Here is a 55,579-nt window from a genome sequence, read left to right as displayed (position 1 = left end):
CCAGGACGTTCGGGAAGGTGACGAGGCGGGCCAGGGTGTCGTCCTCGACGGCCGTGAGGGACTTGTCCAGGAAGAACAGGCCCGCCTCCGCCTCGTACACGTCCAGGCCGACGCCCGTGAAGCGGCCCGCGCGCAGCTCGCCGACGAGGGCGGCGGTGTCGACGAGGCCGCCGCGGCTGGAGTTGACCAGGATCGCGTCGTCCCGCATCGACTTCAGGGCGGCGTCGTCGATCAGGTGCCAGGTCTCGGGCACCAGGGGGACGTGCAGGGTGACCAGGTCGGATTCGGCGAGGAGCCGTTCCTTGGGGACGTAGGTCATGCCCAGGTCCAGGCAGGCCGGGTTCTCGGCCGCGTCCCAGCCGAGCAGCCGCATGCCGAAGCCGCGCGCGATCCTCGCGAACGCCTCGCCGATCCGGCCGGTGCCCAGCACCCCCGCGGTGCGGCCGTGCAGGTCCCGGCCCATCAGGCCGTTCAGGCGGAAGTCGAAGTCACGGGTGCGGGTGGAGGCGCGCACGATACGGCGGTTGACGGCCATCGCCAGCGCCCAGGCGAACTCGGCGACCGAGTACGGCGAGTAGGACGAGACCCGGGCGACGGTCAGGCCGAGCCGCTCGGCCGTGGTGAGGTCGATGTTGTTGAAACCGGTGGAGCGCTGGGCGACCATCCGGGTGCCGCCGGCCGCGAGGATCTCCAGCACGCCCGCGCCGAGGTCGGCGTTGACGGAGGTGGAGACGGTCTCGTGGCCGGCCGCGATGGGGGCGGTGTCCTCGTTGAGGAAGACGTCCAGGCAGCGGACCTCGGCGCGGCCCGCGAAGGCCCGCTCGATGAGGGGCTGCTCGTCGGCCTGGACTCCGAAGGCGAGGGTCTCCACGGCGCTCGCTCCCGTCTCGCTGGGCTGGTGCCACCCGGGTACCCCGGATGTCCCGGTCATCCCCGGACCCAGGGCGCCCGGCGCGGCGGTTCCGCTCGGCCGAACGCGCGGGTCACGCGTCGTCCAGGCCCCGCTCTATGGCGTACCGCACCAGTTCCACGCGGTTGTGCAGCTGGAGTTTGCCGAGGGTGTTCTGGACGTGGTTCTGGACCGTGCGGTGGGAGATGACCAGGCGTTCGGCGATCTGCTTGTAGCTCAGGCCCTTGGCGACCAGGCGCAGCACCTCGGTCTCGCGGTCGGTGAGGCGGGGGGCGCCGGGGGCGCCGGTGCCGGGGGCGGGGGCCGGTTCGGAGGCGAGGCGGCGGTACTCGCCGAGGACGAGTCCGGCCAGGCCCGGGGTGAAGACGGGGTCGCCGGCGGCGGTGCGGCGGACGGCGTCCTGGAGTTCCCCGGTGGAGGCGGACTTCAGCAGGTAGCCGGTGGCGCCGGACTTCACCGCCTCCAGGACGTCGGCGTGCTCGCCGCTCGCGGACAGCACCAGGACGCGCACCCGGGGGTCGGCGCCGACGACCTCCTTGCAGACCTGGACGCCGGGTCTGCCGGGCAGGTTGAGGTCGAGGACCAGCACGTCGGGCGCGGTGGCCCTGGCCCGGCGGACGGCCTGGTCGCCGTCGCCGGCGGTGGCGACCACCTCGAAGCCCGACTCGGCCAGGTCCCGGGCGACCGCGTCGCGCCACATGGGATGGTCGTCGACCACCATGACCCTGATCGGTCCCCGCTGTTCAGTCATGTCCTGCCGCCTTCCCCCGCGCGTGGGGCACGCCCGTCGCGTCCTTCGGTACCTTCAGCTCGACCTCCGTGCCCTGGCCCGGCACCGAGATCAGTTCGGCCGTGCCGCCGAGGTCGCGCAGGCGGCCCCGGATCGACAGGGCCACGCCCATCCGTCCCTCGCCCTCGGCCTGGGCGAGGCGGCCCTCGGGGATGCCGGGGCCGTCGTCGCGGACGGTGACGATCACCTCGTCCGGTTCGTCCTCGACGAGGATCCACGCGCGCGCCTGCTCGCCGGCGTGCGCGCGGACGTTGTCCAGGGCCGCGCCGACGGCCGCCGCGACCTCCCGGGCGGCGGCGGGGGCCAGCTCCACGGGCGCTCCCGGTCCGGCGAGGCTGACGCGGGCGCCGGCGTACGGGGCGAGCAGCGCGCGCAGGTCGGCGGGGGCGTTTGGGTCCTGGTCCCCGGGGTCGTCCACGGCCCGTACGACGGCGCCCTCGGCGGCGTCCTCCGAGACCCGGGAGACGGGGACCAGGCCGCCGGAGACGAGGGTGCGCAGGGCGATCTCCTGCTCGCCGGCCATCCGGCCCAGCTCGGCCGCCTCGCCGCCGAGGACGGCGCCGCGCCGCTGCACCATGGCCAGCACCTGGAGCACGCTGTCGTGGATGTCCCGGGCGAGGCGCTCCCGCTCCCGGGTGGCGGCCTCGATCTCCAGGGCGCGGGCGAGGGTGCGCTCGGAGGCGCGGGCGACCTCGACGACGTAGCCGATGGCGATGGAGGCGACCCAGACCAGCAGGACGTTGTGGACGGTGTCGCGGGCCGGGCTGCCGCGCTCGATCAGGTTGGCGGCGGCGACCAGGGTGGAGGCGACGGCGGCCCAGCGCCAGCCGCCCTTGATGGCGAAGGCCAGGACGGAACCGGCGGTCCATATCGACGGCAGCGTCGGGCCGCCCGCGGTGATGCGCTCGTGGGTGTCGGCGAACGGGGTGAGCAGGATGCCGGTGAGGGCGACGGCGAGGTCGAGGGCGAGGAACCGCTTGGTGCAGGCGGCGGCGTTCGCCACCCTGGGGAGGGTGGCCAGGGTCCAGCCGACGAGCACCACGTAGTAGCCGACGGCGAGCCAGGGGCGGGTGAAGTGCTCGTGGGCGGCGGCGAAGAGACCGATCGCGTAGACCATGGTGAGCACGCGGTAGGCGGTCAGCGCACGCCACAGGGGCTGCTCGACCGACATCCGCATGACCCGCTCGCGCCCGGCCATCTCCCCCACCCCCGTCCGGGTCCCGTCAGGACCCGGGGCTCTCGTCCCCGTCGTCCGCCTGCGCGGCGCGCTCCTTCTCGGCCTGTTCCCTCTCCGCGCGGGCGAGGGCGGCCCTGGCCTCCTTGGCCTCCCTGGCCGCCTCCCTCTCCGCTTCCTTCTCCGCCTTCGCCGCATCCGCGAGCTGCCGCTTCATGGCGGTCGCGTACATGTCGACGTACTCCTGGCCGGAGAGCTTCATGATCTCGTACATGACCTCGTCGGTCACCGCGCGCAGCACGAAGCGGTCGTGCTCCATGCCCTGGTAGCGGGTGAAGTCCAGCGGCTTGCCGATGCGGATGCCGGGGCGCATCAGCTTGGGCACCACCTTGCCCGGCGGCTGGATCTTCTCGGTGTCGATCATGGCGACCGGGAGGACGGGGGCTCCGGTGGCGAGCGCCACGCGCGCCAGGCCGCCCGGCTTGCCCCGGTAGAGGCGGCCGTCGGGCGAGCGGGTGCCCTCGGGGTAGATGCCGAACAGCTCGCCGCGCTCCAGGACCTCTATGCCACTCCTGATCGCGGCCTCGCCGGCGCCGCGCGCCCCGGAGCGGTCCACCGGGAGCTGGCCGACGCCCTTGAAGAACGCGGCGGTCAGCCGTCCCTTGACGCCCGGCGTGTTGAAGTACTCGGCCTTGGCGATGAAGGTGACCTTGCGGTCGAGGACGGCCGGCAGGAAGAACGAGTCGGAGAACGACAGGTGGTTGCTGGCCAGGATGGCGGGCCCGGTGGCGGGAACGTGCTCCAGTCCCTCCACCCAGGGCCGGAAGGCGAGCTTCAGCGAACCGCCGATGGTGACCTTCATCGCGCCGTACAACAACCGAGTGCCTCCTGTGTGTGTCGCACAGACCATAACCCGGAGCACCGGCAAAGGGCCCTGCGGCCCTGGTCGGTGTCCGTGGGGTCGCGTACCGTGAAGTACCCGCACCGCGACGCGCCAGCCGCGCCAGCCCCTTGACGAACAGGAGTCGAAGACGTGCCGGTCCTCGCAGGAGCCGAGCCGTTCCGCCAGGAGGGCGGGGAGGTGGGCGTCCTCCTCTGCCACGGCTTCACCGGTTCCCCGCAGTCACTGCGCCCCTGGGCCCGGCACCTCGCCGCGCACGGTCTGACGGTCGCGCTGCCGCTGCTGCCCGGACACGGCACCCGCTGGCAGGACATGCAGCTCACCGGCTGGCCCGACTGGTACGCCGAGGTGGACCGTGAGCTGCGGGCGCTGCGCGAGCGGTGCTCCAGGGTGTTCGTGGCGGGGCTGTCCATGGGCGGCGCGCTGGCGCTGCGGCTGGCGGCGCGGCACGGCGACGCGGTGAGCGGCGTCATGGTCGTCAACCCGGCCCACCGCATGCACGGCCTGGCGCCGCACGCCCTGCCGGTGATCCGCCATCTGCTGCCGGCCACCAGGGGCATCGCCAGCGACATCGCCAAGCCGGGCAGCGCCGAACTGGGCTATGACCGGGTGCCGTTGCACGCGGCGTACTCCCTGCGCGAGTTCTTCCGGATCGCCGACCGTGACCTTCCGCAGGTCACCCAGCCGCTGCTGCTGATGCGCAGCCCGCGCGACCACGTGGTGCCGCCCGTCGACTCGGCCCGGATCCTCGGCCGGGTGTCGTCGGTGGACGTGACGGAGATCCTGCTGGAACAGAGCTACCACGTGGCGACGTTGGACCACGACGCGGACCGGATCTGCGCGGAGAGCGTCGCCTTCGTCGCCCGGCTCGCCCCCGGTCTCGTCAGGGAGCCGGAGCCGGGTCTCGGCAAGGAAGGGACGGCCGCAGGTGGCTGAGCACGACTCCGACCGTGAGGACCGTGAGGAGCGCGGGGAGCGCGGGGGTACGGACCCGGGTGCCCCGCGGGAGCGGGACGCGCCGTTCGACGAGGACGCCGCCTGGGCCGCGATCGTCGCCGGGTACGGCGAGGAGCCGCCGGACCCGCCGGGCGCCAAGCCCTTCAGGTCGGTCGAGGACCTGGCGCTGCTGGAGCCGGAGAGGGACGACGACGGCGAGGCGCCGGAGCCCGCCCGGAAGAAGCCCGGGGAACCCGCGCCGGCCAAGCCGCTGGGCAGCTCGGTCGCGTTCGCCCCGGGGGTCGGACCGCGCGACCACAGCCTGGCCGAGCCCGCCGGGGACGATCCGGGCGGGGACGACGAGGGCCACTTCGTGCCGCCCGAGCCGCCGCCGCTGCCGGAGTCCGACGTCACCTCCCGGTTCGCCTGGCTCGGCGTACTGGGCGGCCCGCTCCTGCTGCTGGTGGCGATCCTGCTGGGCTGGGAGATGACCTGGTGGCTGACGACCGTGTGCATCGGCGGCTTCCTCGGCGGCTTCGCCACGCTGGTGACGCGGATGCGCACGGACGACGACGAGGACGACGACCCCGGCCGGGGCGCGGTGGTCTGACGCTCAGGCGCCGGCCGGCACCCTGAGGGCGGCCAGGACCGGAAGGTGGTCCGTGGCCGTCCTCAGGTCCTCCTCCCGCACTCCGGGGAGCCCGCGCGGCACGCCGCAGGCGAGCACCTCGATGCCCGGGGTGGCGAACAGGGCGTCGATGCGCTGGCGCGGGCGGCTGGGGGTCGAGGTGTGCTCGTCGCCCCAGGGGGCGGTGGCCCAGCAGTCCTGGAGCTCCTTGGCGATCCGCCGGAAGGCGGGACCGTCGGGGCGCTCGTTGAGGTCGCCGCCGGCGACGGCGTGCGGGACGCCGAGCGCGGCGAGCCGGTCGAGGAGCAGGCCGCTCTGCTGGTAGCGCTCGTCCTTCTGGAGGGACAGGTGGCAGCTGAGGACGCCGAGGCGGGCGCCGCCGAAGCGGACGACGGAGGTGGCGAAGCCCCTGCGGTGCAGGCCGGGGGTGAGCGGGAGCAGGACGTCCTCGGTGCGCTCGACGGTGGCGCGCAGGGAGCAGAGCAGCGCGGGGCCGGCGGCGGTGCCGCCGCCGGAGAGGATCACCTGGCCGGAGGCGGCGGCGAGACGGGCGAGCTTCTTGCGCCAGCGGAAGAAGCGGGGGGCCTCCTGGAGGAGGACCAGGTCGGGGGCGCAGGCCCCGATGACGCGGGCGAGGGCGTCGGTGTCGTCGCGCATCGAGCGGATGTTGTAGCCCAGGACGCGGATGACGGCGGAACCGTCGGGTTCGGTGCGGGAGTTGGGGAACTGCGGCATGTCGATCAATGTACGCCCAGGGGCGGGGGCGCGGAGGGGCGTGGGCGGGCGGGGACGCGGAAACACGTACACGGACGGAACGCGGAAGTGCGCACGCGGACGGGAACGCGGAGGCGCGTACGCGAGCAGGAACCCGCAAGTACGTACACGGGCGGGGGCGCGGAGGCGCGTGCACGGGCAGGGGCGCGGAGGCGCGTGCGCGGGTGCCGGCGCGTCGTGGCTCGCCGCGCCCACGCGGCGGAGCCGCATGGTGCCGCAGCCCCGCGCCCCTGAGCCCGTGCGGTCGCCCCGATCACATGATCGGGTCGGGTTCCCTCGCCAGGTCCGCCGCTCCCACCAGCCCGGCCTTGTTGCCCAGCTGGGCCGCGATCACGTCGGCGACCGGGCGCCAGTGAGCGCCGACCAGCCAGCGTTTGTACGACTTGCGGATCGGGTCGAGGACCAGGTCGCCCTCGTCCGACAGCCCGCCGCCGACGATGAACGCCGACGGGTCGAAGAGCGAGGCCAGGTCGGCGAGGCCCGCGCCGGCCCAGCGGGCCAGCTCGCGGTAGGAGTCGACGGCGACCGGGTCGCCCTGCCGGGCGGCCATGGAGATGTGCTTGCCCTCGATGCCGTCGGGGCTGCCGTCGCCGAGGCCGAGCAGCGTCTCGGCGCGCTCGGGGGTGGCGTTGGCGCGCTGCTTGGCGTAGCGCACCAGGGCACGCCCCGAGGCGTACTGCTCCCAGCAGCCCTGCGAGCCGCAGCCGCACAGCAGGCCGTCCGGCACCATGCGGATGTGGCCGAACTCGGCGGCCACGCCGAAGTGGCCGCGGCGCAGCTTGTTGCCGATGATGATGCCGCCGCCGAGGCCGGTGCCCAGCGTGATGCAGATGACGTTGCGGTGGCCCTTGCCCGCGCCGAACCTGTACTCGCCCCAGGCGGCCGCGTTGGCGTCGTTCTCCACGACGACCGGGAGGCCCACGCGGGCCTCGACCTTCTCCTTGAGCGGCTCGTTGCGCCAGTCGATGTTGGGCGCGAAGTAGACCTCGGAGCGCTGCCGGTTGACGTATCCGGCCGCGCCGATGCCCACGCCGACGATCTCGTGCCCGGCGCGCGCTCCCTCCACCGCCGAGGCGATGGCGTCCACGATGGCCTCGGGCGTGGTGGGGGTCGGCACCTTGAAGGTCGAGAGGATGTTGCCTTCCTCGTCGACCACGCCGGCCGCGATCTTCGTGCCGCCGATGTCGACGCCGATGGTGAGTCCCATGAGTCCCTCAGTTCCGGTCGAGCCCCGCTACGGCCAACCGTACCCGAGGCGGCGCCGCCGGGGACCGTCAGTCCAGGTCGATGCGCTGACCGGGCCCGGCGCCCGCTCCGCCCTCGTCGCCGGGGGCATCCTCGTCCTCGGCGTGGCGGGGGGCGTCGGTGCCCGCCGTCCAGCGGCGTTCCTGGCGCTGGACGGCGGAGCGGTAGGCGGCGAGCAGTTCGCCGCCGGCCGCCGCGAGGTGGTCGAAGACGTCCGGGTTGCGCTCGATGACCGGTTCGACGGCGGCCTTGGCCTGCTGGACGACCTGCCGGACCACCTGCTGGGCGGCGGTGCCGGCGACCGGGCCGAGCAGCGGCGACTGGAGGCCGGACAGCTTGTCGGCCACGGTGTCCACGAGGCGGCGCAGTTCCTCGGCGGCCGAGCCGGGGGGCGGCCCGTACGCGGCGCGGCGGCGGGTCTTCTCCGCCTCCAGGTCCTCGGCGGTCGCCGTCGCCCAGGCGTCGGCGTCGGCCGCCCGCCGCGGGCCGGCCGCTCGGGCCCGCTCCTGCCCGGCGGCCCCGTCGCGCGCGGCGCCGGGCTGCGGGGGCTCTTCGCTCATGACGGACTCCTGACTACGGTTCGTCCCTACGACGTTACCCGAACGGCCGTCGCCGGTTCACCGGCCGCGGGGCCACAGCCGCGGGTCGGGCACGAACCGTACGCTCAGCCGGCCCTCCCGCAGGGCGGCCCCGTCCACGGCGCAGCGGCGCAGCGCGGACGGCAGCGAAACGATACGGCGGAAGGGGCCCGCGGTGACGACGAGTTCGTCGCCGCGCCGGACGAGGTCCAGTTCGTCGCGGGTGGCGCCGGGCAGCGGGAGGTGCCAGACCAGGACGCCGTCGTCGGCGGTGGGGGTCCCCCCGCTCGAGGGGAGCCGGGAGTGGGGGAGGCCGGTGACCGGCCACTGCACGGGGGCGGTGTCCGGGGCGGCGCCGGGGGCGGCGAGGGCGGCGAGGTCGTCGGTGCCGCGCGGATCGCGTCCCAGGTGGGGCAGGGCGTGGACGTCGTAGGTGCCCTGCCACTCCTCCAGGGCCTTGCGCTGCTGGGCGACGGGTCCGGCGAGCCAGCTGTCGGCGGGGGCGTCCTCGGGCAGGGTCCGGTTGGCGGCCAGCCGTTCCACGGGCAGGCCGCGCAGGGCCAGGCCGAGGGCGGCGGTGCGGATCGCGTCGGTACCGGCCGGGCCGGGTTCGGCGACCAGCCGGACGGCGGTGCCCCGGTCGGTGAGGACGGCTTCGGCGGCGGCCAGCTCCAGGTCCCAGCGGGCGGCGTGCTCGTAGAGCGCCTCGGTGGGCATGGGCACGCCGGCCAGGCGGCCGAGGACGGGGCGCAGGGCGCGGGCGGCCTGCCGTTCGGGGGGCAGCAGGCGGCGCAGGTAGCGGCGGATCTCCTCGGGCAGGGCGAGCAGGGCGAGGGCGCGCGGGGCGGGCGGCAGGTCGACGACGAGCAGGTCGTGCTCCTCGGCGAGGGCGGCGTCGCGCAGGGCGCGCAGCAGCGCCAGCTCCCCGGCGCCGGGCAGCGGGGTCAGCTCCTCGGGGTCGAGGCGGGCGGCGCCCAGCAGGTCGAGGGCGGCGGCGGCGCGTTCCTGGAGGGCGGTGAGGCCGTCGCGGAACCCCCGGGCCGGGTCGGGCCGCAAGACGGCGAGGCCGTCCTCGACGGTGACCGGGGAGGGGCCGGTGGCCACGCCGAGCGCGGCGCCGAGGGTGTCCTCGGGATCGGCGCCCAGCAGCAGGGTGCGGGTGCCGGACCGGGCGGCGGTGAGCGCGGTGGCGGCGGCGACGGTCGTCCGGCCGCTGCCGCCCGGGCCCGTGATCAGGAGGGTGCGCATGAGGGTGAACGCTACCTCCGCCGCTCCGGCGCGCCCGTGTCGCCTAGGCGGCGCCCGACTCCACCCGCTTCTTCAGCCCCGCCAGCGCGCGGTCGGTGATGACCTTCTCCGCCTTGCGCTTGATCATGCCGAGCATGGGGATCTTGACGTCGACGGTGAGCCGGTAGGTGACCTCGGTGCCCGTGTCCGTGGGCCGCAGCAGGTAGGAGCCGTCGAGGGAGCGCAGCATCTGGGACTTCACCAGCGTCCAGGAGACCTCGTCGTCACCGGCCCAGGTGTAGGCGAGGGTCTGGTCGTCCTTGATCGCTCCGGCGTCCATGACGAGCCGGACCCGCTCGGCGCGGCCCTGCCCGTCGGTGGCGAGCACCTCGGCCTCCTTCACCTCGCCGGTCCAGTCCGGGTAGCGGGCGAAGTCGGCGATCACCGCCATGACGTCGGCCGGTGCCGCCTCGATCGTGATGCTCGAGCTGGTGTGTTCCGCCATCGCGGTGGGTCCTCCCGATGCGGGCCGGTTGGGACATCGCGTACGCGAGTACGGATGTGCGTGCAGCGTGAAGGCTACCGCGCACCGCGGGGGCGGCCGTCACCCCCGCCGGTCCGCGCCGCTACCACTCCAGCACCCACGGCCGGCCGGTCGACGCGAAGTGCCCGACGTTCACGCACTCGGTCGCCCCGATCCGCGTCCGCGCCACCAGCGGCTGGTGGACGTGGCCGAAGAGGGCGTAGCGGGGCCGGGTGCGGCGGATCGCGTCGAGCAGCGCCCGGCTGCCCCGCTCGAAGCGCCGCGCCACCGTGTCGTAGACCAGTTCCGGGACCTCCGGCGGGATGTGCGTGCACAGCACGTCGACCTCGCCGACCGCCTCGACCTTCGCGGCGTACTCCTCGTCGCTGATCTCGAAGGGGGTGCGCATCGGGGTGCGCAGGCCGCCGCCGACGAAGCCGAAGACCCGGCCGCCGATCTCGACGCGCTCGCCGTCCAGCACGGTGGTGCCGGGGCGGGCGTACTGCGGCCACAGCGCCGGCATGTCGACATTGCCGTAGGTGGCGTACGTCGGGGTGGGGAACGCGGCGAACAGCTCGGCGTACTGCGCCCGCACCGCCCGCTCCATCACCGCCGCCCGGTCCCCGTCGACGCCCGCCCACAGCCGGGCCCCCAGTTCGCGGGCCTCGGCGAACCGGCGGGCGGTGCGCAGCTCGACGATGCGGTCCGCGTTCTCCACGCCGAACAGGTCGGGGAAGATGCCGCGGGAGTGGTCGGCGTAGTCGAGGAAGAGGATCAGGTCGCCGAGGCAGACCAGCGCGTCCGCCCCCTCACCGGCCCGGGCGAGGTCCCGGGCGTTGCCGTGCACGTCGCTGACCACATGGACGCGCGTCGTCGTGTTCCGGGCCGGTGCGGAAGTCATGGTGATCAAGAGTAGGAGCAACGGGCCCCGGTGAACAGAGGCGGCCGGACCTGCGGTTACTGGCTGGTCGGCCGGCGTGTCGACTACTGTGCGCACAGAGAACAGCAGCTGTGTGACGCAGCGGACATCTCGCCGGGCCCCCTGTCAAAGACGCCGTACCGGCGGGTAACGTCCAGGCGGCCCCGTCGTGCTCAGAAACCCCGTCCCGTGTCCCCTGTCCCCGAGCACCCGTCCCGGCCGTGGACCGCACCGTCGCATCACACAACGTCGTGGCGCCGGCGCCCTATGAGGAGCAGCAGTCTTGCGCGAGTTCAGCCTTCCCGCTTTGTACGAGGTCCCCGCGGACGGCAATCTGACCGACATCGTCCGCAGAAACGCCGCGCAGCACCCCGAGGTCGCCGTCATCTCCCGCAAGGCGGGCGGAGCCTGGCAGGACGTGACCGCGCGGGACTTCCTCGCCGAGGTGCGCGCCACCGCGAAGGGGCTCATCGCCGCGGGGATCGAGCCGGGCGACCGGGTGGCCCTGATGTCGCGGACCCGCTACGAGTGGACGCTGCTCGACTTCGCGATCTGGAGCGCGGGCGCGGTCACCGTACCGGTGTACGAGACCAGCTCGCCGGAGCAGGTGCGGTGGATACTGGGCGACTCCGGCGCCACCGCGTGCGTCGTGGAGTCCGCCGCGCACGCCGCGGCCGTGGAGTCGGTGCGCGAGGGGCTGCCCGGCCTCGGGCACGTCTGGCGGATCGAGGCCGGGGCCGTGGAGGAACTGCGCCGGCTCGGCCAGGACGTCACGGACGAGACGGTCGAGGAGCGCGGCTCGGCCGCCAAGGCCGACGACCCGGCGACCATCGTCTACACCTCCGGCACCACCGGCCGCCCCAAGGGCTGCGTCCTCACCCACCGCTCCTTCTTCGCGGAGTGCGGCAACGTCGTGGAGCGGCTGCGCCCGCTGTTCCGCACCGGCGAGTGCAGCGTGCTCCTCTTCCTTCCGCTGGCGCACGTCTTCGGGCGCCTGGTGCAGGTCGCCCCGATGCTCGCGCCGATCAGGCTGGGCTGCCTGCCGGACATCAAGAACCTCACCGACGAGCTGGCGGCGTTCCGGCCCACGCTGATCCTCGGTGTGCCGCGCGTCTTCGAGAAGGTGTACAACTCCGCGCGGGCCAAGGCGCAGGCCGACGGCAAGGGCAGGATCTTCGACAGGGCCGCGGACACGGCGATCGCCTACAGCCGGGCGCTGGACAGCGCGTCGGGGCCGTCCTTCGGTCTGAGGCTCAAGCACAAGATCTTCGACAAGCTGGTCTACGGCAAGCTGCGCGCCGTCCTCGGCGGGCGCGGTGAGTACGCCATCTCCGGCGGCGCCCCGCTCGGGGAGCGGCTCGGCCACTTCTTCCGCGGCATCGGCTTCACCGTCCTGGAGGGCTACGGCCTGACCGAGTCCTGCGCGGCCACCGCGTTCAACCCCTGGGACCGGCAGAAGATCGGCACGGTCGGGCAGCCGCTGCCGGGCTCGGTGATCCGGATCGCGGACGACGGGGAGGTGCTGCTGCACGGGGAGCACCTGTTCAAGGAGTACTGGAACAACCCGGACGCGACCGCCGAGGCGCTGGCCGACGGCTGGTTCCACACGGGGGACGTCGGCACCCTCGACGAGGACGGGTACCTGCGGATCACCGGCCGCAAGAAGGAGATCCTGGTCACCGCGGGCGGCAAGAACGTCGCCCCGGCGGTGATCGAGGACCGCGTCCGGGCGCACGCGCTGGTGGCGGAGTGCATGGTGGTCGGGGACGGGCGGCCGTTCGTGGGCGCGCTGGTCACCCTGGACGAGGAGTTCCTGGCGCGCTGGTGCGCGGACCACGGCAAGCCGGCCGGGTCGACGGCGGAGTCCCTGCGGGACGATCCCGAGCTGCTGGCGGAGATCCAGTCGGCGGTGGACGACGGGAACGCGGTGGTGTCCAAGGCGGAGTCCGTGCGCAAGTTCCGGGTGCTGCCGACGCAGTTCACGGAGGAGTCGGGGCATCTGACCCCGTCGCTGAAGCTGAAGCGGAACGTCGTCGCGCGGGACTACGCGCAGGAGATCGAGGCGCTCTACGCGAAGTAGGGGGCGCCGCTCGGCCGCCGTCGGCGGGTGCGGGTCACCGGCGGCCGGCCGCGCCCACGCGGCAAAGCCGCACCTGTCACGGCCCCGCGCCCCCGGCCGGCTACAGCAGCGTCCTCAGACGTTCCGCCAGCAGGTCCCAGCGCCACCTCTCCTCGACCCACCGCCGCCCCCGTTCGCCCATCCTGCGGCGCAGCTCCGGGTCGGCGAGGAGGGCGGTGATCCGGTCGGCGGTCTGTGCGACGGAGCCGCCCCGGACGACCCACCCCGTCTCGCCGTCGAGCACCGCGTCCGGCGCCCCGCCGGAGTCCCCCGCCACCACCGGCAGCCCCGTCGCCGACGCCTCCAGGTAGACGATGCCCAGGCCCTCGACGTCCAGGCCGCCGCGCCGCGTCCGGCAGGGCATCGCGAAGACGTCGCCGGCGCCGTAGTGGGCGGGCAGCTCGGACCAGGGGACGGAGCCGGTGAACCGGACCGAGGCGGCGACGCCGGTCCCGGCGGCGAGGCGGCGCAGTTCCTTCTCGTACGGTCCGCCGCCGACGATCAGCAGCACGGCGTCGGGCTCGGCGGCCAGGATCCGGGGCATCGCCCGGATCAGGGTGTCCTGGCCCTTGCGCGGGACCAGGCGGGAGACGCAGACGACGACGGGCCGGTCGGTCAGACCGAGCCGGGCCCGGACCTCGTCGCCGCCGGAGCCGGGGTGGAAGGTCTTCTCGTCGACGCCCGGCGGCAGCTGGACCATCCGCGCGGCGGCGGCCGGGGTCAGCGCGTGCGCGATCCGGGAGCGCGTGTACTCCCCCAGGTACGTGATCGTGTCCGTCGCCTCCCCGATCCGGCGCAGCAGCTGCCGGGCCGCGGGCAGCTGGGCCCAGCCGGCCTCGTGGCCGTGGGTGGTGGCGACGATCCGCTCGGCGCCGGCCCTGCGCAGCGCCGGCGCCATCAGCCCCAGCGGCGCCGCCGCCCCGAACCACACGGAGGTGCACCCGTGCTCCCGCAGCAGCCCGACCGCCCGCCGGGTCGCCTCCGGCGTCGGCAGCAGCATCGTCGTACGGGCCCGTACGACGGTGAAGGGCTGCTCCGCGTCGAAGGCGGCGGTGGCCGCCACGCCCTCGCGGGTGCGGTTCCAGGTGGAGGCGTGGACGACGAGGCGGTCGGGGTCCAGGCGCAGTGCCATGTTGTGCAGGAAGGCCTGGATGCCGCCCGGCCGGGGCGGGAAGTCGTTCGTCACGATCAAGGTCTTGTGCATCGTCCGAGACCCTATCGAAGCCCCCTTTCACAGCATCCTCCGGCTGTGCGTGTGGCAGACACACAGAAGTTCGGGACATCATGGGGCCGTCGGACGGCACCGGACGGGCGGGCAGGGAACACGTGGAGACGACGAGCGCCGGGCGGTCCCTGGCATGGCTTCCGGTGGCCTGGTGCGCGACCCGGCTGGTGCTGCTGCTGTGGGTGCTGAAGGTGTGGGTCTTCCCCGGGCCGGACGTCACCAGCGATGTGTCGGTGATCTACCGGGGCTGGTACGAGGTGCTGCGCAGCGGAACGTTTCCGCTGGACGACGTCACCTGGCAGTACCCGCCCGCCGCGGCCCTGGCGGTCCTCTCCCCGGCGCTGCTGCCCTTCTTCGACTACGCGACGGCCTTCTTCGCCCTGGTCTGCGTGGCGGACCTGGCGGTGCTGGGAGTGCTGCTGCGGATGGGCCTGCGGCCGGGCGGGACGCCGCGCGGGGCCTGGGTGTGGGTGGCCGGCGTGCCGCTGGTCGGGCCGACCGTGTACGCGCGCTACGACCTGATGGTCACCGCGGTCGCCGTGGCCGCGCTGGCCGCCGCCGCCCGGCACCCCCGGGTGGCGGGGGCGCTGGTGGCGTTCGGGGCGCTGCTGAAGGTGTGGCCGGCGCTGCTGCTGCTCGGCGTCCGGCGGCGCGTCTCCTGGGCCGCCGCGGTGGTCACCGGCGTGGTGCTGGCGGGGGCGTTCGCGGTGGCCGCGCCGGGGGCGTTCGCCTTCCTGACGTTCCAGCGGGACCGGGGCACCGAGGTGGAGTCGCTGGGCGCGCTGGTCTTCCACGTCGCCCGCGGCTTCGGCTGGGACGGGCAGGTGCTGCTCAACTACGGCTCGGTGGAGTTCCTCGGCCCGTACGTGGACTGGGTGAGCACGGCCGCGCTGACGCTGACCGGGATGGCGTTCGGCTGGCTGCTGCTGTGGCGGCTGCGGGCCGCGCGGTTCGAGGCGCGCACGGCGGCGGACGCGGCGTTCACGGCGGTGCTGATGTTCACGGTGACCAGCCGGGTGATCAGTCCGCAGTACATGGTGTGGCTGGTCGGGCTGGCGGCGGTGTGCCTGTGCTTCCGGGCCTCGCGGATGGGGCTGCCGGCCGCGCTGGTGCTGATGGCGAGCGCGGTGACGGTGCTGGAGTTCCCGCTGTGGTTCGCGCACGTGGTCGCCAGTGACCCGCTCGGCGTCACCCTGATGGCCGTCCGCAACGGCCTGCTGGTGGCCGCCGCGGTCGCCGCGGCCCGGGTGCTGTGGCGCGGGACGGTGCCGCGCGCGGAGCCGGCACCGCTGCCCGAGCGGCCGTCCGCCCGGGCGAGCGAGGCACCGGTCTCCTCCTGACCCGCCGGTCCCTCCCGACCCGCCGGCCTTCTCCCGGCCCACCGGCCCCTACCGGCCCACCGGTCCCTTCCCGGCCCACCGGCCTCCTCCCGGCCCACCGATCCCTCCCGACCCGCCGGTCCCCTCCAAACCCGCCCGTCTCCGTCCGGTCTCAGCCGGACCCCTCCCGCCCGCGCAGCACCCCCTCGCCCCGGCCGGCCGCCTCCCGCGGGGACACCCTCCCGGCTCAGCCGAACTCCTCCCGCGGGAACCCCCTCCCGGCTCAGCCGAACTCCTCCCGCAGGTACTCCCCCCACCGCGAGGTGAACTCCTCCGGCGTCGTCCCGAGCACCCGGCGCATCGCGTCCTCCACCGCCCCGTCGCGCTCCGCGTGCGCGCCCACGGCGCGGTAGAACGCGTCGAGCCGGTCCTCGCCCCACTCCTCGGCGATCAGGCGGCAGGCCATCCAGCCGCCCTCGTACGCCCGGGCCAGTCCGGCCGCGTCGTCGGTGAAGCCGAAGTCGTCGTCGGCCGGGAGGGCCCCGGGCACCCGGCCGCCGGCGACGGCGCGGGCCAGTTCCGGGGCGGCCTGGGCGGGGGCGCGGCCGGTGCCGCGGTAACCGGCCCAGTCGGCGTACCCCTCGGACAGCCACAGGGGGGTGGCGGCGGTGGTGTGGGCGCGGGTGGCGACATGGGCGGTCTCGTGGGTGAGCACGACCTGCCTGCCGAGCGAGCCGAGCAGGCCGTACGCGTCCGGGTTGACGACGATCCGGTCGGCGGGGGCGCCGGTCCGGGCGCCGGTCTCGCCGGTGGTGACGGCGGCGATGCCCCGGTAGGAGGAGGCGGGCGAGCCGAGCAGCCGCGCCATGCCCTCCAGGGAGCGGGGCACGATCACGACGACCCGCTGCGCCCAGTCGCCGTCCCAGGCCTCCGCCACGGCCGGCACCGCGCGGTCGGCGAGCCTCGCGTAGCCGCGCAGCGCCCCGTCGGACCGGCCGACCCCCAGGACGAGGCTGTGCGCGCCGCGTACGACATGGACCGTGCCCTGGTCCCAGAGCTGCCGGCCCGACTTCTGCGCCGGCCGGTCGGAGGTGACCCGCCAGGTGCCGTCCGCGCGTTCCAGGCGGACGGTGCGGCCGGCGCTGACCTCTCCGGCGTCGTACCCGGCGAGGCGGTAGCGCAGTTCGACGGCGGCGGTGGCGGTGTCACCGGCGCGGGTCACCTCACCGACCCGGTAGGACCAGTCGGCCAGCGGGACCGCGCCGACCCGGTCGAACCCGGCCCGGGTGCCGGTCGCCCCGTAGGCGGCCCGGTCCCGGTCGAGGAGGGCCTTCGCCCGCCGGTCCAGTACGCCCTGCACCTCGGTGCGGACGGGGTCGGCCGCGGGCCGGCCGCCACAGGCCACCAAGGAGACCAGCAGCAGGCACAGCAGCACCACCGAGGACCCCGGCACCCGCCCGCGACCAGCCACCTTCCCGAGGGTACGGGCAGGCGGGCCGGGCGGTCAGGGCCGGGTGACCGAGGAGACGGGCATCATGCCGACGGGGTCGTAGCGCACGGCGGCGCCGGGGTAGGGGGCGTGGATCACCTGGCCGCCCCCCGCGTACATCCCGATGTGGCTGGCGTCGTCGCGGTAGGCGACCAGGTCGCCGGGGCGTGCCTGGTCCAGCGGGACCCGCTGCCCGGCGCCGGCCTGCGCCTGGGAGGTGCGCGGCAGGGCGACCCCGGCCTGCGCGTACGACCACTGGGTCAGCCCCGAGCAGTCGAAGCCGGAGGGGCCGTTGGCGCCCCAGACGTAGGGCTTGCCGAGCGCGGAGCGCGCCGCGGCCAGGGCGGACGCCGCGCGGCCCGAGGCGGCGGCGCCGGACGGGACGGGCAGGCCGGCCCGGCCGGAGCGGGAGGCGCGGTCGGCCTCGCGCTCGCTCTTCGAGAGGGAGTCGAGCAGCCGCCGGGCCTCGGCGAGCTTGCGTTCCACGGTCTTCTTGTGGGCGGCGGCCGTGCGCAGGCTCGTGTTCAGCCGCTCCAGGGTCCGGCCGGCCTCGGCGCGGTCCTGGGCGAGGTCGCGCACCGCGTTCCGCAGCCGCCGCAGCTCGACCGCCTGGCGGGCGCCGATCCGGTCGAGGGTCGCGGCCTTGTCGAGGTAGTCGTCCGCGTCGGCGGAGAGCAGCAGGGCGACGGACGGGTCCAGGCCGCCGGAGCGGTACTGGGCGCCGGCCAGCGAACCGAGCGCGTCCCGCAGGGTGTTGACGCGCTCCTGCTGCCGGGCGATCCGGTCCTGGACGGCGCCGACCCGCTCCCGCAGGGTGTCGGTGCGCTCGGCGGCCTCGTTGTAGGCCTCGGTCGCCCGCTCGGCCTCCGTGCGCAGGCGGTCCACCTGGGCACGGGTGTCGTCGTGCGGCGCGGCGGTGACCGGTACGGCCGCGCCCAGGACGGCGGCGGCGGCGGACAGGAGGCCGGCCACGGCGGCGGCGCCCCGGTCGAGCCCGGTTGGTGCAAGGCGGCGATGGGACCCCACGGGAAGCCGCACTCCTTCCGCTGGCGGACGGGAAACGCGGCAGACAGTAGCCCCGCCGCGGACGCCGCGGCCAACGGCCCCGGCGTCCGCACAGCCCGGCGCCCCGCCGCTGACGCAGGTCAGCGGCGGGGCGCCGGGTCACAGGACGGTTCTGTGATTCGCCCGTTCGGGCGGCATGTCGAGTTGATCCGAACGGCCCCCGGAGCGTGACGGAGGGCCGGACGCGGGGTCAGACGCGGACGCCCCACATGAAGGGGCCGCCGATGGTGCTCATCGACTCGTACCGGACGACGGTGCCGGTGCGCGGGGCGTGCAGCACCTGGCCGTTGCCGGCGTAGAGGCCGACGTGGTGCAGGTCGTTGAAGAAGAAGACCAGGTCGCCGACCTGGAGGTCGCTCTGGCTGGTGATGCGCGTGCCGATCTGCGACTGGGCCTCGGAGGTGCGCGGTATGGAGACGCCGGCCTGGGCGTAGGCCCAGGAGGTCAGGCCCGAGCAGTCGTACGAGGACGGGCCGGTGGCGCCGTAGACGTACGGGCTGCCGATCTTGCTCTGGGCGGCGGCGAAGGCGGCGCCGGCCCGGCCGGAGGCGGAGGCCGTGGAGCTGGAGAGGACCTCGCGCTCGCTGCTGCGGGTGGAGCGCTGCTCCTCGTCGTCCAGGGCGGCCTTCTCGGCGGCGGTGAGGGTGTTGAGCAGCTTCTGCGCGGCGGAGAGCTTGCTCTGGATCTGCTTCTTGTTCTTGCTCAGCTCGGCGCGGGTGGCGGAGAGGTCCTTGAGCTTCTCGGCGGCCTCCTCGCGCTGCTGGGCGAGGTCGCGCTGCTTGTCCTGGATCTCCTTGAGCGCGTCGACCTGCTGGGCGCTCAACTGGTCGAGGGTGGACGCCTTGTCGAGGTAGTCGTCCGGGTCCGCGGAGAGGAACAGCTGCACGGAGGGGTCGATGCCGCCCGAGCGGTACTGGGCGCTGGCCATCGAACCGAGGCCGTCGCGCAGCTCGTTGAGCTCCTCCTGGCCGCGGGCGACGTTGTCCTGGATGGTGGAGATCTCCTTCTGGAGCTTCTCCTGCTTCTCCGTGGCCCCGTTGAGCTTCTCGGAGGCCTGCTCCACCTCGTCGTAGAGCTTGTCGACCTCGGACTTGACCTCGTCCTTGCTCTGCTTCTCGCTGGGAGCGGCGTTGGCTGCCTGCGAGCTGAGCACAACGGCGGCGGCGGCCGCGGTGGTGAGCACGGTGACGCGGGCGCGGCTGGGCTGCTTGGGTCGACGGTGGGACGCCACGGGAGGCGAACTCCTTCGTGTGAGTGATCACCCGTTCTAGGGTTCGAAGCCAGACCCTAGTGACCCAGTCGTGATCAGTTCAAATCCTTCTCAGGAAAAACCCGTTCACCGACAGCATCTTTTACCTCGGTGTCACCAGCGGTGACGCGAGGTTGACCCTACGTCAAGCAGCGGGTCAGGAAAGCCGCTTCAGCAGCATCGCCGAGGCCACCGGGCGGGCTCCCGCGCGGGCCACCCCGTCGGCGACCTCGCGGTCGGTGGAGGCGACGATGACCGGCCGGCCCGGCGGCTCGGCCCGCACCAGCTGGCGGATCAGCTCGTCGGCGGTGACGCCGGGCTTCGAGAAGAGCACCCTGACCCCGCGCGGCGGCGCCAGCAGCACCGGGGCGGCCAGCTCGGCCCCGTCGAAGACGCAGGTCACCTCGGCGCCGGTCTGCGCGGCGAGCTGGGAGAGCTGGCCGAGGAGCCTCAGCCGCTGCTTCTCCAGGGGCATCTGCGGATAACCGGTCTTGGTGACGTTGTAGCCGTCGACGACCAGATGGGCCTGAGGCAGTTCGAGCAACTGGTCCAGCACGGCCGGGTCGTGCTCGGACAGCGCGCGGGCCGCGATGTCCTTCGGGGTCATCCGGCCGGGCTCCACGGCGTCCACGGTCTCGGCGGGGCGTACGGAGACCGGCGGCAGCGCCAGCTCCCGGCGCAGCCCCTGGGTGGCGTCCAGCAGGGTGTCGAGCAGCAGCCGCACCCGCATGTCCTCGACGCTGCGGCCCTCCCGGGCGGCCTTGCGGGTGGCCTCCAGGGCCGCTTCCGCCTCGCCGAGACGGGCCTTGAGCCGCCGCGTCTCACTCTCGGCGGCGGACACCTGGGCCTGCGCCTCGGTGCGTACGGCGTCCAGCTCGGCGCGCATCTTGCGCACCGCCGCCTCGCCGCGCTTGACGTCGCTGAGCGCGCCGCGCAGCTTGCGGTGGAGCGACTCCGCCTCCTTCCTGGCGGCGTCCAGCTCGCCGCGCAGCCGCTCGGTCTCGCCCCGGCCGTGCTCCCGGGCGCGTTCCAGCTCCGCGCGCAGCCGGCCCAGCTCGGCGCGGGCCTCCTCGTCGGCGCGCTCGGCGTCGGCCCGCTGGGCCTCCTCGCCGGCGGCGGCCACGAGCTTGACCCAGCCGGCCGGGCGCAGCACGTAGGCCGCGGCCGCCACGTCGAGCGGGTCCGCGGCCGGGGGCGGGGAACCGGAGTCGAGGGCGCCGGCCAGTTCCGGCTGGGACTCCCTGAGCTTCTCGCCGATGCGCTGGCGGAAGAGCGCGTCCGTCTCCAGCGCGGCGGCCATCGCGTTGCCCGCGAACTTGGCCCGCCGGTTCGGCGTGAACCGCGCGTACTGCCGCAGCTGCGCGGGCAGTTCCGCGAGGGTCAGCCCGCCGAAGCCGTCCGCGGCCAGCTGTACGACCCTGCGGCGCACCCCGTCGGGCAGCGGACGGTCGAGCACCTCAGCGGCGCCGTCGCCCGGCTCCCCGCCCCGTGTCTGCGCCATCCGTCACCCCAATGCCTGTGCGGGGCCGGCCCCGGTCAGGAGCCGGCACCCGGCCTGTCCACGAGTTCCACCTGGTCCACCGCGTTGCACCAGCGGCACCGCACCGACTCGATGGTCTCACTGAGCACCTCGCGCTCCTCGACCGTCGGCTCGCCGGCCAGATCGAGGTGGACGTACTCCACGACCTTCGACGCGCGGGTCACGTCGAAGCGGGTGAGGTTGCCGCAGAGGGTGCAGCGCCACCGCGTCGCGCCGGTCGGCTGGGGAACCGTCATCGTGGCTGTTCGCTCTCTTCCAGTGTCACCCGACGCACCGGCCTCCCCGGTACGTGTGGCTCGTAACCCTACGGCCTGGCGGGTACCGGCCGCCCACCTGTCCACGGCGGCGAGGCGCTCCCGGAGCTTTCGTCCGGTTACGTCATGCTCTGTACCCATGAGCCGCAACTGGAGCCCGGCGGCCGTCCGGGTACTGCGCACGGTACGGGCGGCCCTGTCCCGCCGCCCGGCCCGGGGCGCGGCGCCCGTGACGCACGGGCTGATCGTCCTGTGCTGCCTGCTGTTCCTGGTCAGCCCCGCGGCGGGCCTCGACCCGCGGCACGACGGCTCCGCCGAGGAGCTGCTCGCCGCGCGGCACGTCTACTTCCGGCGCTGGGGCGTGGTCCCCGCCGAGCTGTTCGACGGGGCGCCGCGGGCGCTGCTGGCCCCGGTCACGGCACTGTTCGTGCACGGCGACTGGGTACACCTGTTCGGCAACATGCTCTTCCTCTATGTCTTCGGGGTGATGACCGAGGAGCGGATGGGTCACCTCCGGTTCCTGCTGTTCCACCTCGGCTGCGGGTACCTGGCCCTGCTGGGGTACGCCATCGCCAACGACGACTCCCGGCAGCCCCTGGTCGGTGCCTCCGGGGCGATCTCGGCGGTCCTCGGCGCGTTCCTGTACCTGTTCCCCCGGGCGCGCGTGACCAGTCTCCTGCCGTTCCTGCTGTTCATGCCGTTGCGCTTCCCGGCCTGGCTGGTGCTGCCGTTCTGGGCGGTGCTGCAGTGGCTGTCGGCGTGGCGGGCCGGGGACGGGCCGGGGGTGGCGTACCTGGCCCACCTGGTCGGCTTCGGTCTCGGCTTCCTCTGCGCCTGGGTGCGTTCCGGGCGGCGGGCTAGAGTGAAGGCCGCCCCAGCGCCCGCCCCCGAGGGAGAGAACCTGCCGTGATCACCGCGATCGTCCTCATCAAGACCAGCGTGGACCGGATCCCCGAGATCGCGGAACGGATCGCCGCGCTGGAGAGCGTGAGCGAGGTCTTCTCCGTCACCGGCACCTACGACCTGATCGCCATGGTGCGGGTGCGCGAGCACGAGGAGCTGGCGGAGGTCATCCCCGGGCGGATCAGCAAAATCCCGGGCGTGGAGGGCACGGACACGCATGTGGCGTTCCGCACGTACTCGCAGCACGACCTGGAGGCGGCGTTCTCCATCGGGCTGGACAACTGACCCCGGTCCGCGCGCGGACGAGGAGTTGCGCGTCCGCGGCCCATCCGGGCCGCCGGGTGCCGCGCGCGGACCGGGCGGGTGCGCCCGGTGCGCGCCGCCGCCGCGCACCGCACCGGAGAGGACCTCACCGGCCGTGTCCCGGTGCACGGCAAGCGCGCAGCTCCTGACGGACGCGGCCGGGCGGGCCCGCGGGACGCTCCCGCCGGGCGCCCGGCCACCGGGTCACGCGGCGGCGGGGCTGCCGGAGGTGTCGGGCACGCAGCGGCCGTGCTCGGTGCGGTAGTTCCAGCGGGCGCCGTCCCGCACCAGCTCCCGCACCGCCGTCACGAACCGTTCCACGTGCTCGTCGGGGGTGCCCGCGCCGAAGCTGACCCGCACCGCGTTGAGGGGCTTCTCGCCGGGCGCCGCCTCGGGGGCACCGCACTCGCCCTGGCCGCCCGGGTCGCCGCCGAGCAGGGTGCGCACCAGCGGGTGGGCGCAGAACAGGCCGTCGCGCACGCCGATGCCGTACTCGGCGGAGAGGGCGGCGGCGAAGTGGGAGCTGTTCCAGCCGTCGACGACGAAGGAGAGCACCCCGACGCGCGGCGCGTCGTTTCCGAACAGCGACAGCACCCGCACCTGGGGCACCTCGGCGAGCCCTTCCCGCACCTGGCCGATCAGGTACTCCTCGCGGGCCACCAGCGTCTCGAACCCGGCCTCGGTGAGGGCCGTGCAGGCGGAGGCGATCGCGTAGGCGCCGATGACGTTGGGCGAGCCGGCCTCGTGCCGGGCGGCGTCCTCGTGCCACTCGACGTCCACTCCCCCGTCCGCGCGCCGGGCGACCGTGCGGCTGGCGCCGCCGCCCGCGAGGTACGGCTCGGCCGCGCGCAGCCAGTCGGCGCGGCCGGCCAGCACGCCCGAGCCGAAGGGGGCGTACAGCTTGTGCCCGGAGAAGGCGACCCAGTCGACGTCCAGGTCGCGCGCGCTCACCGGGCGGTGGGGGGCGAGCTGGGCGGCGTCCAGGACGATCCGGGCACCGTGCGCGTGCGCGGCGGCGGCCAGTCCGCGCACCGGCCACAGCTCGCCGGTGACGTTGGAGGCGCCGGTGACGCAGACCAGGGCGGGGCCGTACGGCTCCCGGTCGGCGAGGGCCCGCTCCAGGGTCTCGACGGCCTGCGCCGGGGTGCGGGGCGCGTCGAGGAAGGTGACGTCGGCCTCGCGCCAGGGCAGCAGCGAGGCGTGGTGCTCGGTCTCGAAGACGAAGACCCGGCAGCCGGCGGGCAGCGCGGCGGCCAGCAGGTTCAGGGAGTCGGTGGTGGAGCGGGTGAAGACCACCTGGTCGTCGTCCCGGCAGCCGAGGAAGCCGTGGACGGTCCGGCGGGCGTTCTCGAACAGGTCGGTGGAGAGCTGGGAGAGGTACCCGGCGCCCCGGTGGACGCTGCCGTAGTAGGGCGCGTAGGCGGCCACGTCGTCCCAGACCCGCTGGAGCGCGGGGGCGCTGGCGGCGTAGTCGAGCGCGGCGTAGGTGACCTCGCCGCCGGTGACGAGCGGCACGGTGACGTCCCGGCCGAGGACGGGCAGCGGGGAGCGGACAGCGGTGGGCACGGACATGGCGGACTCCCGTGAATACGACGCGAGAAGCGAAGGAGGAAGGAAGGAAGGGGACGCGGAGGCGGGGCTCTGCGGCCCTAGCGCATTCGCTGATTCACGGGAGACTCCCTCGGACGACCCAGGACCCCTGGTACGCGAGGGGTCCGCGCTTGCCGTGGACCCTGCTGTCCACGGCCTGGTCTTCACCCGGGGCACCCCGCCACGGACGGAGGGTTGCCGGACAGTCGGCCGGGGCCTCATGACTGTCACTCATGACCTGGTGCGAAAACGTACGTGAGGTGATCGCCGTCCCGCAAGCCGTGTCCGGATCACGGGACGGACGTCACAGGACGCCGCAGGACGTCACGGGCTCCGTCAGGCGTTGCTGGCGGCCACCCAGCGCTCCAGCGCGTTGCGGGCCGCGCCCGAGTCGATCGACTCGGCGGCCCGTGCCATGCCGGCCCGGATGCGGTCCGTCAGCGGCCCCTCGCCGGGCTCCAGGGCCACCAGGGCCGCCGCCGAGTTGAGCAGCACCGCGTCCCGCACGGGGCCCGGCTCACCGCCCAGCAGCCGGCGGGCCACGTCCGCGTTGTAGGAGGCGTCGGCGCCCCGCAGCGCCTCGACGGGCACGATCTCGATGCCGACGTCACGCGGGTCGAAGACCTCCTCGGTCACCGTGCCGTCCCGCACGGTCCACACCCGGGAGGTGGCCGTCGTGGTCAGCTCGTCCAGGCCGTCATCACCGCGGAAGACCAGCGCGGAGTTGCCGCGCTCGGCGAAGACCCCGGCGATGATCGGCGCCATCCGGGCGTCGGCGACACCGATCGCCTGGGAGCGGACCTTGGCCGGATTGGTCAGCGGGCCCAGGAAGTTGAAGACCGTCCGGATGCCGAGCTGGCCGCGGGCGGCGGCGACGTGGCGCAGCGCGGGGTGGAACTTCACGGCGAAGCAGAAGGTGATCCCGGCCTCCTCGGCGACCTCGGCCACCCGCTTGGGGGTCAGCTCCAGATTGACGCCGAGCTTCTCCAGGACGTCGGAGGCGCCGGAGGCCGAGGAGGCCGCGCGGCTGCCGTGCTTGACGACCTTCGCCCCGGTGCCGGCGACGACGATCGCCGACATGGTGGAGATGTTGACGGTCTTGGCGCCGTCGCCGCCGGTGCCGACGATGTCGACCGTGTCCCCGGGCACCTGGATCACATGGGCGTGCCCGTACATCGCGCGGACCAGGCCGCCGATCTCGTCCACGGTCTCGCCCTTGGCCCGCAGCGCCACCGCGAACCCGGCGATCTGCGCGTCGGTCGCCTCGCCGCGCATGATCGTGTCCATCGCCCACGCGGTCTCGTCGGCGGACAGGTCCCGCCCGCCCAGCAGTCCGTTCAGCAGCGCGGGCCAGGAGCGGCCCGCCGCGGTGTCGCCTCCAGCGGGGGTCACAGCGCTCATCAGCCGCTCCTGGTGTGTCGTAGGGAGGATCGGTCCCACCCTATCCAGCCCGGAGCCATGACGAGGGGCCCCGTCCGAACACCGGACGGGGCCCCTCGCCGTGGCGTGGCGACGCTCGGGGATCAGTGGTGGCCGTGGCCGCTGGTGATCTCCCGGTACTCCTCGACGGTCGGCTTCGGAATCTGCGACTCCTCGCCGTAGTAGGACTTGCTGAGCTTGGCCCGGAGCTTCTCGGTGCTCTTGGGCTTCCGCTCGACGCCGTTCTCGTCGACGGTCGGACCGATCTCGGCCGGCTTGTACTGCTCGTGCGCGGTGAGCGTGTACATGTGCTCCTGGCTGAGCGGCTCGTGCACCTCGATGAACTCACCGTGCGGCAGGCGCTTGATGATGCCCGCCTCGCGGCCGTGCAGCACCTTCTCCTTGTCCCGGCGCTGCAGGCCGAGGCAGATGCGCTTGGTGATCACGAACGCGATGACCGGACCGACGAAGAAGCCGATGCGGACGAACCAGGTGACCGCGTTGATCGACAGGTGGAAGTGGGTGGCGATGATGTCGTTGCCACCGCCGATCAGCATGATCATGTACGCGGTGACCCAGGCGACGCCGAGTCCCGTGCGGGTCGGGGCGTTGCGCGGGCGGTCCAGGATGTGGTGCTCGCGCTTGTCCCCGGTGATCCAGGACTCGATGAACGGGTACACCGCGATCGCCGCGAGGAAGAGGCCGAAGAGCACCAGCGGGACGAACACGCCCAGGACCAGCGTGTGGCCCCAGAACCTGATCTCCCAGCCCGGCATGGCGCGGACCAGGCCCTCGGCGAATCCCATGTACCAGTCCGGCTGGGCGCCGGTGGAGACCTGGTCGGGCCGGTAGGGGCCCAGCGCCCAGATCGGGTTGATCGACGCGATGGCGGCGAGGATCGAGATGACGCCGAAGACGAGGAAGAAGAAGCCTCCGGCCTTGGCCATGTAGACCGGCATCAGCGGCATGCCGACGACGTTCTTGTTGGTCCGTCCGGGCCCCGCGAACTGCGTGTGCTTGTGGTAGAAGACCAGGATCAGGTGGGCGACCACGAGCCCGAGCATGATGCCCGGCAGCAGCAGGATGTGGATCGAGTAGAACCGGGCGACGAAGTCGGTCCCGGGGAACTCCCCGCCGAACAGGAACATCGAGATGTACGTGCCGACGATCGGAACGGACAGGATCGCGCCCTGCGTGAAGCGGACACCGGTGCCGGAGAGCAGGTCGTCGGGGAGCGAGTAACCGGTGAAGCCGGTGAACATGCCGAGGACGAACAGCAGGAAGCCGAACAGCCAGTTGATCTCACGCGGCTTGCGGAACGCGCCGGTGAAGAAGACGCGCATCATGTGCACGAACATGCCGGCCAGGAAGACGACCGCCGCCCAGTGGTGGATCTGCCGGATGAGCAGACCGCCGCGGACGTCGAAGCTGATCTCCAGCGTCGACCGGTAGGCCTCGCTCATCAGCTGGCCCTGCAGCGGGATGTAACTGCCGTGGTACTCCACCTCGTTCATCGACGGGTGGAAGAACAGCGTCAGGTACACACCCGTGAGGATGATGATGAGGAAGCTGTAGAGGCAGACCTCGCCCAGCATGAAGGACCAGTGGTCCGGGAAGATCTTGCGCAGGTTGGCCCTGGCCAGGGAGTAGATCCCGAGCCGGCCGTCGGCCCAGTCGGCGACGCGCTCGCCGGCCGGTGCCTTCCCGCGGGAGCGGGCCGTGGTGCTCTCATGTGTGCTCATCCGCGCTCCCAGAATGCAGGACCGACGGGCTCTTCGAAGTCGCCGAGCGCTTCGAGGTAGCCCTCGTCGTTCACACCGATGCGCAGCTGCGGCAGCGGGTGACCGGCGGGACCGAAGATGACCCGGGCACCGTCGGAGAGGTCGAAGGTGGACTGGTGGCAGGGGCACAGCACGTGGTGCGTCTGCTGCTCGTACAGGGAGATCGGACAGCCGACGTGGGTGCAGATCTTCGAGTACGCCACGATGCCCTCGTGCGACCACTCGAGTTCGCGCTTGTCCTTGATGTCCTCCGGCTGGATCCGGACGATCATCAGGGCGGCCTTGGCGATCTCGTTCTGGAACTCCTCGTCGTGCTCCTCCAGGCCCTCGGGCTTGGCGAAGGTGAGGGAGCCCACCGCGACGTCGGAGGGACGCAGCGGCTCGTTGGTGTTCATGTTGACGAGCAGCTTGCCCTTGTTCCACATGGTGTGGCGGAGCTTGTCCTCGGGCAGCGGGCCGAGGTCGCGCAGCAGCACGACGCCGGAGAGGGGCACCAGGGCGACCGCGCCGAACATCGTGTTGCGGATCAGCTTGCGCCGGCCGAGGACGGACTCCTTGGCTCCCTGCCTGAAGTCCGCGTGCACCTTGGCGCGGACCTCGGGGGACGCCTCGATCGGGTGGCGCTCGTCGGCGATCTCCACGTCGGACATCAGGGTGCGGGCCCAGTGGACCGCGCCCGCGCCGATGCAGAACAGCGCCACGCCCAGGGTGAGGCCGAGGGCGAAGTTCTGGGCGTTGACGTGCCCGATCGGGAAGATGTAGACCGACTTGTCGCGGTCGATCGCGACGAACGAGGCGATGAAGCCGATGGTGGCCAGCATCGACAGGGCGAACTGGGAGGCGACGGCGCGCTCGGAGCGCTTCGCGGCCTTCTCGTCGACGTCCTGGATGCGGTGCTCGTGGGGCGGCAGCCCCGGGTCGGCGAACGGGTGCGTCTCGTCCGCGACCTCGCCACGGCTGTGGTCCTGCGCTGCGGGCAGGTTCTCTGGGATGTCTTGGCTACTCATGACTTCTTGGCCTTTGCGGTCCGGGCGGCGACCCACACGGCGATGGCGACGAGGGTGCCGAGGCCGAAGATCCAGCCGAAGAGGCCCTCGGCGACCGGTCCGATGCCGCCCAGTTCGAGGCCGCCCCGGCTCACGGTGTCCTCCCCGTTGACCGCGTCCAGGTAGGCGATGATGTCCTTCTTGTTCTGCTCGGTGAGCGTGGTGTCCGGGAAGGAGGGCATGTTCTGCGGGCCGGTCTGCATGGCCTCGTAGATGTGCTTGGCGCTGACGCCCTCCAGGTTCGGGGCGTACTTGCCGTGCGTCAGCGCGCCGCCCTTGCCGGTGAAGTTGTGGCACTGCGCGCAGTTGGTGCGGAACAGCTCACCGCCTTCGGCGACGTCCGCGCCCTCGACGCTGTACTTCTCCTCGGACGGGATGGAGGGACCGGCGCCGAGCGAGGCGATGTAGGCCGCGAGCTGGTCGATCTCGGCCTGCGAGTAGATGTTCTTCTTCTTGGGGACCTGGGCGCCCGGCTGCTGCGCCGGCATCCGCCCGGTACCCACCTGGAAGTCCACGGCCGCGGCGCCCACGCCCACCAGGCTGGGCCCGTCGGTGGTGCCCTGACCGCCGGTGCCGTGACAGGTGGCGCAGCCGACGGCGTAGAGCTGCTTGCCCTCTTCGATGGCGAGGGACTGGGCCGTTTCATCGGCCTGCGCCTTGTCCGCGGGCGCGAACACGGCATAGAGCCCCCCGGTGCATGCCAGCGCGAGGAGTAGGACGACGATGGCCGCCAACGGGTGGCGTCGTCGTGCGGAGAGCTTTTTCACGGATTACCCCGGTGTCAGGATTTTCTGCGTCGATGCTTCTGGATGTGTGCGCGGGAGCGGTCCGCGCCTACTTGATCATGTAGATCGTGGCGAAGAGGCCGATCCAGACGACATCGACGAAGTGCCAGTAGTAGGACACGACGATGGCGGCGGTCGCCTGCTCGTGGGTGAACCTCCGGGCCGCGTAGGTGCGGCCGAGGACCAGCAGGAAGGCGATGAGACCGCCCGTCACGTGCAGGCCGTGGAAGCCGGTGGTCAGGTAGAACACCGAGCCGTAGGGGTCCGACGAGAGCGACAGGCCCTCGTGCTTGACCAGCTCGGTGTACTCGAACACCTGACCGCCGATGAAGATCGCACCCATGATGAAGGTGACGATGAACCACATCCTGAGCTTCTTCACGTCACCGCGCTCGGCGGCGAACACGCCGAGCTGGCAGGTGAGGGAGGAGAGCACCAGGATCGTGGTGTTGGTCGCCGAGAACGGGAAGTTCAGGGCGGACGCCATTTCCTTCCAGTGATCGGGACCCGTCACCGATCGGAGGGTGAAGTACATCGCGAAGAGGGCCGCGAAGAACATCAGCTCGGAACTCAGCCAGATGATGGTTCCGACACTGGTGAGGTTCGGCCGGTTGACCGACGGGTGCGCGTGCCCGGTATCTACTGTCGTTGCTGTCGCCACGACCGACATTATGTCGGTCGCTTATCCCGCCCTCACTCCCGGGGGTGCCGTTCGGAGTGTTCACCCCGTCCGGACTGCCCGTATGGCCCAGCACGAAGCCGTGGTGAGCCGTGTTCCGCCCGGTGTCGACGGGGGTCGGGAGGGAGTAGCATCCCGCGCAACGGGCCACGGCCCGACGGGCTACGACCTCTCGGAGGAAGCATGCAGCCGACCGTCACGGTACTGGTCTACAGCGACGACTCCACCACGCGGGAGCAGGTGCGGCTGGCGACCGGCCGCAGGCCGGCTCCGGACGTGCCGGTCGTGGAGTTCCTGGAGTGCGCGACGCCGGCCGCGGTCCTGAGGGAACTGGACCGGGGCGGGATCGATGTGTGCGTGCTGGACGGCGAGGCCGTGCCGATGGGGGGCATGGGGGTGTGCCGGCAGATCAAGGACGAGGTGTTCGCGTGCCCGCCGGTGCTGTTGCTGATGGGGCGTCCGCAGGACGCGTGGCTGGCGACGTGGAGCCGGGCCGACGCGGCGGTGGCCTTGCCGGTGGAGCCGGTGGAGTTCGCCTCGGCGCTGGCGGCTCTGCTGCGGCAGCGGAAGCTGCAGAGCGTCTGAGGGTCCGGTGGGCCCGCGGGACGGCGGGTGCGGGCGCGTCATGGCCGCTCGCGCCGCGCGGCGGGGCCGCCGGCCGGCGCGGCCCCGCGTCCTGGGGCGTCTCACGTCGCCGTCGGGCGCAGACGCGCCGTGCCCTCCGGCCGGGCGGCGCCGGGATCGCCGCCCGTGAGGGCGCTGCCCGTGCGCCACTTGTCCCAGTCGAGGTTCCAGTCGCCGAAGCCGTTGCCGAAGGTCTCCATCGTGTCGCCGTAGGAGTTGACGACCTCGACCAGGTCGCCCTCGCGGACGGTGTCGAAGAACCACTCGGCGTTGCCGGTGCTCATGCCGGTGCAGCCGTGGCTGACGTTGGCCGAGCCCTGTGAGCCGACCGACCAGGGCGCGGCGTGCACGTACTCGCCGCTCCAGGTCACCCGGGTGGCCCACTGGACGGGCAGGTCGTACGACTCCGAGGAGCCCTCGGCGATGCCGACGGTGGTGCTGCGCATCCGGACGAACGGCTCCTTGCCCAGCACGACCTTGACGCCGTTGCGGGTCTCGAAGCCGGGCTTGCCGGTGGTGACCGGGATCCGCTTGATCTCCTCGCCGTTGCGGAAGACGGTCATCGTGTGGGACGCGGCGTCCGTCACGGCGATGACGCGGTCGCCGATGGAGAGCCTCAGCTCCTCGGTCCGGCCGCCCCACAGCCGGTCGCCGACCTTGATGCCCTCCAGGGCGGAGCGGACCCGGACGGTGGCGTGGGCGGGCCAGTAGTCCTTGGGGCGGTAGTGCAGTTCCTCGTCGTCCACCCAGTGCCAGGCCCCCTCCACCGCGGGCGTGGACTCCACCTTGAGGGCCCGTTCCACGGTCCGGCGCTGGGCCGGGTCCTTGACGGGCTCGCTCAGCTCGGCGGTGATCGGCTGGCCGACGCCGTAGGTGCCCGCCTGGGGTCCGAAGGTGACGCCGAGCCGCTTCTTGGCGGTGGGCCCGCCGGTGTCGAAGGTGAGCACCTTGCGGCCGGGCGTGCCGTCCCGGCTCTCGGTGCTGACCCGGACCGTGTAGGAGGCGTTCGCGGCCAGCGGTGAGGTGCTGTGCCAGCGGGCGCCGTCGGCGGAGAGTTCGCCGGCCACGTAGCGGCCCGCCGCGTCCCTGGCCGTGACGTCCGTGATGCGTCCCTCGGAGCCCTCGGCGACGACCTCCAGCGGCTTGTCGGGGTCGGCCTCCTTCCCCTCGCCCACGGGACCGCTGAAGGTGATGGTGCCGGCCGCGTCGTACGGCGCCGCCGCCAGCGGGTTCTCGTCGCCGTCGCAGCCGGTGACGCCCGCGCCGAGCGCCATGACCAGCAGCGCGCAGCCGACGGCGGTGCGCCTCCGTGCCGGGAAGTGAACGAAGTGGCTCATGGCCTCAACGTAGGAAGCGTGGAGCGGGGCGGCGCGGTGGGTAAGCCGGACGGGTGGCGCGCTGCGCCGAAAGAAGGGGCCCGGACCCTCCTGACGGAGTGTCCGGGCCCCTTCGGATGGCCGGGTGTGCTACTGGGTGCGGTTCTCACCGCGGTAGTACTCGAAGACCCAGCCGAACAGGCCGATGAGGATCAGCGGGGCCGAGAAGTACATCAGCCACCAGCCGACCGCCACGGCGGTGAAGGCGAACGCGCCGCCGATGGCCAGGGAGAGCGGCTGCCAGCTGTGCGGGCTGAAGAACCCGACCTCGCCGGCGTCGTCCGCGACGTCCGCCTCCTTGTTGTCCTGGGCACCCGCGTCGATCCGCCTGGCGGTGAAGCCCAGGTAGAAGCCGATCATGATCGAGAGCCCGAAGGCCAGGAAGAGCGCCGTGGTACCGGCCGGCTCCTTCGACCACACGCCATAGACGATCGCCATGACGAGGATGAAGACGCTCAGCCAGATGAACATCTTGCCCTGGATCTTCACTTGCCGGCCTCCTTGCCGCCAGCGAGGGCCTTGTCACCGTGGCCGACGTTCTCCAGCTGGTCCAGCGCGGAGATCTCCGGGTGGTGCAGGTCGAAGGCCGGGGATTCGGAGCGGATGCGCGGCAGCGTGAGGAAGTTGTGCCGCGGCGGCGGGCAGGAGGTCGCCCACTCCAGGGAGCGGCCGTAGCCCCAGGGGTCGTCCACGCCGACCGGCTTGCCGTACTTGGCGGTCTTCCAGACGTTGTAGAAGAACGGCAGGATCGACATGCCGAGCAGGAACGAGCTGATCGTCGAGACCGTGTTCAGGGCGGTGAAGCCGTCGGCCGCCAGGTAGTCGGCGTACCGGCGCGGCATGCCCTCGGCGCCCAGCCAGTGCTGGACCAGGAAGGTGCCGTGGAAGCCGATGAACAGCGTCCAGAAGGTGATCTTGCCGAGGCGCTCGTCGAGCATCTTGCCGGTCCACTTCGGCCACCAGAAGTGGAAGCCGGCGAACATCGCGAAGACGACGGTGCCGAAGACCACGTAGTGGAAGTGGGCCACCACGAAGTACGAGTCCGAGACGTGGAAGTCCAGCGGCGGGGCCGCGAGCAGGACACCGGTCAGACCACCGAAGAGGAAGGTGATCAGGAAGCCGGTCGACCACAGCATCGGCGTCTCGAAGGAGAGCGAGCCCTTCCACATGGTGCCGAGCCAGTTGAAGAACTTCACCCCGGTCGGGACCGCGATCAGGAAGGTCATGAAGGAGAAGAACGGCAGCAGTACGCCACCGGTGACGTACATGTGGTGCGCCCACACGGTCACCGACAGGCCGGCGATCGCGATGGTGGCGCCGATCAGGCCCATGTAACCGAAGATCGGCTTGCGGGAGAAGACCGGGATGATCTCACTGACGATGCCGAAGAACGGCAGCGCGATGATGTACACCTCCGGATGCCCGAAGAACCAGAACAGGTGCTGCCACAGCAACGCGCCGCCGTTGGCCGCGTCGAAGACGTGGGCACCGAACTTGCGGTCCGCCTCCAGGGCGAACAGGGCCGCGGCCAGCACCGGGAAGGCGAGCAGGACCAGCACACCGGTCAGCAGCACGTTCCAGGTGAAGATCGGCATGCGGAACATGGTCATGCCCGGCGCGCGCATGCAGATGATCGTGGTGATGAAGTTGACCGAGCCGAGGATCGTGCCGAAGCCGGAGAAGGCCAGACCCATGATCCACAGGTCACCGCCGACGCCGGGCGAGTGCACCGCGTCGGACAGCGGGGAGTACGCGAACCAGCCGAAGTCGGCCGCGCCCTGCGGGGTGAGGAAGCCGCCCACCGCGACGAGCGAGCCGAAGAGGTACAGCCAGTAGGCGAACATGTTCAGCCGCGGGAACGCCACGTCGGGCGCGCCGATCTGCAGCGGCATGATCCAGTTCGCGAAACCGGAGAACAGCGGCGTCGCGAACATCAGCAGCATGATCGTGCCGTGCATCGTGAACGCCTGGTTGAACTGCTCGTTCGACACGATCTGCAGGCCCGGGCGGGCCAGCTCGGCGCGCATGAGCAGCGCCATGACGCCGCCGATGCAGAAGAACGCGAACGACGTGGCCAGGTACAGCGTGCCGATCGTCTTGTGGTCCGTGGTGGTCAGCCACTTGACGACGACTTCGCCGCGCCTCTGGCGCCGGACCGGCAGCTCGTCCTCGTAGTGGGATCCTGCCGCCGCGGCACCCTGGGGTTCGTTGAGGATGCTCACAGGTTGTTCGTCTCCCGGTTCTTCTCGTGGTCCGTCTGGGCGATGCCCGCGGGCACGTAACCGGTCTGCCCCTTCTTCACGAGGTCCTTCAGGTGCTGCTCGTAGCGCTCCTGGGAGACGACCTTGACGTTGAACAGCATCCGGGAGTGGTCGACGCCGCAGAGCTCGGCGCACTTGCCCAGGAAGGTGCCCTGCTTGTTGGGGGTCACCTCGAAGGCGTTGGTGTGGCCGGGGATGACGTCCTGCTTCATCAGGAACGGCACCACCCAGAAGGAGTGGATGACGTCACGGGAGGTCAGGACGAAGCGGACGCGCTGGCCCTCGGGCAGCCACAGGGTGGGGCCGGGGTTGTTCGTCTGCTCGTTGCGGGTGCCCGGGGTGCCGCAGTCGTAGACGCCGCCCGCGTTGTCGGGGAAGGCCTCCTTGTAGCGGTCCGGGATCGGGTCCAGTTCCGTGGCCGTCTTGGCGTCGCCGGTGGAACCGTCGACGTTCTCGACGTAGTTGAAGCACCAGCTCCACTGGAAGCCGACCACGTTGACGGTGACGGCCGGCTTCTTCTCGAGCTTGTACAGTTCGGACTCGTCGCGGGCGGTGAAGTAGAAGAGCACCGAGACGATGACGAGCGGAACCACGGTGTACAACGCCTCGATGGGCATGTTGTACCGGGTCTGCGGAGGTACCTCGACCTTGGTGCGGCTGCGCCGGTGGAAGAAAGCACTCCACAGGATCAGCCCCCACACCAGCACGCCGACGGCGAGCGCGGCGGCCCAGGACCCCTGCCACAGGGAGAGGATCCGCGGAGCCTCTTCCGTGGTGGGGGTGGGCATGCCGAGGCGGGGGAAGTCCTCCCATGTGCAACCGGTGGCGGTCGCCAGGACCAGGCCCGCGGTCAGTGCCTGCAGCAGCTTCCGCCGCATCGGGCGCCGCGGCGAGGGGGTACCGCCCACGCCCTTCAGGCGGTGGGGGAGGTCGGAGCCGTTGGGACTCACGTAGCGCCTTCCCGAGAGTCTCGCCCGCGCGGTCGGCTGCGGCCTTCTCGCTGGTCGGTCGCCGCCCTGCGTCGGGCAGGGGTTTGGATGTTTATGCGGACCAAACCCTAGCCGACGCCCTCCGGGGGTTCGCGGGGAGGGGTGCCTAGTGGGGAGGGTGGTTCGCTGGTTTGGCGGGTGCGGGTCCCGTCGTGGCCCGTCGCGCCCGCGCGGCGGGGCCGCGGATCGATACCGCCCGCGCCCCTGGCCGGCGTCCGGGCGGCCGGCGTCTAGCGTTTGACGCATGTCCTACTTCGATGCCGCCTCCGCCGCTCCTCTTCACCCCGTCGCCCGGCAGGCGTTGCTGGCCTCCCTGGACGAGGGGTGGGCCGATCCTTCGCGGCTGTACCGGGAGGGGCGGCGGGCGCGGATGCTGCTGGACGCGGCGCGGGAGGCGGCGGCGGAGGCGGTGGGGTGCCGGGCCGACGAGCTGGTGTTCACGCCGTCCGGGACCCGTGCCGTGCACACGGGCGTGGCGGGGGCGCTGGCCGGACGGCGGCGGATCGGGCGCCACCTGGTCGTGTCAGCCGTCGAACACTCGTCGGTGCTCCACGCGGGTGAGGCGCACGAGGCCGGGGGCGGGACGGTCACCCGGGTCGGCGTGGACCGTACGGGCGCGGTCGACCCCGAGGCGTACGCCGGCGCCCTGCGCGCGGACACCGCGCTGGCCTGTCTGCAGTCGGCCAACCACGAGGTGGGCACCGAGCAGCCGGTGGCGCGGGTGGCCGAGGCGTGCCGGGCGGCCGGGGTGCCGCTGCTGGTGGACGCGGCCCAGTCGCTGGCCTGGGGGCCGGTGGCGGGGGGCTGGTCGCTGCTGACGGGCAGCGCGCACAAGTGGGGCGGGCCGTCGGGGGTCGGGCTGCTCGTGGTGCGCAAGGGGGTGCGGTTCGCGCCGGTGGGGCCGGGTGACGAGCGGGAGTCCGGGCGGGCGGCCGGGTTCGAGAACCTCCCGGCGATCGTGGCGGCGGCGGCGTCGCTGCGGGCGGTGCGCGCGCAGGCGGCCCAGGAGGCGGCGCGGCTGCGGGAACTGACGGACCGGGTCCGGGCGCGGGTGCCGGAGCTGGTCGCCGACGTGGAGGTGGTCGGCGATCCGGAACGCCGGCTGCCGGGGATCGTCACCTTCTCGTGTCTCTATGTCGACGGGGAGACATTGCTCCATGAGCTGGACCGCGCGGGCTTCTCGGTCTCCTCCGGGTCGTCCTGCACGAGCAGCACGCTGACGCCCAGCCACGTGCTGCGGGCGATGGGCGTACTGAGTGAGGGCAATGTGCGGGTCTCGCTGCCGTTCGGGACGGAGGAGGCGGAGGTCGAGCGGTTCCTCGAGGTGCTGCCGGGGGCGGTGGCGGGGGTGCGGGCGAAGCTGGGGGCGTCCGCGCCGGCCGCCGTGGCCGAGGGGGGCGAGGCGGGCGAGGTGGTCGTCGACGCGGTGGGCAGGCTCTGCCCGGTCCCGGTCATCGAGCTGGCCAAGGTGATCGGCGACGTGCCGGTCGGCGGCACGGTCCGGGTCCTGGCCGACGACGAGGCGGCCCGTCTGGACATCCCGGCCTGGTGCGAGATGCGGGGCCAGGAGTACGTGGGGGAGGAGACGGCGCAGAGGGGAACGGCCTACCTGGTCCGCCGGCTCAGGTGAGTGCCCCGGGGCGGGGCCGGGCCGGCGCGCGGCCACCGCCGCGTGCGAGCGGCCGGCCCCCACGCGCCCGCAGCCGCGCCGGTGCCCGTGCCCGCGCCCGCATCGGCACCGGCACCGGCACCGGCATCCGTCGGGTTATCCGAGGTGTTCCCGGACCTCCGCCGCCGCCTCGTCCCCGTACGCCTTGGTGAACCGCTCCATGAAGTGCCCGCGCCGCAGCTGGTACTCCTGCGTGCCGACCGTCTCGATGACCAGCGTCGCCAGCATGCAGCCGACCTGCGCGGCCCGCTCCAGCCCCACGCCCCACGCCAGGCCGGACAGGAAACCGGCGCGGAACGCGTCGCCGACGCCCGTGGGGTCGGCCTTGCGCTCCTCGTCCGGGACGCCGACCTCGATGACCGGCTCGCCGGCCCGCTCGATGCGCACGCCCCGCGCGCCGAGGGTGGTGACGCGGTGGCCGACCCGGCCGAGGATCTCCTCGTCGCTCCAGCCGGTCTTGGACTCGATGAGCCCCTTCTCGTACTCGTTGGAGAAGAGGTACGTCGCCCCGTCCAGCAGGATCCGGATCTCGTCGCCCTCCATGCGGGCGATCTGCTGGGAGAAGTCGGCGGCGAACGGGATGTTCCGCGTCCGGCACTCCTCCGTGTGGCGGAGCATCGCCTCCGGGTCGTCGGCGCCGATGGAGACCAGGTCGAGGCCGCCCACCCGGTCGGCGACGGTCTTCAGCTCGATGAGGCGGGCCTCGCTCATCGCGCCCGTGTAGAAGGAGCCGATCTGGTTGTGGTCGGCGTCGGTGGTGCACACGAACCGGGCGGTGTGCAGGGTCTCGGAGATGCGGACCGAGCCGGTGTCGACGCCGTGCCGGTCCAGCCAGGCGCGGTACTCGTCGAAGTCCGGGCCCGCCGCGCCGACCAGGATCGGGCGGGTGCCGAGCTGACCCATGCCGAAGGCGATGTTGGCCCCGACGCCGCCCCGGCGGACGTCGAGCTGGTCGACCAGGAAGGAGAGCGAGACCGTGTGCAACTGGTCCGCGACGAGCTGGTCGGCGAAGCGGCCGGGGAAGGTCATGAGGTGGTCGGTGGCGATGGAGCCGGTGACTGCGATGCGCACGGCGGGAACTCTCTCGCGGAGGGAGATGGGCTGACGGTTCACGCTACCCGGTCGGCGCGGGCCGCCGGAGCGGGCCTCGGAGGCGGTACGGGAGCGGGCGCCGGGACCGGCTCCGGCGCCGGCGCCGGCCTCGGTCCCGCCTCCCCCCCTGGTCCCGGCCTCGGTACGGGCCTCGGCACCGGCCCCGGTACGGGCTTCGGCACCGGCCCCGGTCGGACCCCGGCACCGGTACGGGCCCGGCCCCCACCCCGAACGGGGAAATACCCGATAGTAGGGCTTTCTTCGCGAACCGGCCCGTGCCTACGGTGCCCTCATGACGAACACCGAGATCCGCCCCCGCGTCCGTCCCGCCGAGCCCGACGGGGACCTGGCGTCGCTGCGCGGCGACTGCGCCCGGATGGCGCCGCACTGGCCGTCCGCCGCGCGGGCCACCGCCCGGCCGGTACCGCCGTCGCTGATCCACGGGGTGACCGTGCCGCCGGCCTCGGCCCGGCTGCTGGAGGCGATGGCGGAGTACGGCGACTGAGGCCGTCCGGGTGACCGTGGCGCCCGGTCCGGGAACCGGATGTTCCCGTGCCGCGTCCCATCGTCGTCCCCCGTGACCGGCGAAGGAGCGATGCGGTGAACACCGAGCGACCCGACCACGACGGCACCGGGGGCGACGGCGGGCGGATGCGGCGGCGCAGGTCCCGGGGGGTGCTGACCGCCTCGGTCGCCGCGGCCGTGCTGCTGGCCGGCGGCGGCGGGGCGTACCTCGCGGCGACCGCGTCCGGCGGTCCCGGTGGCGGCGGTACGTCGTCCGGGGCGTCGGCCGGCGCCACTCCCCCGCCGCTGGCGCTCGACTCCCCCGCCACCGACCGCGGCGCCACCGCCTACCGGGCCGCCGGCCGGCTGCCGGACGGTCCGGACTCGGCGCCGGTGTACCGGGCGGCGGGCCAGGTCGGCGAGGCGGAGGTGGCCCGGCTGGCCGAGGCGCTGGGCCTGCCGGGCAAGCCGGTGCCGCGGGGGGCGTCCTGGACGGTCGGGCCGGACGGGGACGGGGCGGGCCCCCTCCTGCGGGTGGACCGGAAGGCGCCGGGGAACTGGACGTTCCAGCGGTCCGCGGCGGCCCGCGACGACTGCGGACCCAAGGACCCGGCCTGCGCGACCGCCCCGACGGGCGACGGCCCGGTGGGCGACGGCCCGACGGGCGCCGGTCCGGTGGACGAGGCGAGGGCGAAGAAGGCGGCGGCACCGGTGCTGGCGGCGGTGGGCCAGGGCGGGGCCGGGCTGGACGCCGGGCAGGTCATGGGGGCGCGGCGGGTGGTGAACGCCGACCCGGTGGTGGGCGGGCTGCCGACCGTGGGCTGGACGACCGGGGTGATCGTCGGCGCGGACGGCACGGTGGCCGGGGGCAGCGGGCGGCTGAAGGCACCGGTGAAGGGGGACACGTACCCCGTCCTGGACGCGGAGCGGACCCTCGCCCGGATGGGGGAGGCGCCGGCGGCGAAGAGCGGCGACTGCGCCAGTGCCGTACCGCTGGAAGGCGGCGCGGAAACCTGCGGGACGGAGCCGGGGCGGGCGACGGCCACCGTCGAGCGGGCGGTGTTCGGGCTGGCGGCGCAGCCGGTGCGGGGGCGGGCGGCACTGGTGCCGTCCTGGCTGTTCGAGGTGCGCGAGCCGGGGGCGGCGGACACCGTCACGGTGACGCATCCGGCCGTGGACCCGACGTACCTGACGTCGGCGCGGCCGTCGCCGCGGCCGTCCGCCGAGCGGGACGTGGAGGTGACCGGGTACACCGCCGAGGGCACCGGCCTGACGCTGCGGTTCACGGGCGGGGCGTGCGCGACGTACGACGCGACGGCGGACGAGAACTCCGGGCGGGTGCGGGTCGAGGTCACCGAGCGCTCCGACCCGGACCGGGTCTGCGTCCTGATCGCCAAGGAGTACGAGCTGACCGTGGAGCTCGACGAGCCGCTGGGCGACCGGGCGGTGGTCGGGTCGGACGGCGAGCCGGTCCCGCTCGCCAGGGAGGGCGCGCGGCTGCCGTCGCCGGCACCGACCGGGGACGGGTGACGCACGAGGGCGGCGCCCCGGGAGATCCCGGGGCGCCGCCCTCGTCACGGTCGGGTGCGGCTCAGCTGAAGGAGTCGCCGCAGGCGCAGGAACCCGTCGCGTTGGGGTTGTCGATCGTGAAGCCCTGCTTCTCGATCGTGTCGACGAAGTCGACGGTGGCGCCGATCAGGTAAGGGGCGCTCATCCGGTCGGTGACGACCTTCACGCCGCCGAAGTCCTTGACGACGTCGCCGTCGAGCGAGCGCTCGTCGAAGAAGAGCTGGTAGCGCAGGCCGGAGCAGCCGCCGGGCTGGACGGCGACGCGCAGCGCCAGGTCGTCACGGCCTTCCTGGTCGAGCAGGGCCTTGACCTTGGCCGCGGCGGCGTCGGTCAGGATGATGCCGTCGGTGACGGTGGTGGTCTCGTCCGATACGGACATCTACATCTCTCCCGGGTTGTACGGAGACTGCTTGCCGACGGTTGCAACCGACGGGGCCGCGGATTCATTCCGGGCCGGACCCGAGTGATTTCCCCTCGGCTCGTCTCTTCATGCTCGCACACGGGCCCCGGGACGGTCAGGGGCGTGGGCGCCGGGATTCACGTCACACCGACACAATCGGCATCGTCAAACTGACGTGAAGGGGATATGATAGATAGCGTCAATTCGACGAAAAGTAGAAAGGGTGCGTGCCGTGACCACCGCCCAAGCCCAGGAGCTCGACGTTCAGCCGTCTCCGCTCGCCCTGCTGCTCCTCGGCCGCGAGGCCGACCCGAGGAGCGAGCGCGGTGTGGAGTGCCCGGGCGACCTGCCCTCGCCCTCCGACCCGGACCTGGTCGCCCGCGCCCGCGCGGCCAAGGAGAAGCTCGGGGACAAGGTCTTCGTGCTCGGCCACCACTACCAGCGTGACGAGGTCATCCAGTTCGCCGACGTCACGGGTGACTCCTTCAAGCTGGCCCGGGACGCCGCCGCGCGCCCGGAGGCCGAGTACATCGTCTTCTGCGGCGTGCACTTCATGGCGGAGTCCGCGGACATCCTGACCTCCGACGACCAGAAGGTCGTGCTGCCCGACCTGGCCGCCGGGTGCTCGATGGCCGACATGGCCACCGCCGAGCAGGTCGCCGAGTGCTGGGACGTGCTGACCGAGGCGGGGATCGCCGAGCAGGTCGTACCCGTCTCGTACATGAACTCCTCCGCCGACATCAAGGCGTTCACCGGCAGGCACGGCGGGACGATCTGCACGTCCTCCAATGCCGAGCGGGCGCTGAACTGGGCGTTCGAGCAGGGCGACAAGGTCCTCTTCCTGCCCGACCAGCACCTCGGCCGCAACACCGCCGTCCGCGACCTGGGCATGTCCCTGGAGGACTGCGTCGTCTACAACCCGCACAAGCCGAACGGCGGCCTGACCGCCGAGCAGCTGCGGGACGCCAGGATGATCCTGTGGCGCGGGCACTGCTCGGTGCACGGCCGCTTCAGCCTGGAGTCGGTGCAGGACGTCCGGGCCCGGATACCCGGCGTCAACGTGCTCGTGCACCCCGAGTGCAGGCACGAGGTCGTCGCGGCGGCCGACTACGTCGGGTCGACCGAGTACATCATCAAGGCGCTGGAGGCGGCCCCGGCCGGGTCCAAGTGGGCCATCGGCACCGAGCTGAACCTCGTACGGCGGCTGGCGAACCGTTTCGCCCCCGAGGGGAAGGAGATCGTCTTCCTCGACAGGACGGTCTGCTTCTGCTCGACCATGAACCGGATCGACCTGCCGCACCTGGTGTGGGCGCTGGAGTCGCTGGCCGAGGGGACGCTGGTCAACCGCATCCAGGTGGACGAGGAGACGGAGGCGTTCGCCAAGCTGGCGCTGGAGCGGATGCTGGCGCTGCCGTAGCGCACCGCGCATGACGCCGGGGCTCGGCGCGCAGCCGGGCCCCGGTCCGCGTTCACGCCCCGGCGGTCCGGCGCCCCGGTCGGCCGCGGCTCGCGTGCGTCCCGGCCGACCGCGGCTCGCGTACGCCCGCCCGCTCGTCGGCGGGCAGGGGTTCCGCTCTGTCGGCACGTCCTCGGCCGGCGCCGGCAGGGTCCTCCGCGCGGTGGCGGCGGAGCGGTCACGGCGACGCCTACGGGGACGGTCACGGCGGCACCCGCGGGGGCGATCGCGTCGAAGTCTCCGACGGCTTTCCCGGCGCCGTCCCCGTCCGCGACAGCGGGCGGGGACGGCGCCCCGGTGCTCGTCGTCGCGGTCGCCTCCCGGGGCGGGTCCGTCACCGCCCCCACGGGCTGGTGCCGAAAGGCCCGTCCCAGGTGCTGTCCCGGGACGGGCCTTCGGGCGTGTCAGGCCTTCGCCGGTTCCGCCTCGTTCGGGGCCGTGGCCTGCGGCGGCACGGCGCCGCCCCGCTTGGCGGCCTTCTTCCGCGCGCGCCGCTCCTTGCGCAGTTCCAGCATCGCGTAGAGCGTCGGCACCAGGAGCAGGGTCAGCAGGGTCGAGGTGACCAGGCCGCCGATCACGACCACCGCGAGCGGCTGGGCGATGAAGCCGCCCTGGCCGGTGACGCCCAGCGCCATGGGCAGCAGGGCGAAGACGGTCGCCAGGGCCGTCATCAGGATGGGCCGCAGCCGGTGGCGGCCACCTTCGATGACCGCTTCGACGACTCCGTAGCCCTGCCCCCGGTACTGGTTGATCAGGTCGATCAGCACGATCGCGTTGGTGACCACGATGCCGATCAGCATCAGCATGCCGATCATCGCCGGGACGCCCATCGGGGTGCCCGTGGCGATCAGCAGGCCGAGCGCGCCGGTCGCCGCGAACGGGACGGAGACCAGCAGGATCAGCGGCTGGGCCAGCGACCGGAACGTGCCCACCAGCAGCATGAAGACGATCGCGATGGCCGCGAGCATCGCCAGGCCCAGGTTGGCGAACGCCTCGTCCTGGTCGGCGGAGACGCCGCCGATCTCGGCGGTGACGCCGGCCGGCAGGTCCAGATCGTTGATCTTGGCGGTGAGGTCGGTGCTGACCGCGCCGGTGTTGTCACCGGTCGGCCGGGCGGTGACGGTCGCCGCGCGCCGGCCGTCGATGCGGGTCATGGAGACCGGGCCGTCGACCAGCTCCACGGTGGCGATGTCGCCGAGCTTCACCGGGCCGAGCGGCAGCGCCCTCAGTTCGGCGAGGGTGTCGGCGGGCTTCGCCGGGGTGATGACGACGTCCCGCTCGGTGTCGTCCAGGACCGCCTTGGCGGCGGTGGTGCCGCGGACCGCCTGGGTGACGGCCGCGCCGAGGGTCTGGTCGGTGAAGCCGGCCTCGGCGGCACGGTCGTTGGCCGTGACCGAGACGCGGGGCACGCTCTGTGACAGGTCGCTGGTGACGTCGGTGACGTCGTCGAGGGAGGCGACCGCCTCGCGGACCTTCTCGGCGGCCTCGCGCAGCGCGCCGGCGTCGGAGGACTTGACGACGACGCTGAGGTCCTGGCTGCCGAAGCCGTCACCGGCGGCGATCGTGGTGGTGCCGATGCCGTCCAGCTTCGCGAGCCCGGCCTCCAGGCTGTCCCGGACGTCGTCGGAGGAGGCCGAGTCCTCCAGCATGATCTGGTACGACGCCTGGTTGGTGTCCGTGCCGCCGCCGAAAGCCGCCATGAAGCCGGAGGAACCGATGGTCACCTGGAAGTCCTTGACGCCCTCGGTGCCCTCGATGAGCTTCTCGACCTTCTTCGCCTCGGCGTCGGTCGCCGCCAGGCTGGTGCCGGGCTTCAGCTCCTGCTTGACGCTGAGGACCTGCTGCTCGCCCTGGTCGAAGAAGTTGGTCTTGAGCAGCGGGGTCATGGCGAAGGTGCCGATCAGCACGACGACCGCGATGGCCACGCTGGTCAGGCGGCGCCGGGTGGCGAACCGCAGGACGGGGACGTAGAGGCGCTGGAGCCGGGACTTGGCCTCCTTCTCCTCCGCGAGGCGGCGGGCCTCGTCGGCGTCCTCGGGGGTGCCCTTGGGGGCGCGCAGGAACCAGTAGGACAGGACCGGCACGACCGTCAGCGACACCAGCAGGGACGCCAGCAGCGCCGCGGTGACGGTGATGCTGAAGGAGCCGAACAGCTCACCGACCATGCCGCCGACCAGGCCGATGGGCAGGAACACGGCGACCGTGGTGAGGGTGGAGGAGGTGACCGCGCCGGCGACCTCGCGCACGGCCTTGAGGATGGCCTCCTGGCGTTCCTCGCCGTAGCCGAGGTGACGCTTGATGTTCTCCAGGACCACGATCGAGTCGTCGACGACCCGGCCGATGGCGATGGTCAGCGCGCCCAGGGTGAGCATGTTCAGGGAGAGGTCGCGGGTCCACAGGACGATCAGCGCCAGCACCACCGAGAGCGGGATGGAGACCGCGGTGACCAGGGTGGAGCGGACCGACGCCAGGAAGACCAGGATGACGACGACCGCGAAGAGCAGACCGAGGGCGCCCTCGGTGGTCAGGCCCTCGATGGCCTTGGAGACCGCCGGGCCCTGGTCGCTGACGACGGTCAGTTCCGCGTCGGAGCCGAGCTGTTCGCGCAGCTCGGGCAGCTTGTCCCCGACCGCGTTCGAGATGGCGACCGCGCTGCCGTCGCGGTCCATGGTGACGGCGACGGCGAGGCTGGGCCTGCCGTTGGTGCGGGTCAGGGAGTCGGCCGGGGCCTGACGCTCCTCGACCTTCGCGAGGTCGCCGAGGCGCACCGGCTTCTTCACGCCCTCGCCGGTGACCATCAGGTCCTGGATCTGCTCCAGCGAGGTGAAACCGCCGCCGACCTGGACGGTGCGGTTGGCGCCGTCCTCGTCGAAGGAGCCCGAGGAGACGGTGGCGCCGCCGGCCTGGAGGGCGGCGGCCAGGGTCTGCGTGGTGACGCCGGCCTTCGCCAGCTTCGCGTCGTCCGGTGTGACGGCGACCCGCACGTCCCGCACGCCGTCGACGGTGACCTGGCCGACGCCGTCGATGTCCTCCAGCGCGGGCACGACCGTCTTGTCGAGCTGGTCGGCCAGGGCCTGCTGGTCCCGCTCGGAGGCGACGGACAGCACCACGGCCGGCAGGTCGTCGGTGGAACCGGCCACGACCTGCGGGTCCACGTCGTCCGGCAGTGTGGCGCGGGCCCGGTTGACGGCCTGCTGCACGTCGGCGACGAGCTGCTGGGTGTCGGGGCCGTAGTCGAAGGACGCCATGATGACGGCGTTGCCCTCGCCGGCGGTGGAGGTGACGCCCGAGATGCCGTCGACCGCTTCGAGGTTGTTCTCGATCGGCTCGACGACCTGCTTCTCGACCACGTCCGGCGAGGCACCCTGATACGGCGCCACCACGGACACCATGGGCAGTTCGATGGTGGGCAGCAGCTGCTGTTTGAGCTGGGGTATCGCGATCGCCCCGAAGACGAGCGCGATGATCGACATCAGCCCTGTCAGGGCCCGTTGCGCGAGGCTGAATCTCGACAGCCAGGACATGGGTTAAGGGTCTCTCTTCTGTGGCCTGAGCGGAGAACGGGCACATGTGAGCGCCCACTTCACCACTTTGAGCCACGGAGGAGCCCCGTTTCCCCCGACCACAGGCCCATTTCCTCACGGGGCGCGTACTCCGGCCGCAGTACGGCCGGGTGGAGGTCACTCCACCCTTGGACGGACCAGTCCCGACTCGTAGGCGATGACCACCAGTTGGGCCCGGTCCCGGGCGCCCAGCTTGCCCATGGCCCGGTTCACGTGGGTCTTCACGGTGAGCGGGCTGACCGTCAGGCGTTCGGCGATCTCGTCGTTGGAGAGCCCGCCGGCGACCTGCACCAGCACCTCCCGCTCCCGCACGGTCAGCGTGGCCAGCCGTTCGGAGCGGGCCGGGTCGCGCTCCTCGTCCGAGCCGCCGTCCTGGGCGAGGAAGCGGGCGATCAGGCCCTTGGTGGCGACGGGCGACAGCAGCGCCTCGCCGCCCGCCGCGACGCGTATGGCGCTGAGCAGTTCCTCGGGTTCGGAGCCCTTGCCGAGGAACCCGGAGGCGCCCGCGCGCAGCGACCGCACCACGTAGTCGTCGACCTCGAAGGTGGTCAGTATGACCACGCGGACGGCGGCGAGTTCGGGGTCGGCGCTGATCATGCGGGTGGCGGCGAGACCGTCGGTGCTGGGCATCCGGATGTCCATCAGGACCACGTCGGCCCGCCGCTCCCTGGCCAGCCGCACCGCCTGCGCGCCGTCGGACGCCTCGCCCACCACCTCCATGTCCGGCTCGGAGTCGACCAGCACCCGGAAGGCGCTGCGCAGCAGCGCCTGGTCGTCGGCGAGCAGGACACGGATCGTCATACGGGGTCCTTCGCGGCGTCCGGTCGGTTCCGGGTCGGGGTCTCAGCGGGTTTTCCGGCCGGAGTTCCAGCGGGTTTCCCGGCCCGGATTTCAGCCGGTTTCCCAACCGAAGTCCCAGCCGGTTCCCCGACCGAAGTCCCAGCCGGTTCCCCGGCCCGGATCTCAGCCGGTTTCCCGACCGGAAGGATCGCATGGACGCGGAAGCCGGCTCCGTGCCGGGGACCGGTGGTCAGGGCGCCGCCCACCGCGGTGACCCGCTCGCGCATGCCGAGCAGTCCGTGTCCCCCGCCCGGGACGGCCGGTTCCGCCTGGCCGGCGCCGTCGTCGAGCACGGTGATCTCGACGTCCGGTCCCACCCGTACGACGCTGACCTCCGCCTTCGCCCCGGGGCCCGCGTGCTTCTGCACGTTGGTCAGGGCCTCCTGGATGACCCGGTACGCGGCGAGGTCGACGGCGGTGGGCAGTTCGGTGCCCTGGTCGGCGCGGGCGGTCTCGACGCGCAGTCCGGCGCTGCGGAAGGTGCCGACGAGTTCGTCGAGGCGGTCCAGGCCCGGGGCGGGTTCGGTCGGGGCCTTCGGGTCGCCGCACTGGCGGAGCAGGCCGACGGTGACGCGCAGTTCCTCGAGGGCGGAGCGGCCGGCCCGCCGTACGTGGGCGAGGGCCTCCTTGGCCTGGTCGGGCCGCCTGTCCATGACGTGCGCGGCGACCCCGGCCTGCACGTTGACCAGGGCGATGTGGTGGGCGACGACGTCGTGCAGGTCGCGGGCGATGCGCAGCCGTTCCTCGGCGACCCGGCGGCGGGCCTCCTCCTCGCGGGTGCGCTCGGCCTTCTCGGCCCGGTCCCGGATGGCCTGGACGAAGGCACGGCGGCTGCGGACGGCGTCCCCGGCGGTGGCGCCGATGCCGGTCCAGGCGAAGACGCCGAGGTTCTCCTGGGCGTACCAGGGCAGGGGGCCGGCAAGCACGGCCGCGCCGGTGAGCACGACCATGGTGAGCAGTCCCGCCCGCCAGGTGGTGGACCGGTCGGTGCCGGCGGCGACGGTGAACAGGGCGATGACGGCCGACATCACGACGGGCGCGCGGGGATCGCCGGTGACGCACTCGACGAGGGAGAAGCCGCCGGTGAGCGCCAGGACGGCCAGCGGGGCGCGGCGGCGCAGGACGAGGGCGGCGGCGCCGGCCGTCATGAGGACCAGGCTGAGCGGGTCGGGGGTGCGCACGGCCCAGGAGACGCCGTCGGGGCCGTGCGGGTCGACGAAGGAGGCGGAGACCATGCACACCAGGACGGCCGCCGCGAGGGCGGCGTCCGTGGCGACGGGGTGGGCGCCCAGCCGGCGGCGGGCGCGGGTGAGTGTGCTCACGGCTGTCCACGGTAGCGGTGCGGGCGCCGGCGCGGGCGGTGCCCGGCGCCGGTGCGGCCCTCGTCGCTCAGGCGCCGCCCGGGATCAGTCCGTCGTCGCCGAGCAGTTCCCGTACGTCCTCCAGGGTCGCGTCCTCGGCGGGGAGGATCAGGTCGGACGGCTCCAGGGAGTCGTCGGGCAGGGGCGTGCCCAGTTCGCGGACCCTGGCGAGCAGGGCGGTGAGGGTGCGCCGGAAACCGGGGCCGTCGCCGTCGTCCAGCTCGGCCAGCAGTTCGTCGTCCAGCTCGTCCAGCTCGGTGAGGTGGCCGTCGGCCAGCCTCACCTGCCCCTCCCCCATGATCCGTACGATCATGTCGCCCTCCTCGGCGCGGGCCCGGCGTGGGTCACTGCTTGTCGAAGCGCGGGGTGTCCTGCGGCTGCTGCTGGGCCTGCCCCGTCCGGTCGCCGCCCTCGATGGCCTGCTGGCCACCCGTGCCGCCACCGGCCAGCTCGGCCTTCATCCGCTGGAGCTCCAGCTCCACATCCGTACCACCCGAGAGCCGGTCCAGCTCGGCCTGGATGTCGTCCTTGTGCATGCCGGAGGGGTCGTCGAGGGCGCCGGAGGCGAGCAGTTCGTCGATCGCGCCGGCCCTCGCCTGGAGCTGGGCGGTCTTGTCCTCGGCCCGCTGGATCGCCAGGCCCACGTCGCCCATCTCCTCGGAGATGCCGGAGAACGCCTCGCCGATCCGGGTCTGCGCCTGGGCGGCGGTGTACGTGGCCTTGATCGTCTCCTTCTTGGTGCGGAAGGCGTCGACCTTGGCCTGGAGCCGCTGGGCCGCCAGGGTGAGCTTCTCCTCCTCGCCCTGGAGGGTGGCGTGCTGGGTCTCCAGGTCGGTCACCTGCTGCTGGAGGGCGGCGCGGCGCGAGAGCGCCTCGCGGGCCAGGTCCTCGCGGCCCAGCGCGAGCGCCTTGCGGCCCTGGTCCTCCAGCTTCGAGGACTGCGACTGGAGCTGGTTGAGCTGGAGCTCCAGGCGCTTGCGGCTGGTCGCCACGTCGGCGACGCCGCGGCGCACCTTCTGGAGCAGCTCCAGCTGCTTCTGGTACGAGTAGTCGAGGGTCTCGCGCGGGTCCTCGGCCCGGTCAAGGGCCTTGTTCGCCTTCGCGCGGAAGATCATCCCCATACGCTTCATGACACCGCTCATGGGCTTCGCGCGCCCCCTTCTGACGGACTCCAGCTCCAGCACCTGCGACAGAACCCACAGTACGGGCCCTGCATCCATTACCGCACTGTTCGGGGACGGATGCGCTCATCCCCAAGGACGACTGCGTACGTTCCTGATCCGGCGTGAGGAGTAGGTGGTCCCCGGTCTTCGGGGTGTACCCGGTGTACCCGGTGTACCCGGTGTACCCGGTGTCCCCTCTGTCCCCCGCGGGACGAACGGTGTTGCGGGATCGTTCCCCACCGGACCGCCGTCCATGCGCCATGAGCCCTTACCCTTGGGTTTTGTGTTCCGTAGCCGTGTCAAGGAAGAGAAGGCCGCGACCGTGACGTCGCCGACCGACTCCAGTCAGCCCCGCGACCCGCAGGCCCCCAAGGGCCGCCCGACGCCCAAGCGCAGCCAGGCCCAGAGCCGGCGGCGCAGCGTCGCGAGTACGCCGATGACGCGCAAGGAGGCCGCCAAGCGGCAGCGCGAGGAGCGCCGTACCGCGCTGGAGCGCCAGCGCCAGGCGCTCGCCAGCGGCGACGAGCGGTACCTGCCGGCCCGGGACAAGGGCCCGGTCCGCAAGTTCGCCCGGAACTTCGTCGACTCGCGGTTCAACATCGCGGAGTACTTCCTGCCGATGGCCGTGGTCATCCTGGTGCTGAGCATGATCCGGGTGGCGTCGCTGCAGAACGTCGCGCTGCTGCTGTGGCTGGTCGTGATCGTGTTGATCGTGCTCGACTCGCTCGTCACCGGCGTCCGGCTGAGGAAGGCCCTGCGGGAGCGCTTCGGGGACGAGAACAAGCGCGGCGCGGTCGCGTACGCGCTGATGCGCTCCCTCCAGATGCGTCGGCTCCGGCTGCCGAAGCCGCAGGTCAAGCGCGGGGAGCGGCCCTGAGCGGGATTCCGTTCGCCGGGGACTCGGCGGCGGTCCGCCTGGACGGCCCCGGCGGTCTGCGCGATGTCGTACGGCGGGAGCTGGTGGCCCGGCAACTGGACGAGCAGCTCATCGGGCGGTTCCCGGTGGGCCGGCGGCTGCGGGTGCTGGACGTCGGCATGGGGCGGGGCACCCAGGCGCTGCGGCTGGCACGGGCCGGGCACCAGGTGACCGGCCTGGAGCAGGACGCCGTACTGATCGCCGCTGCCCGCGAGGCCCTCGCCGGGCAGCCGCAGGGCATCCAGGACCGGATGCGGATCATCGAGGGCGACGGCCGGGACACCGGCGTGCACTTCCTGCCGGGCAGCTTCGACGTGGTGCTGTGCCACGGCGTGCTGATGTACGTCGAGGAGCCCGACCCCCTGCTGGCGGGGATGGCGCGGGTGCTCGCCCAGGGCGGGCTGCTGTCGTTGGTGGTCCGCAACGGCGACGCGTCGGCGATGCGGCCGGGCCTGACCGGCCGGTGGGCCGACGCCCTGGCGGCCCTGGAGCCGGCCGCGCAGGTCCCCCGTTCCCGTACCGGCCCGGACGAGGAACCCCCGCGGGCGGGTTCCGGCGTCCGCGCGGACCGGCGGGCGGCGCTGACCGCGACGCTCGCGGGGATCGGCGCACCGCTGCACGCCTGGTACGGCGTACGGGTCTTCACGGACACCGCCCCCGAGGACGCACCGCTCCCGGACGACCTGGAGACGCTGCTGGCGGCGGAGGAACGGGCGGGGCGCACCGACCCCTACCGGGGAGTCGCGGCACTGCTGCACCTGTGCGGGGTACGGGGCTGAGAGCCCGGCGGGTGCGGCGCCGACGGGCAGCGGACGCGCCGCGCCCGTCCGGGCGCCCACCGGGACCGGACGGACACCCGGCCGCACCCGGGCGACGCACACGGCCGGCAGCCCGCCGGCCCCGCCCGGTCCCGTCGATCCCCGCCCGGTCCCGCTCGGCCCCTCCCCGCCGGACAGCGCCCCTCCCCGTTCCGAAGGCACGCCCCGTCCCGAAGGCACACCCCGTCCCGAAGGCACACCCGGACCGGACCGGCCGGCGCCGGGACGCGCCGCGCCCGTTCGGGCGCCCACCGGGGGCCGGGCGGGCGCCGTCCGGTGAGACTCGGGGCATGGACGCCTTCCGCCGCCGTGCCGCAACCTTCGTGACCGCCGTCGGCTGCTGCGCCGTCGTCCTCGCCGGGTGCTCGGGGGCCGGTGTGCCGCGGGAGCGGACGGCGCGGGCCGCCGCGCCGTCGGCCGCGGACGGGCTGGAGAGCGACTACCGGCGGGTGATCGACGACGTCCTGCCGTCGGTGGTGCAGATCCAGGGCGCCCAGGACCTGGGGTCCGGCGTGGTCTACGACGGCGAGGGGCACATCGTCACCAACGCGCACGTCGTCGGTGACCAGCGCGTCTTCCGGGTGACCACCGCCCACAGCGAGGACCCGCTGCCCGCCCGGCTCGTCTCGTCCTACCCGGAGCAGGACCTCGCCGTGGTGAAGCTGGACCGGGTGCCGGACGGGGTGAGGGCGGCGGCCTTCGGGGACTCCTCGAAGGTCGCCGTGGGCCAGATCGTGCTGGCGATGGGCTCGCCGCTCGGGCTGTCCTCCAGCGTGACCCAGGGCATCGTCTCCGCGACCGGCCGGACCGTCACCGAGAGCGCCGAGGGGGGCGGTACGGGCGCGACGCTGGCGAACATGGTGCAGACCTCGGCGGCCATCAACCCCGGCAACAGCGGCGGCGCCCTGGTGAACCTCGACGGACAGGTGATCGGCATCCCGACGCTCGCCGCGACCGACCCGAACCTCGGCGGCAGCGCGGCGCCCGGCATCGGGTTCGCGATCCCGGCGTCGATGGTGAAGACGGTCGCCGGTCAGATCGTCAGGGACGGGAGGGTCACCGACTCGGGCCGGGCGGCGCTCGGCATCACCGGCCGCACGGTCGTCGACTCCGGTTACCGGGCCGCCGGGGTGGCCGTGGTCGAGGTGCGGGACGGCGGCGCGGCCGAGCGGGCGGGGCTGGAGTCCGGGGACGTCATCACCGGGCTGGGCGACAGCGGCGTCACCACCGTCACCTCGCTCGCCGAGGCCCTGGCCCGGCTGCGGCCCGGGGACCGGACGACGGTGACGTTCACCCGCGACGGCGACGAGCGGACCGCGGAGGTGACGCTGGACGAGCAGTGAGCCGAGGGGCCGGCAAGCCGGGGAGCCTAGAGCCGGGGAACCCGGGGAGCCGCAGTCCCGGGGAGCCGAGGAACCCGCAGAGCCACAGACCCACGAACCCGCGGACCCACAGGCCCGCGGAGCCACAGACCCGCGGAACCGGGGGCGGCCCCGGGCGGCCGCCCCCGGACGGTCACGCGTCCTCGCCGTGCAGGCTCATCGGACCGTAGATCTCCGTGGCGTCCTCGAAGAGCCGCACCTGGTCCGTGCCGCCCTCCTTGAGTTCCTTCCAGTACTCCCCGATCCACGACTCGGCGTCGCCCTGCGTCGTGAACTCCTCCGGCTGTGTCGAGGGCTGGACCTCCGTGCCGTCGGCCTTCTCGAACCGCCACGTCCATGCCGCCATGTACGCCTCCCAGGTGTGAGCACATGCGATGCGGTCGCCGGATCTTGGTCCGGTTCCCGCTCGCAGCCTATGCGCTCGGCCGGGCGCGCAGGGGGCTGCCCGGGGGTCTCGGGCGCGCAGGCCGGCGGGTGACCGGCGAAAATCGGTGCGTGGACGTGACTCTGCTCGGCACCGGTGCCCCCGCGGGACTCCCCCGCCCCGACTGTCCCTGCGCGGCCTGCGCCGCCGCCCAGGGCGCTCACGCGCGCGCGGCGACCGCGCTGCTGGTGGACGGGGCGCTGCTGCTGGACCTGACACCGGGCGCGGTGTTCGCCGCCGCCCGGTCCGGGCGCTCCCTGGGCGGGGTGGCCCAGGTGCTGCTGTCGCATCCGGCGGACGGCCCGGCGGTGGAGGTGCCGGCCGGGCTGCCGCAGCCGGGCCGGGTGCCGGACGGGCGGGAACTGGCGCTGCTGACCGGGCACCGGGTGCGGGCGGTGGCGATGGACGCGCCGGGCACGGGGTACGCGGTGACCGGCCCGGACGGGCAGCGGCTGCTGTACCTGCCGCCGGGCGGCGCGCCCGCCGGTCTGGAGGAACCGGCCGGCGCCTACGACCTGGTCCTCGCGGACGTCGTGGGCCGGCCGGACGCGCTGGCCAGGCTGCGGGCGGCCGGCGCGGTGGGCCCGACGACCGACGTCGTCGCCGCGCACCTCGACCACGACGTGCCGCCGGGGCCCGAGCTGCGGCGCCGGCTCGCGGCGGCGGGGGCGCGGGCGGTACCGGACGGGACGACGCTGACCGTGGGGGTGTACGAGGACGTGCCCGACGTACCGCGCCGGGCGCTGGTGCTGGGCGGGGCCCGGTCCGGGAAGTCGGTGGAGGCGGAACGGCGCCTGGCCTCCTTCCCCGACGTGCTGTACGTGGCGACGGGCGGGACGCGGGGCGGGGACACGGAGTGGGCGGCGCGGGTGGCCACGCACCGGGAGCGGCGGCCGGGGTCGTGGCGCACCGCCGAGACCTGTGACCTGGTCCCCCTGCTGGAGGAGGACGGCCCGCCCCTGCTCATCGACTGTCTGTCGCTGTGGCTGACGGACGCGATGGACGCCGTGGGGGCGTGGGACGACGACCGGTGGGCGGACAGCGGGCAGCGGGAGCTGCGGGAGCGGACGCGGGAGCTGACCCGGGCGGTGCGGTCCACCCGGCGCACGGTCGTCGCGGTCTCCAACGAGGTGGGCTCGGGGATCGTGCCGGCCACCGCCTCCGGGCGCCGCTACCGGGACGAACTGGGCCGGCTCAACGCCGCGTTCGCCGCCGAGTGCGAGCAGGTGCTGCTGGTGGTGGCCGGTCAGGCGCTGGTGCTGCGGGGCTGAGGCGGGGTGCGGGGCCGGGACGGGAGGCGGGGCCGGGACGGGACACGGGCGACGAGCCGGCGGCTCCCGGCGGGGGTGAGCAGGACGCAGCCGCGTTCGCGCAGCTCGGCGCGGAACCGGGCGGTGCGCCGGGTGCCGGACGGGGGCGCGCACAGGCCGTGCGGACCGGTGACGTCGACGAGCAGGTGACCGCCGGGGCGCAGGGCACGCAGGGCGGCGTGGAGTTCGGCGCGCGGGTCCGGGACGCGCTCCGGGTGGAGGAGGCTGACGACGTCGTAGCGGGCGCGCAGCCGGGCCGCCAGGCGCGGGTCCGTCAGGCGGCCGACGTACGCCTCCTCCACGTGTTCGGCGGCGCGGGCGCGCAGCACGCGGCGGGTGGGGTCGACGCCGTCGAAGGAGGTGTACGGGAAGTACCGCCGCGCCGCGCGCGGGAAGCGGGCGTCGCCGGTGTCCAGGTCCAGCCAGCTCTCCGGCTCGGGGCAGTGCCTCAGCAGCGCGCGGGCGGCCAGCCGGTGCCGCAGTCCGGCGACGGCCCGGGCGGCGGCGCCGTCCGCGAGGCCGGGGCCCGGCGGCGGGTTGTGGAAGACGTGCCGGCAGTCCCGGCAGGCGACCAGGACGGGACGGTCCGGCGGGGCGTAGAGGGGCGGGCCGGGGCGCAGGCGCCGGGAGCCGCACCAGGGACAGTCCGCGCGGCGGGGCGCGTAGCGGGGGGCGGGCGGCGGCGGGGCCAGGGGGGACGGCGGTGTGGACACGGGCGGCTCCCTGTCGAGGCGCGAAGCAAGGGGTGACGAACTCCGCGAAACGGAACGTATGGGATGCCGGTCGCGGGAGCCAAGACGGCGCTCGGACGGGCGGGAGATGTGCCCTCGGACGCACCCGGCCGGGGCCGGTACTGTTCGGCGAATGAGCTCGCTGAATCTCGACGACTTCACCGACCTGATCGAGCGCCCGGACGGCGGGGTACGCCGTGACGCCGAGGCGCGCCGGGCACGTCAGGTCGTGCCGCCCGGGGCGCTGGGCCGCCTGGACGACCTGGGCGAGTGGCTGGCCGCGGCCCAGTCCGCCGTACCGGTGCGGCCGGTGGAACGGCCGCGGCTGGTGCTCTTCGCCGGCGACCACAAGGTGGCCGAGCTGGACGTCTCGTCCCGGCCCGCGGGCAGCGCCGGCGAGCTGGTGCGCGAGGTGCTGGAGGGCGGCCGGCCGGTGTCCGTGCTGGCCCGGCGGCTCGGCGTGCCGGTGCGGGTGGTCGACATGGCGCTGGACTGCGACCCGCGGTCGCTGCCCGCCGAGGTCGTACGGCACCGGGTGCGGCGGGGCGGCGGACGGATCGACGTCGAGGACGCGCTCACCCTGGAGGAGGCTCAGGCCGCCTTCCGGGCGGGGGTCGCGGTGGCCGACGAGGAGGCCGACTCCGGTACCGACCTGGTGGTGCTCGGCGATGTGAGCGTGGGCGGGACCACCGCGGCGGGCGTGCTGGTGGCGGCGTTGTGCGGGACGGACGCGTCGGTGGTGACCGGACGCGGCGGGCAGGCCATCGACGACCTCGCCTGGATGCGCAAGTGCGCGGCGATCCGGGACGGGCTGCGGCGGGCGCGGCCGGTGCTCGGGGACCAGTTGCGGCTGCTGGCGACGGTGGGCGGGGCGGACCTGACGGCGATGACCGGGTTCCTGCTGCAGAGCGCGGTGCGGAAGGTGCCGGTGATCCTGGACGGCGTGGTGACGGCCGCCTGCGCGCTGGTCGGGCAGCGGATCGCGTTCCGCGCGCCGGACTGGTGGCTGGCCTCGCACGACAGCGGGGAGCCGGGGCAGGCCAAGGCGCTGGACCGGATGGCCCTGGAACCGGTGCTGCCCCAGGGCGTGCGGGTGGGCGAGGGCGCGGGCGGTCTGCTGGCCCTGCCGCTGGTGCAGGCGGCCGCGGCGCTGGCGGCGGAGCTGCCGGAGCGGGCCGGGGACGGGGCGGAGGTCTCCGGGGCGTGAGGGGCGCCGGCTTCGACGGGCTGCGCTTCGCGTTCGGGACGCTCACCGTCTTCCCCGTCCGGGTGAACCGCTGGGACCGGGGGGCCGCGCGGGGCGGCATGCTGTGGGCGCCGCTGGCCGGGGTGGCGGTCGGGGGCTGCGCCGCCGCCCTGGGGCTCGTCCTGCTGCTCCTGGGCGCGGGTCCGCCGCTCGCCGCCGTCGCCACCGCGGCCGTACCGGCGGTGCTCACCCGCGGGCTCCATCTGGACGGGCTGGCCGACACCGCGGACGGGCTGGGCAGCGGGAAGCCCGCCGGGGACGCGCTGCGGATCATGAAGCAGTCGGACATCGGGCCGTTCGGCGTGCTCGCCCTCGTACTGGTGCTGCTGGCCCAGGTGGCCGCGCTGGCGCAGGCGTACGGCGGCTCCTGGGCCCGGGGCGCGCTCGCCGCCGTGGTCTCGGCGGCCGTCGCCCGGCTGGCGCTGACGCTGGCCGCCCGCGCCGGCGTGCCGGCCGCCCGCCCGGAGGGCCTCGGCGCGGCGGTCGCCGGGGTGGTGCCGGTGCGCGGCGCGCT

52 protein-coding genes and 1 riboswitch (1 of these 53 cut by a window edge) are annotated in these 55,579 nt (G+C 73.4%); of the genes, 17 read left to right on the top strand and 35 right to left on the bottom strand.

Annotated elements, in window-relative coordinates:
- From ACY1JF_RS25550 to ACY1JF_RS25535, 4 genes are all read right to left on the bottom strand, one after another.
- On the bottom strand, positions 1-871 hold the 5' portion of the coding sequence (locus ACY1JF_RS25550; protein WP_462707592.1) for a 2-hydroxyacid dehydrogenase. It extends 125 nt beyond the left edge of the window; 871 of the gene's 996 nt are visible here — the first part of the coding sequence; the start codon lies at positions 869-871; its stop codon lies off the left edge, out of view.
- Positions 872-983: 112 nt separating this feature from the next.
- Entirely contained in the window at positions 984-1,661 is a 678-nt protein-coding gene (locus tag ACY1JF_RS25545) for a response regulator (RefSeq protein WP_462707591.1), read from the bottom strand.
- On the bottom strand, positions 1,654-2,898 hold the full coding sequence (macS, locus tag ACY1JF_RS25540) for a MacS family sensor histidine kinase (protein WP_462707590.1): 1,245 nt from the start codon (positions 2,896-2,898) through the stop codon (positions 1,654-1,656). Before macS ends, ACY1JF_RS25545 begins: the two co-directional genes overlap by 8 nt.
- A 25-nt stretch (positions 2,899-2,923) precedes the next feature.
- Positions 2,924-3,736, bottom strand: coding sequence for a lysophospholipid acyltransferase family protein (locus tag ACY1JF_RS25535; protein ID WP_462707614.1), 813 nt, complete (start codon positions 3,734-3,736; stop codon positions 2,924-2,926).
- A 171-nt stretch (positions 3,737-3,907) separates the two neighbouring features.
- Here ACY1JF_RS25535 and ACY1JF_RS25530 point away from each other — a divergent pair, with 171 nt between their 5' ends.
- Positions 3,908-4,711, top strand: a complete 804-nt coding sequence (locus ACY1JF_RS25530; RefSeq protein WP_462707589.1) for an alpha/beta hydrolase — start codon at positions 3,908-3,910, stop codon at positions 4,709-4,711.
- A complete protein-coding gene (locus tag ACY1JF_RS25525; protein WP_462707588.1) occupies positions 4,704-5,321 on the top strand; it encodes a hypothetical protein in 618 nt (205 codons plus the stop codon). The genes ACY1JF_RS25530 and ACY1JF_RS25525 overlap by 8 nt, the downstream gene beginning before the upstream one ends.
- 3 nt (positions 5,322-5,324) lie before the next feature.
- Here the strand turns inward: ACY1JF_RS25525 and ACY1JF_RS25520 are convergent, their stop codons facing one another.
- The 6 genes from ACY1JF_RS25520 to ACY1JF_RS25495 all read right to left on the bottom strand — a co-directional run bounded on the left by ACY1JF_RS25520 (position 5,325) and on the right by ACY1JF_RS25495 (position 10,545).
- The gene (locus ACY1JF_RS25520) at positions 5,325-6,074 is read right to left on the bottom strand and encodes an endonuclease/exonuclease/phosphatase family protein (RefSeq protein ID WP_462707587.1); all 750 of its coding nucleotides are present in this window, start codon (positions 6,072-6,074) and stop codon (positions 5,325-5,327) included.
- Positions 6,075-6,366: 292 nt separating this feature from the next.
- Positions 6,367-7,320, bottom strand: a complete 954-nt coding sequence (locus ACY1JF_RS25515) for an ROK family glucokinase (RefSeq protein WP_215167835.1) — start codon at positions 7,318-7,320, stop codon at positions 6,367-6,369.
- A gap of 67 nt (positions 7,321-7,387) precedes the next feature.
- Positions 7,388-7,918 carry a DUF5304 domain-containing protein gene (locus ACY1JF_RS25510; RefSeq protein WP_462707586.1) on the bottom strand — a complete coding sequence of 177 codons (531 nt, stop codon included), beginning with the start codon at positions 7,916-7,918 and terminating at the stop codon, positions 7,388-7,390.
- Positions 7,919-7,975: 57 nt separating this feature from the next.
- On the bottom strand, positions 7,976-9,184 hold the full coding sequence (locus ACY1JF_RS25505) for an ArsA family ATPase (protein ID WP_462707585.1): 1,209 nt from the start codon (positions 9,182-9,184) through the stop codon (positions 7,976-7,978).
- A 43-nt stretch (positions 9,185-9,227) separates the two neighbouring features.
- Positions 9,228-9,668, bottom strand: a complete 441-nt coding sequence (locus ACY1JF_RS25500) for an SRPBCC family protein (RefSeq protein WP_462707584.1) — start codon at positions 9,666-9,668, stop codon at positions 9,228-9,230.
- Between the two features lie 121 nt (positions 9,669-9,789).
- Positions 9,790-10,545, bottom strand: coding sequence for a metallophosphoesterase family protein (locus ACY1JF_RS25495; RefSeq protein WP_462707613.1), 756 nt, complete (start codon positions 10,543-10,545; stop codon positions 9,790-9,792).
- Between the two features lie 343 nt (positions 10,546-10,888).
- Here ACY1JF_RS25495 and ACY1JF_RS25490 point away from each other — a divergent pair, with 343 nt between their 5' ends.
- Positions 10,889-12,685: an AMP-dependent synthetase/ligase gene (locus tag ACY1JF_RS25490; protein ID WP_462707583.1), complete on the top strand. Its 1,797-nt coding sequence runs from the start codon at positions 10,889-10,891 to the stop codon at positions 12,683-12,685.
- Between the two features lie 100 nt (positions 12,686-12,785).
- Here ACY1JF_RS25490 and ACY1JF_RS25485 read toward each other — a convergent pair whose 3' ends face one another.
- A complete protein-coding gene (locus ACY1JF_RS25485) occupies positions 12,786-13,928 on the bottom strand; it encodes a glycosyltransferase family 4 protein (RefSeq protein WP_462707582.1) in 1,143 nt (380 codons plus the stop codon).
- A gap of 122 nt (positions 13,929-14,050) precedes the next feature.
- On the opposite strand from ACY1JF_RS25485, the gene ACY1JF_RS25480 reads away from it, so the two are divergent.
- Positions 14,051-15,289, top strand: a complete 1,239-nt coding sequence (locus ACY1JF_RS25480; RefSeq protein WP_462707612.1) for a glycosyltransferase 87 family protein — start codon at positions 14,051-14,053, stop codon at positions 15,287-15,289.
- 262 nt (positions 15,290-15,551) lie between these two features.
- Here the strand turns inward: ACY1JF_RS25480 and ACY1JF_RS25475 are convergent, their stop codons facing one another.
- The 5 genes from ACY1JF_RS25475 to ACY1JF_RS25455 form a co-directional block, all read right to left on the bottom strand.
- Complete coding sequence (locus ACY1JF_RS25475; RefSeq protein ID WP_462707581.1) at positions 15,552-16,739, bottom strand: hypothetical protein; 1,188 nt, start codon at positions 16,737-16,739, stop codon at positions 15,552-15,554.
- A 33-nt stretch (positions 16,740-16,772) separates the two neighbouring features.
- The gene (locus tag ACY1JF_RS25470; protein WP_462707580.1) at positions 16,773-17,783 is read right to left on the bottom strand and encodes a C40 family peptidase; all 1,011 of its coding nucleotides are present in this window, start codon (positions 17,781-17,783) and stop codon (positions 16,773-16,775) included.
- A gap of 229 nt (positions 17,784-18,012) precedes the next feature.
- A complete protein-coding gene (locus ACY1JF_RS25465; protein ID WP_462707579.1) occupies positions 18,013-19,053 on the bottom strand; it encodes a C40 family peptidase in 1,041 nt (346 codons plus the stop codon).
- Positions 19,054-19,228: 175 nt separating this feature from the next.
- Positions 19,229-20,572, bottom strand: a complete 1,344-nt coding sequence (locus ACY1JF_RS25460; RefSeq protein WP_462707578.1) for an NYN domain-containing protein — start codon at positions 20,570-20,572, stop codon at positions 19,229-19,231.
- A 35-nt stretch (positions 20,573-20,607) separates the two neighbouring features.
- Complete coding sequence (locus ACY1JF_RS25455) at positions 20,608-20,847, bottom strand: hypothetical protein (protein ID WP_462707577.1); 240 nt, start codon at positions 20,845-20,847, stop codon at positions 20,608-20,610.
- 157 nt (positions 20,848-21,004) lie between these two features.
- On the opposite strand from ACY1JF_RS25455, the gene ACY1JF_RS25450 reads away from it, so the two are divergent.
- Together ACY1JF_RS25450 and ACY1JF_RS25445 are read left to right on the top strand one after the other, a co-directional pair.
- On the top strand, positions 21,005-21,775 hold the full coding sequence (locus ACY1JF_RS25450) for a rhomboid family intramembrane serine protease (RefSeq protein WP_462707576.1): 771 nt from the start codon (positions 21,005-21,007) through the stop codon (positions 21,773-21,775).
- Positions 21,772-22,053: an Lrp/AsnC family transcriptional regulator gene (locus tag ACY1JF_RS25445; protein WP_462707575.1), complete on the top strand. Its 282-nt coding sequence runs from the start codon at positions 21,772-21,774 to the stop codon at positions 22,051-22,053. The genes ACY1JF_RS25450 and ACY1JF_RS25445 overlap by 4 nt, the downstream gene beginning before the upstream one ends.
- Positions 22,054-22,275: 222 nt before the next feature.
- Here the strand turns inward: ACY1JF_RS25445 and ACY1JF_RS25440 are convergent, their stop codons facing one another.
- The 6 genes from ACY1JF_RS25440 to ctaE form a co-directional block, all read right to left on the bottom strand.
- A complete protein-coding gene (locus ACY1JF_RS25440) occupies positions 22,276-23,643 on the bottom strand; it encodes an aminotransferase class V-fold PLP-dependent enzyme (RefSeq protein WP_462707574.1) in 1,368 nt (455 codons plus the stop codon).
- A 140-nt stretch (positions 23,644-23,783) separates the two neighbouring features.
- Positions 23,784-23,900: riboswitch (SAM riboswitch) on the bottom strand.
- Between the two features lie 97 nt (positions 23,901-23,997).
- Positions 23,998-25,062, bottom strand: coding sequence for an anthranilate phosphoribosyltransferase (gene trpD / locus ACY1JF_RS25435; RefSeq protein WP_462707573.1), 1,065 nt, complete (start codon positions 25,060-25,062; stop codon positions 23,998-24,000).
- A 122-nt stretch (positions 25,063-25,184) separates the two neighbouring features.
- Positions 25,185-26,822: a cytochrome bc1 complex cytochrome b subunit gene (gene qcrB, locus ACY1JF_RS25430; protein ID WP_462707572.1), complete on the bottom strand. Its 1,638-nt coding sequence runs from the start codon at positions 26,820-26,822 to the stop codon at positions 25,185-25,187.
- Complete coding sequence (gene qcrA / locus ACY1JF_RS25425) at positions 26,819-27,868, bottom strand: cytochrome bc1 complex Rieske iron-sulfur subunit (RefSeq protein ID WP_462707571.1); 1,050 nt, start codon at positions 27,866-27,868, stop codon at positions 26,819-26,821. The genes qcrB and qcrA overlap by 4 nt, the downstream gene beginning before the upstream one ends.
- Positions 27,865-28,674: a cytochrome bc1 complex diheme cytochrome c subunit gene (qcrC, locus tag ACY1JF_RS25420; protein WP_462707570.1), complete on the bottom strand. Its 810-nt coding sequence runs from the start codon at positions 28,672-28,674 to the stop codon at positions 27,865-27,867. Before qcrC ends, qcrA begins: the two co-directional genes overlap by 4 nt.
- A 67-nt stretch (positions 28,675-28,741) precedes the next feature.
- Positions 28,742-29,362, bottom strand: a complete 621-nt coding sequence (ctaE, locus tag ACY1JF_RS25415; protein ID WP_462707569.1) for an aa3-type cytochrome oxidase subunit III — start codon at positions 29,360-29,362, stop codon at positions 28,742-28,744.
- Positions 29,363-29,554: 192 nt separating this feature from the next.
- Between ctaE and ACY1JF_RS25410 the strand changes: the two genes are divergently transcribed.
- Positions 29,555-29,956: a response regulator gene (locus ACY1JF_RS25410; RefSeq protein WP_462707568.1), complete on the top strand. Its 402-nt coding sequence runs from the start codon at positions 29,555-29,557 to the stop codon at positions 29,954-29,956.
- 101 nt (positions 29,957-30,057) lie between these two features.
- Here the strand turns inward: ACY1JF_RS25410 and ACY1JF_RS25405 are convergent, their stop codons facing one another.
- The 4 genes from ACY1JF_RS25405 to ctaC form a co-directional block, all read right to left on the bottom strand.
- A complete protein-coding gene (locus tag ACY1JF_RS25405; protein WP_462707567.1) occupies positions 30,058-31,332 on the bottom strand; it encodes a L,D-transpeptidase in 1,275 nt (424 codons plus the stop codon).
- A 129-nt stretch (positions 31,333-31,461) separates the two neighbouring features.
- On the bottom strand, positions 31,462-31,860 hold the full coding sequence (locus tag ACY1JF_RS25400; protein WP_462707566.1) for a cytochrome c oxidase subunit 4: 399 nt from the start codon (positions 31,858-31,860) through the stop codon (positions 31,462-31,464).
- Positions 31,857-33,593: an aa3-type cytochrome oxidase subunit I gene (ctaD, locus tag ACY1JF_RS25395; protein ID WP_462707565.1), complete on the bottom strand. Its 1,737-nt coding sequence runs from the start codon at positions 33,591-33,593 to the stop codon at positions 31,857-31,859. The genes ACY1JF_RS25400 and ctaD overlap by 4 nt, the downstream gene beginning before the upstream one ends.
- Positions 33,590-34,582 carry an aa3-type cytochrome oxidase subunit II gene (gene ctaC, locus ACY1JF_RS25390; RefSeq protein WP_462707564.1) on the bottom strand — a complete coding sequence of 331 codons (993 nt, stop codon included), beginning with the start codon at positions 34,580-34,582 and terminating at the stop codon, positions 33,590-33,592. The genes ctaD and ctaC overlap by 4 nt, the downstream gene beginning before the upstream one ends.
- Before the next feature lie 283 nt (positions 34,583-34,865).
- Between ctaC and ACY1JF_RS25385 the strand changes: the two genes are divergently transcribed.
- Positions 34,866-36,251 (top strand): aminotransferase class V-fold PLP-dependent enzyme, encoded by a 1,386-nt coding sequence (locus tag ACY1JF_RS25385; protein ID WP_462707563.1) that lies wholly within the window; start codon positions 34,866-34,868, stop codon positions 36,249-36,251.
- Positions 36,252-36,386: 135 nt separating this feature from the next.
- On the opposite strand, the gene ACY1JF_RS25380 is transcribed toward ACY1JF_RS25385, so the two are convergent.
- Positions 36,387-37,361, bottom strand: coding sequence for a carbohydrate kinase family protein (locus ACY1JF_RS25380; protein ID WP_462707562.1), 975 nt, complete (start codon positions 37,359-37,361; stop codon positions 36,387-36,389).
- 313 nt (positions 37,362-37,674) lie between these two features.
- On the opposite strand from ACY1JF_RS25380, the gene ACY1JF_RS25375 reads away from it, so the two are divergent.
- Both ACY1JF_RS25375 and ACY1JF_RS25370 read left to right on the top strand, forming a co-directional pair.
- Positions 37,675-37,887: a hypothetical protein gene (locus ACY1JF_RS25375; protein WP_462707561.1), complete on the top strand. Its 213-nt coding sequence runs from the start codon at positions 37,675-37,677 to the stop codon at positions 37,885-37,887.
- A 95-nt stretch (positions 37,888-37,982) separates the two neighbouring features.
- Positions 37,983-39,416, top strand: coding sequence for a hypothetical protein (locus ACY1JF_RS25370; RefSeq protein ID WP_462707560.1), 1,434 nt, complete (start codon positions 37,983-37,985; stop codon positions 39,414-39,416).
- Positions 39,417-39,477: 61 nt separating this feature from the next.
- Here the strand turns inward: ACY1JF_RS25370 and erpA are convergent, their stop codons facing one another.
- Positions 39,478-39,834, bottom strand: a complete 357-nt coding sequence (gene erpA / locus ACY1JF_RS25365; RefSeq protein WP_462707559.1) for an iron-sulfur cluster insertion protein ErpA — start codon at positions 39,832-39,834, stop codon at positions 39,478-39,480.
- A 253-nt stretch (positions 39,835-40,087) separates the two neighbouring features.
- Here erpA and nadA point away from each other — a divergent pair, with 253 nt between their 5' ends.
- Positions 40,088-41,272: a quinolinate synthase NadA gene (gene nadA, locus ACY1JF_RS25360; RefSeq protein WP_462707558.1), complete on the top strand. Its 1,185-nt coding sequence runs from the start codon at positions 40,088-40,090 to the stop codon at positions 41,270-41,272.
- A gap of 443 nt (positions 41,273-41,715) precedes the next feature.
- On the opposite strand, the gene ACY1JF_RS25355 is transcribed toward nadA, so the two are convergent.
- From ACY1JF_RS25355 to ACY1JF_RS25335, 5 genes are all read right to left on the bottom strand, one after another.
- On the bottom strand, positions 41,716-44,835 hold the full coding sequence (locus ACY1JF_RS25355; protein ID WP_462707557.1) for an efflux RND transporter permease subunit: 3,120 nt from the start codon (positions 44,833-44,835) through the stop codon (positions 41,716-41,718).
- Positions 44,836-44,991: 156 nt separating this feature from the next.
- A complete protein-coding gene (locus ACY1JF_RS25350) occupies positions 44,992-45,675 on the bottom strand; it encodes a response regulator (RefSeq protein WP_462707556.1) in 684 nt (227 codons plus the stop codon).
- Positions 45,672-47,036: a sensor histidine kinase gene (locus ACY1JF_RS25345; protein ID WP_462707555.1), complete on the bottom strand. Its 1,365-nt coding sequence runs from the start codon at positions 47,034-47,036 to the stop codon at positions 45,672-45,674. The genes ACY1JF_RS25350 and ACY1JF_RS25345 overlap by 4 nt, the downstream gene beginning before the upstream one ends.
- Positions 47,037-47,103: 67 nt before the next feature.
- Positions 47,104-47,388 carry a PspA-associated protein PspAA gene (pspAA, locus tag ACY1JF_RS25340; protein ID WP_462707554.1) on the bottom strand — a complete coding sequence of 95 codons (285 nt, stop codon included), beginning with the start codon at positions 47,386-47,388 and terminating at the stop codon, positions 47,104-47,106.
- A 31-nt stretch (positions 47,389-47,419) separates the two neighbouring features.
- A complete protein-coding gene (locus tag ACY1JF_RS25335; protein ID WP_462707553.1) occupies positions 47,420-48,205 on the bottom strand; it encodes a PspA/IM30 family protein in 786 nt (261 codons plus the stop codon).
- 286 nt (positions 48,206-48,491) lie between these two features.
- On the opposite strand from ACY1JF_RS25335, the gene ACY1JF_RS25330 reads away from it, so the two are divergent.
- The 3 genes from ACY1JF_RS25330 (at position 48,492) to ACY1JF_RS25320 (ending at position 51,315) form a co-directional block, all read left to right on the top strand.
- Positions 48,492-49,115: a DUF3043 domain-containing protein gene (locus ACY1JF_RS25330; RefSeq protein WP_462707552.1), complete on the top strand. Its 624-nt coding sequence runs from the start codon at positions 48,492-48,494 to the stop codon at positions 49,113-49,115.
- A gap of 83 nt (positions 49,116-49,198) precedes the next feature.
- On the top strand, positions 49,199-49,933 hold the full coding sequence (locus ACY1JF_RS25325; protein WP_462707551.1) for a class I SAM-dependent methyltransferase: 735 nt from the start codon (positions 49,199-49,201) through the stop codon (positions 49,931-49,933).
- Between the two features lie 329 nt (positions 49,934-50,262).
- Positions 50,263-51,315 carry a S1C family serine protease gene (locus tag ACY1JF_RS25320; RefSeq protein ID WP_462707550.1) on the top strand — a complete coding sequence of 351 codons (1,053 nt, stop codon included), beginning with the start codon at positions 50,263-50,265 and terminating at the stop codon, positions 51,313-51,315.
- Positions 51,316-51,487: 172 nt separating this feature from the next.
- Here the strand turns inward: ACY1JF_RS25320 and ACY1JF_RS25315 are convergent, their stop codons facing one another.
- A complete protein-coding gene (locus tag ACY1JF_RS25315; RefSeq protein WP_462707549.1) occupies positions 51,488-51,700 on the bottom strand; it encodes a hypothetical protein in 213 nt (70 codons plus the stop codon).
- Positions 51,701-51,849: 149 nt separating this feature from the next.
- Between ACY1JF_RS25315 and ACY1JF_RS25310 the strand changes: the two genes are divergently transcribed.
- A complete protein-coding gene (locus tag ACY1JF_RS25310) occupies positions 51,850-53,049 on the top strand; it encodes a bifunctional adenosylcobinamide kinase/adenosylcobinamide-phosphate guanylyltransferase (protein WP_462707548.1) in 1,200 nt (399 codons plus the stop codon).
- On the opposite strand, the gene ACY1JF_RS25305 is transcribed toward ACY1JF_RS25310, so the two are convergent.
- Positions 53,025-53,801 carry a class I SAM-dependent methyltransferase gene (locus tag ACY1JF_RS25305; RefSeq protein WP_462707546.1) on the bottom strand — a complete coding sequence of 259 codons (777 nt, stop codon included), beginning with the start codon at positions 53,799-53,801 and terminating at the stop codon, positions 53,025-53,027. The genes ACY1JF_RS25310 and ACY1JF_RS25305 overlap by 25 nt on opposite strands.
- A gap of 151 nt (positions 53,802-53,952) precedes the next feature.
- Between ACY1JF_RS25305 and cobT the strand changes: the two genes are divergently transcribed.
- Together cobT and ACY1JF_RS25295 are read left to right on the top strand one after the other, a co-directional pair.
- Positions 53,953-55,026 carry a nicotinate-nucleotide--dimethylbenzimidazole phosphoribosyltransferase gene (gene cobT / locus ACY1JF_RS25300; RefSeq protein ID WP_462707545.1) on the top strand — a complete coding sequence of 358 codons (1,074 nt, stop codon included), beginning with the start codon at positions 53,953-53,955 and terminating at the stop codon, positions 55,024-55,026.
- Positions 55,023-55,579, top strand: a 557-nt coding sequence (locus tag ACY1JF_RS25295; protein WP_462707544.1) for an adenosylcobinamide-GDP ribazoletransferase, incomplete at its 3' end; no start/stop codon positions are given. The genes cobT and ACY1JF_RS25295, both read left to right, overlap by 4 nt.

The sequence above is a fragment of the Streptomyces sp. SYSU D01066-1 genome (genome assembly GCF_054956795.1).
Note: the sequence above shows the minus strand (reverse complement) of the source record. Positions and strands in the feature narration are given on the sequence as shown.

Excerpts from the sequence above, each read along its gene's own strand:
- ACY1JF_RS25545 (WP_462707591.1), bottom strand. The coding sequence starts at position 1,661 with ATGACTGAACAGCGGGGACCGATCAGGGTCATGGTGGTCGACGACCAT.
- macS (WP_462707590.1), bottom strand. The coding sequence starts at position 2,898 with ATGGCCGGGCGCGAGCGGGTCATGCGGATGTCGGTCGAGCAGCCCCTG.
- ACY1JF_RS25535 (WP_462707614.1), bottom strand. The coding sequence starts at position 3,736 with ATGAAGGTCACCATCGGCGGTTCGCTGAAGCTCGCCTTCCGGCCCTGG.
- ACY1JF_RS25520 (WP_462707587.1), bottom strand. The coding sequence starts at position 6,074 with ATGCCGCAGTTCCCCAACTCCCGCACCGAACCCGACGGTTCCGCCGTC.
- ACY1JF_RS25515 (WP_215167835.1), bottom strand. The coding sequence starts at position 7,320 with ATGGGACTCACCATCGGCGTCGACATCGGCGGCACGAAGATCGCGGCC.
- ACY1JF_RS25510 (WP_462707586.1), bottom strand. The coding sequence starts at position 7,918 with ATGAGCGAAGAGCCCCCGCAGCCCGGCGCCGCGCGCGACGGGGCCGCC.
- ACY1JF_RS25505 (WP_462707585.1), bottom strand. The coding sequence starts at position 9,184 with ATGCGCACCCTCCTGATCACGGGCCCGGGCGGCAGCGGCCGGACGACC.
- ACY1JF_RS25500 (WP_462707584.1), bottom strand. The coding sequence starts at position 9,668 with ATGGCGGAACACACCAGCTCGAGCATCACGATCGAGGCGGCACCGGCC.
- ACY1JF_RS25485 (WP_462707582.1), bottom strand. The coding sequence starts at position 13,928 with ATGCACAAGACCTTGATCGTGACGAACGACTTCCCGCCCCGGCCGGGC.
- ACY1JF_RS25460 (WP_462707578.1), bottom strand. The coding sequence starts at position 20,572 with ATGGCGCAGACACGGGGCGGGGAGCCGGGCGACGGCGCCGCTGAGGTG.
- ACY1JF_RS25455 (WP_462707577.1), bottom strand. The coding sequence starts at position 20,847 with ATGACGGTTCCCCAGCCGACCGGCGCGACGCGGTGGCGCTGCACCCTC.
- ACY1JF_RS25450 (WP_462707576.1), top strand. The coding sequence starts at position 21,005 with ATGAGCCGCAACTGGAGCCCGGCGGCCGTCCGGGTACTGCGCACGGTA.
- ACY1JF_RS25440 (WP_462707574.1), bottom strand. The coding sequence starts at position 23,643 with ATGTCCGTGCCCACCGCTGTCCGCTCCCCGCTGCCCGTCCTCGGCCGG.
- trpD (WP_462707573.1), bottom strand. The coding sequence starts at position 25,062 with ATGAGCGCTGTGACCCCCGCTGGAGGCGACACCGCGGCGGGCCGCTCC.
- qcrB (WP_462707572.1), bottom strand. The coding sequence starts at position 26,822 with ATGAGCACACATGAGAGCACCACGGCCCGCTCCCGCGGGAAGGCACCG.
- qcrA (WP_462707571.1), bottom strand. The coding sequence starts at position 27,868 with ATGAGTAGCCAAGACATCCCAGAGAACCTGCCCGCAGCGCAGGACCAC.
- ctaE (WP_462707569.1), bottom strand. The coding sequence starts at position 29,362 with ATGTCGGTCGTGGCGACAGCAACGACAGTAGATACCGGGCACGCGCAC.
- ACY1JF_RS25410 (WP_462707568.1), top strand. The coding sequence starts at position 29,555 with ATGCAGCCGACCGTCACGGTACTGGTCTACAGCGACGACTCCACCACG.
- ACY1JF_RS25405 (WP_462707567.1), bottom strand. The coding sequence starts at position 31,332 with ATGAGCCACTTCGTTCACTTCCCGGCACGGAGGCGCACCGCCGTCGGC.
- ACY1JF_RS25385 (WP_462707563.1), top strand. The coding sequence starts at position 34,866 with ATGTCCTACTTCGATGCCGCCTCCGCCGCTCCTCTTCACCCCGTCGCC.
- ACY1JF_RS25375 (WP_462707561.1), top strand. The coding sequence starts at position 37,675 with ATGACGAACACCGAGATCCGCCCCCGCGTCCGTCCCGCCGAGCCCGAC.
- erpA (WP_462707559.1), bottom strand. The coding sequence starts at position 39,834 with ATGTCCGTATCGGACGAGACCACCACCGTCACCGACGGCATCATCCTG.
- ACY1JF_RS25355 (WP_462707557.1), bottom strand. The coding sequence starts at position 44,835 with ATGTCCTGGCTGTCGAGATTCAGCCTCGCGCAACGGGCCCTGACAGGG.
- ACY1JF_RS25350 (WP_462707556.1), bottom strand. The coding sequence starts at position 45,675 with ATGACGATCCGTGTCCTGCTCGCCGACGACCAGGCGCTGCTGCGCAGC.
- pspAA (WP_462707554.1), bottom strand. The coding sequence starts at position 47,388 with ATGATCGTACGGATCATGGGGGAGGGGCAGGTGAGGCTGGCCGACGGC.
- ACY1JF_RS25335 (WP_462707553.1), bottom strand. The coding sequence starts at position 48,205 with ATGAAGCGTATGGGGATGATCTTCCGCGCGAAGGCGAACAAGGCCCTT.
- ACY1JF_RS25330 (WP_462707552.1), top strand. The coding sequence starts at position 48,492 with ATGCGCCATGAGCCCTTACCCTTGGGTTTTGTGTTCCGTAGCCGTGTC.
- ACY1JF_RS25320 (WP_462707550.1), top strand. The coding sequence starts at position 50,263 with ATGGACGCCTTCCGCCGCCGTGCCGCAACCTTCGTGACCGCCGTCGGC.
- ACY1JF_RS25315 (WP_462707549.1), bottom strand. The coding sequence starts at position 51,700 with ATGGCGGCATGGACGTGGCGGTTCGAGAAGGCCGACGGCACGGAGGTC.
- cobT (WP_462707545.1), top strand. The coding sequence starts at position 53,953 with ATGAGCTCGCTGAATCTCGACGACTTCACCGACCTGATCGAGCGCCCG.